The sequence below is a fragment of the Flagellimonas sp. genome, from assembly GCF_965233845.1.
In the GTDB taxonomy this organism is placed as follows: domain Bacteria; phylum Bacteroidota; class Bacteroidia; order Flavobacteriales; family Flavobacteriaceae; genus Flagellimonas.
Genome location: NZ_OZ247584.1, coordinates 3,593,872 through 3,651,542 on the forward strand (window position 1 = coordinate 3,593,872; position 57,671 = coordinate 3,651,542).

Annotated in this window: 51 protein-coding genes (2 of these 51 only partly in view); 26 read left to right on the forward strand and 25 right to left on the reverse strand. The window is 43.5% G+C overall.

The window, feature by feature from the left end:
• The 3 genes from bioB to bioA form a co-directional block, all read right to left on the reverse strand.
• Positions 1–771, reverse strand: partial view of a biotin synthase BioB gene (gene bioB / locus ACO6S0_RS15995; protein ID WP_422349316.1) — the 5' portion only. 330 nt of this gene lie to the left of the window's left edge; 771 of the gene's 1,101 nt are visible here — the first part of the coding sequence; its start codon is at positions 769–771; its stop codon lies off the left edge, out of view.
• A 102-nt stretch (positions 772–873) separates the two neighbouring features.
• Complete coding sequence (locus tag ACO6S0_RS16000) at positions 874–2,064, reverse strand: beta-ketoacyl synthase N-terminal-like domain-containing protein (RefSeq protein ID WP_422349317.1); 1,191 nt, start codon at positions 2,062–2,064, stop codon at positions 874–876.
• 10 nt (positions 2,065–2,074) lie between these two features.
• On the reverse strand, positions 2,075–3,370 hold the full coding sequence (bioA, locus tag ACO6S0_RS16005) for an adenosylmethionine--8-amino-7-oxononanoate transaminase (RefSeq protein ID WP_422349318.1): 1,296 nt from the start codon (positions 3,368–3,370) through the stop codon (positions 2,075–2,077).
• Positions 3,371–3,423: 53 nt separating this feature from the next.
• Here bioA and ACO6S0_RS16010 point away from each other — a divergent pair, with 53 nt between their 5' ends.
• The gene (locus tag ACO6S0_RS16010; RefSeq protein ID WP_422349319.1) at positions 3,424–4,908 is read left to right on the forward strand and encodes an ArnT family glycosyltransferase; all 1,485 of its coding nucleotides are present in this window, start codon (positions 3,424–3,426) and stop codon (positions 4,906–4,908) included.
• On the opposite strand, the gene bioD is transcribed toward ACO6S0_RS16010, so the two are convergent.
• The 3 genes from bioD to ACO6S0_RS16025 are packed head-to-tail and all read right to left on the reverse strand — an operon-like array spanning position 4,900 to position 7,057.
• On the reverse strand, positions 4,900–5,514 hold the full coding sequence (gene bioD / locus ACO6S0_RS16015; RefSeq protein ID WP_422349320.1) for a dethiobiotin synthase: 615 nt from the start codon (positions 5,512–5,514) through the stop codon (positions 4,900–4,902). The genes ACO6S0_RS16010 and bioD overlap by 9 nt on opposite strands.
• Positions 5,511–5,897: a DUF2007 domain-containing protein gene (locus tag ACO6S0_RS16020; RefSeq protein WP_422349321.1), complete on the reverse strand. Its 387-nt coding sequence runs from the start codon at positions 5,895–5,897 to the stop codon at positions 5,511–5,513. Before ACO6S0_RS16020 ends, bioD begins: the two co-directional genes overlap by 4 nt.
• Positions 5,894–7,057 (reverse strand): aminotransferase class I/II-fold pyridoxal phosphate-dependent enzyme, encoded by a 1,164-nt coding sequence (locus tag ACO6S0_RS16025; protein ID WP_422349322.1) that lies wholly within the window; start codon positions 7,055–7,057, stop codon positions 5,894–5,896. The genes ACO6S0_RS16020 and ACO6S0_RS16025 overlap by 4 nt, the downstream gene beginning before the upstream one ends.
• A 63-nt stretch (positions 7,058–7,120) precedes the next feature.
• Between ACO6S0_RS16025 and ACO6S0_RS16030 the strand changes: the two genes are divergently transcribed.
• The 4 genes from ACO6S0_RS16030 to ACO6S0_RS16045 are packed head-to-tail and all read left to right on the forward strand — an operon-like array spanning position 7,121 to position 10,242.
• A complete protein-coding gene (locus ACO6S0_RS16030) occupies positions 7,121–8,911 on the forward strand; it encodes a M61 family metallopeptidase (protein ID WP_422349323.1) in 1,791 nt (596 codons plus the stop codon).
• The gene (locus ACO6S0_RS16035; protein WP_422349324.1) at positions 8,912–9,442 is read left to right on the forward strand and encodes a GNAT family N-acetyltransferase; all 531 of its coding nucleotides are present in this window, start codon (positions 8,912–8,914) and stop codon (positions 9,440–9,442) included.
• Between the two features lie 60 nt (positions 9,443–9,502).
• Positions 9,503–10,036, forward strand: coding sequence for a DUF2975 domain-containing protein (locus tag ACO6S0_RS16040; protein ID WP_422349325.1), 534 nt, complete (start codon positions 9,503–9,505; stop codon positions 10,034–10,036).
• Between the two features lie 2 nt (positions 10,037–10,038).
• On the forward strand, positions 10,039–10,242 hold the full coding sequence (locus ACO6S0_RS16045) for a helix-turn-helix domain-containing protein (RefSeq protein WP_422349326.1): 204 nt from the start codon (positions 10,039–10,041) through the stop codon (positions 10,240–10,242).
• Between the two features lie 156 nt (positions 10,243–10,398).
• Here ACO6S0_RS16045 and ACO6S0_RS16050 read toward each other — a convergent pair whose 3' ends face one another.
• From ACO6S0_RS16050 to ACO6S0_RS16075, 6 genes are all read right to left on the reverse strand, one after another.
• Positions 10,399–10,677, reverse strand: a complete 279-nt coding sequence (locus ACO6S0_RS16050; RefSeq protein WP_420401140.1) for a F0F1 ATP synthase subunit epsilon — start codon at positions 10,675–10,677, stop codon at positions 10,399–10,401.
• A 77-nt stretch (positions 10,678–10,754) separates the two neighbouring features.
• Positions 10,755–12,263, reverse strand: coding sequence for a F0F1 ATP synthase subunit beta (atpD, locus tag ACO6S0_RS16055; RefSeq protein ID WP_420401141.1), 1,509 nt, complete (start codon positions 12,261–12,263; stop codon positions 10,755–10,757).
• Positions 12,264–12,427: 164 nt separating this feature from the next.
• On the reverse strand, positions 12,428–15,190 hold the full coding sequence (locus tag ACO6S0_RS16060) for a TonB-dependent receptor (RefSeq protein WP_422349327.1): 2,763 nt from the start codon (positions 15,188–15,190) through the stop codon (positions 12,428–12,430).
• A gap of 208 nt (positions 15,191–15,398) precedes the next feature.
• Entirely contained in the window at positions 15,399–17,246 is a 1,848-nt protein-coding gene (gene glmS / locus ACO6S0_RS16065) for a glutamine--fructose-6-phosphate transaminase (isomerizing) (protein WP_422349328.1), read from the reverse strand.
• Positions 17,247–17,359: 113 nt separating this feature from the next.
• Positions 17,360–19,186: a DUF4270 family protein gene (locus tag ACO6S0_RS16070; RefSeq protein WP_422349329.1), complete on the reverse strand. Its 1,827-nt coding sequence runs from the start codon at positions 19,184–19,186 to the stop codon at positions 17,360–17,362.
• A 5-nt stretch (positions 19,187–19,191) separates the two neighbouring features.
• Positions 19,192–20,001: a glycogen/starch synthase gene (locus tag ACO6S0_RS16075; RefSeq protein WP_420401144.1), complete on the reverse strand. Its 810-nt coding sequence runs from the start codon at positions 19,999–20,001 to the stop codon at positions 19,192–19,194.
• Positions 20,002–20,103: 102 nt separating this feature from the next.
• On the opposite strand from ACO6S0_RS16075, the gene panC reads away from it, so the two are divergent.
• The 6 genes from panC to ACO6S0_RS16105 all read left to right on the forward strand — a co-directional run bounded on the left by panC (position 20,104) and on the right by ACO6S0_RS16105 (position 27,170).
• On the forward strand, positions 20,104–20,952 hold the full coding sequence (gene panC / locus ACO6S0_RS16080; RefSeq protein WP_422349330.1) for a pantoate--beta-alanine ligase: 849 nt from the start codon (positions 20,104–20,106) through the stop codon (positions 20,950–20,952).
• A gap of 13 nt (positions 20,953–20,965) precedes the next feature.
• Positions 20,966–21,316 carry an aspartate 1-decarboxylase gene (gene panD / locus ACO6S0_RS16085; RefSeq protein WP_420401146.1) on the forward strand — a complete coding sequence of 117 codons (351 nt, stop codon included), beginning with the start codon at positions 20,966–20,968 and terminating at the stop codon, positions 21,314–21,316.
• Positions 21,317–21,318: 2 nt separating this feature from the next.
• Entirely contained in the window at positions 21,319–22,284 is a 966-nt protein-coding gene (locus tag ACO6S0_RS16090) for a lysylphosphatidylglycerol synthase transmembrane domain-containing protein (protein WP_422349331.1), read from the forward strand.
• A 24-nt stretch (positions 22,285–22,308) separates the two neighbouring features.
• Positions 22,309–23,451 (forward strand): alpha/beta hydrolase, encoded by a 1,143-nt coding sequence (locus tag ACO6S0_RS16095; RefSeq protein ID WP_422349332.1) that lies wholly within the window; start codon positions 22,309–22,311, stop codon positions 23,449–23,451.
• Positions 23,452–23,577: 126 nt separating this feature from the next.
• Complete coding sequence (gene radA, locus ACO6S0_RS16100) at positions 23,578–24,936, forward strand: DNA repair protein RadA (protein WP_422349333.1); 1,359 nt, start codon at positions 23,578–23,580, stop codon at positions 24,934–24,936.
• A gap of 71 nt (positions 24,937–25,007) precedes the next feature.
• Positions 25,008–27,170 (forward strand): PQQ-binding-like beta-propeller repeat protein, encoded by a 2,163-nt coding sequence (locus ACO6S0_RS16105; RefSeq protein ID WP_422349334.1) that lies wholly within the window; start codon positions 25,008–25,010, stop codon positions 27,168–27,170.
• Between the two features lie 2 nt (positions 27,171–27,172).
• On the opposite strand, the gene ACO6S0_RS16110 is transcribed toward ACO6S0_RS16105, so the two are convergent.
• The 3 genes from ACO6S0_RS16110 to ACO6S0_RS16120 all read right to left on the reverse strand — a co-directional run bounded on the left by ACO6S0_RS16110 (position 27,173) and on the right by ACO6S0_RS16120 (position 31,070).
• A complete protein-coding gene (locus tag ACO6S0_RS16110; protein ID WP_422349335.1) occupies positions 27,173–28,213 on the reverse strand; it encodes an NADP(H)-dependent aldo-keto reductase in 1,041 nt (346 codons plus the stop codon).
• A gap of 63 nt (positions 28,214–28,276) precedes the next feature.
• Complete coding sequence (locus tag ACO6S0_RS16115) at positions 28,277–29,041, reverse strand: exodeoxyribonuclease III (RefSeq protein ID WP_422349336.1); 765 nt, start codon at positions 29,039–29,041, stop codon at positions 28,277–28,279.
• 70 nt (positions 29,042–29,111) lie between these two features.
• Positions 29,112–31,070 (reverse strand): glycoside hydrolase family 3 protein, encoded by a 1,959-nt coding sequence (locus tag ACO6S0_RS16120; protein ID WP_422349337.1) that lies wholly within the window; start codon positions 31,068–31,070, stop codon positions 29,112–29,114.
• Between the two features lie 87 nt (positions 31,071–31,157).
• On the opposite strand from ACO6S0_RS16120, the gene ACO6S0_RS16125 reads away from it, so the two are divergent.
• The 7 genes from ACO6S0_RS16125 to ACO6S0_RS16155 all read left to right on the forward strand — a co-directional run bounded on the left by ACO6S0_RS16125 (position 31,158) and on the right by ACO6S0_RS16155 (position 37,368).
• Positions 31,158–31,952, forward strand: a complete 795-nt coding sequence (locus ACO6S0_RS16125) for an NUDIX hydrolase (protein WP_422349338.1) — start codon at positions 31,158–31,160, stop codon at positions 31,950–31,952.
• Between the two features lie 63 nt (positions 31,953–32,015).
• Positions 32,016–32,534 carry a hypothetical protein gene (locus ACO6S0_RS16130; RefSeq protein WP_422349339.1) on the forward strand — a complete coding sequence of 173 codons (519 nt, stop codon included), beginning with the start codon at positions 32,016–32,018 and terminating at the stop codon, positions 32,532–32,534.
• 29 nt (positions 32,535–32,563) lie between these two features.
• The gene (locus ACO6S0_RS16135; RefSeq protein WP_422349340.1) at positions 32,564–33,115 is read left to right on the forward strand and encodes a cysteine hydrolase family protein; all 552 of its coding nucleotides are present in this window, start codon (positions 32,564–32,566) and stop codon (positions 33,113–33,115) included.
• A 40-nt stretch (positions 33,116–33,155) separates the two neighbouring features.
• On the forward strand, positions 33,156–34,262 hold the full coding sequence (locus ACO6S0_RS16140; RefSeq protein ID WP_422349341.1) for a Gfo/Idh/MocA family protein: 1,107 nt from the start codon (positions 33,156–33,158) through the stop codon (positions 34,260–34,262).
• A 33-nt stretch (positions 34,263–34,295) separates the two neighbouring features.
• A complete protein-coding gene (locus ACO6S0_RS16145; protein WP_422349342.1) occupies positions 34,296–36,359 on the forward strand; it encodes a TonB-dependent receptor family protein in 2,064 nt (687 codons plus the stop codon).
• 28 nt (positions 36,360–36,387) lie between these two features.
• Positions 36,388–36,906: a Crp/Fnr family transcriptional regulator gene (locus ACO6S0_RS16150; protein ID WP_422349343.1), complete on the forward strand. Its 519-nt coding sequence runs from the start codon at positions 36,388–36,390 to the stop codon at positions 36,904–36,906.
• Positions 36,907–36,960: 54 nt separating this feature from the next.
• A complete protein-coding gene (locus ACO6S0_RS16155; RefSeq protein ID WP_422349344.1) occupies positions 36,961–37,368 on the forward strand; it encodes a hypothetical protein in 408 nt (135 codons plus the stop codon).
• A gap of 113 nt (positions 37,369–37,481) precedes the next feature.
• Here the strand turns inward: ACO6S0_RS16155 and ACO6S0_RS16160 are convergent, their stop codons facing one another.
• Complete coding sequence (locus ACO6S0_RS16160; RefSeq protein ID WP_422349345.1) at positions 37,482–38,228, reverse strand: NIPSNAP family protein; 747 nt, start codon at positions 38,226–38,228, stop codon at positions 37,482–37,484.
• A gap of 161 nt (positions 38,229–38,389) precedes the next feature.
• Here ACO6S0_RS16160 and ACO6S0_RS16165 point away from each other — a divergent pair, with 161 nt between their 5' ends.
• Positions 38,390–40,021, forward strand: a complete 1,632-nt coding sequence (locus ACO6S0_RS16165) for a sulfatase (RefSeq protein WP_422349346.1) — start codon at positions 38,390–38,392, stop codon at positions 40,019–40,021.
• Between the two features lie 112 nt (positions 40,022–40,133).
• Positions 40,134–41,096 (forward strand): hypothetical protein, encoded by a 963-nt coding sequence (locus tag ACO6S0_RS16170; RefSeq protein ID WP_422349347.1) that lies wholly within the window; start codon positions 40,134–40,136, stop codon positions 41,094–41,096.
• A gap of 26 nt (positions 41,097–41,122) precedes the next feature.
• Here the strand turns inward: ACO6S0_RS16170 and ACO6S0_RS16175 are convergent, their stop codons facing one another.
• Positions 41,123–41,287, reverse strand: coding sequence for a hypothetical protein (locus ACO6S0_RS16175; RefSeq protein WP_422349348.1), 165 nt, complete (start codon positions 41,285–41,287; stop codon positions 41,123–41,125).
• A 178-nt stretch (positions 41,288–41,465) separates the two neighbouring features.
• Here ACO6S0_RS16175 and dinD point away from each other — a divergent pair, with 178 nt between their 5' ends.
• On the forward strand, positions 41,466–42,305 hold the full coding sequence (dinD, locus tag ACO6S0_RS16180) for a DNA damage-inducible protein D (RefSeq protein ID WP_422349349.1): 840 nt from the start codon (positions 41,466–41,468) through the stop codon (positions 42,303–42,305).
• A gap of 66 nt (positions 42,306–42,371) precedes the next feature.
• On the opposite strand, the gene ACO6S0_RS16185 is transcribed toward dinD, so the two are convergent.
• A complete protein-coding gene (locus tag ACO6S0_RS16185; RefSeq protein WP_422349350.1) occupies positions 42,372–44,186 on the reverse strand; it encodes an FG-GAP-like repeat-containing protein in 1,815 nt (604 codons plus the stop codon).
• 233 nt (positions 44,187–44,419) lie between these two features.
• On the opposite strand from ACO6S0_RS16185, the gene ACO6S0_RS16190 reads away from it, so the two are divergent.
• Complete coding sequence (locus ACO6S0_RS16190) at positions 44,420–46,087, forward strand: formate--tetrahydrofolate ligase (RefSeq protein WP_422349351.1); 1,668 nt, start codon at positions 44,420–44,422, stop codon at positions 46,085–46,087.
• Positions 46,088–46,233: 146 nt separating this feature from the next.
• On the opposite strand, the gene ACO6S0_RS16195 is transcribed toward ACO6S0_RS16190, so the two are convergent.
• On the reverse strand, positions 46,234–47,775 hold the full coding sequence (locus ACO6S0_RS16195; RefSeq protein ID WP_422349352.1) for a glycine--tRNA ligase: 1,542 nt from the start codon (positions 47,773–47,775) through the stop codon (positions 46,234–46,236).
• 35 nt (positions 47,776–47,810) lie between these two features.
• Positions 47,811–48,707, reverse strand: coding sequence for a hypothetical protein (locus ACO6S0_RS16200; RefSeq protein WP_422349353.1), 897 nt, complete (start codon positions 48,705–48,707; stop codon positions 47,811–47,813).
• Between the two features lie 48 nt (positions 48,708–48,755).
• On the opposite strand from ACO6S0_RS16200, the gene ACO6S0_RS16205 reads away from it, so the two are divergent.
• Together ACO6S0_RS16205 and ACO6S0_RS16210 are read left to right on the forward strand one after the other, a co-directional pair.
• Positions 48,756–49,445 (forward strand): ComF family protein, encoded by a 690-nt coding sequence (locus ACO6S0_RS16205; RefSeq protein WP_422349354.1) that lies wholly within the window; start codon positions 48,756–48,758, stop codon positions 49,443–49,445.
• Positions 49,446–49,515: 70 nt separating this feature from the next.
• Complete coding sequence (locus ACO6S0_RS16210) at positions 49,516–51,135, forward strand: Ig-like domain-containing protein (RefSeq protein WP_422349355.1); 1,620 nt, start codon at positions 49,516–49,518, stop codon at positions 51,133–51,135.
• Here ACO6S0_RS16210 and ACO6S0_RS16215 read toward each other — a convergent pair.
• From ACO6S0_RS16215 to katG, 4 genes are all read right to left on the reverse strand, one after another.
• Positions 51,122–51,895 carry an amidohydrolase gene (locus tag ACO6S0_RS16215; RefSeq protein ID WP_422349356.1) on the reverse strand — a complete coding sequence of 258 codons (774 nt, stop codon included), beginning with the start codon at positions 51,893–51,895 and terminating at the stop codon, positions 51,122–51,124. The two genes, ACO6S0_RS16210 and ACO6S0_RS16215, sit on opposite strands and share 14 nt — an antisense overlap.
• Before the next feature lie 5 nt (positions 51,896–51,900).
• Positions 51,901–52,524 carry an NUDIX hydrolase gene (locus ACO6S0_RS16220; RefSeq protein ID WP_422349357.1) on the reverse strand — a complete coding sequence of 208 codons (624 nt, stop codon included), beginning with the start codon at positions 52,522–52,524 and terminating at the stop codon, positions 51,901–51,903.
• Positions 52,525–52,534: 10 nt separating this feature from the next.
• Positions 52,535–53,014 (reverse strand): ankyrin repeat domain-containing protein, encoded by a 480-nt coding sequence (locus ACO6S0_RS16225; protein ID WP_422349358.1) that lies wholly within the window; start codon positions 53,012–53,014, stop codon positions 52,535–52,537.
• Between the two features lie 92 nt (positions 53,015–53,106).
• Positions 53,107–55,323: a catalase/peroxidase HPI gene (gene katG / locus ACO6S0_RS16230; protein WP_422349359.1), complete on the reverse strand. Its 2,217-nt coding sequence runs from the start codon at positions 55,321–55,323 to the stop codon at positions 53,107–53,109.
• Positions 55,324–55,641: 318 nt separating this feature from the next.
• Here katG and ACO6S0_RS16235 point away from each other — a divergent pair, with 318 nt between their 5' ends.
• Together ACO6S0_RS16235 and ACO6S0_RS16240 are read left to right on the forward strand one after the other, a co-directional pair.
• A complete protein-coding gene (locus tag ACO6S0_RS16235; RefSeq protein ID WP_422349360.1) occupies positions 55,642–56,256 on the forward strand; it encodes a DinB family protein in 615 nt (204 codons plus the stop codon).
• 87 nt (positions 56,257–56,343) lie between these two features.
• Positions 56,344–56,874, forward strand: a complete 531-nt coding sequence (locus ACO6S0_RS16240; protein WP_422349361.1) for a hypothetical protein — start codon at positions 56,344–56,346, stop codon at positions 56,872–56,874.
• Here the strand turns inward: ACO6S0_RS16240 and ACO6S0_RS16245 are convergent.
• On the reverse strand, positions 56,871–57,671 hold the 3' portion of the coding sequence (locus tag ACO6S0_RS16245) for a DUF5689 domain-containing protein (protein ID WP_422349362.1). Its footprint extends 456 nt past the window's final position; only the last 801 of its 1,257 coding nucleotides appear in the window; its start codon lies beyond the right edge, outside the window; the stop codon is at positions 56,871–56,873. The genes ACO6S0_RS16240 and ACO6S0_RS16245 overlap by 4 nt on opposite strands.

Sequence of the window (57,671 nt, forward strand, 5' to 3'; positions counted from 1 at the left end):
GGGCATTACAATTCGGGTGGTAGCTACCATGCGAATCATTTCCCAGATGGAAATAGGCTCAATATCTTCCATGGGCGTACCTTCCACAGCAACCAAGGCATTGATTGGAACAGATTCCGGTTGTGGATTCAAGGAAGCCAAGGCCACAAGCATCCCTGCCCGATCTTCCAACGCTTCTCCCATGCCAATAATTCCACCACTGCAAACCGTCACATTGCTCTTTCGGACGTTGTCTATCGTATCCAAACGGTCCTGGAAAGCCCTAGTGGAAATTACATCCTTATAGTAATCCTCTGAAGTATCCAGATTGTGGTTGTAGGCATACAATCCAGCTTCAGCCAGTCTTTTGGCCTGATTTTCTGTCAACATGCCCAAAGTACAGCACACTTCCATATCCAGTTTGTTGATGGTTCGCACCATTTCCAATACTTGATCAAACTCGGGGCCATCCTTTACGTTTCTCCAAGCGGCACCCATACAAACCCTAGAGCTTCCAGATTGCTTGGCACGAAGTGCCTGGGCCTTTACCTGCTGCACACTCATCAAATCGTTCCCTTCAATATCGGTATGATATCTGGCGGCCTGCGGGCAATACCCGCAATCCTCCGGACAACCACCCGTCTTAATTGACAAGAGGGTAGAAACCTGTACGGTATTTGGATCATGATGTTGTCTGTGGATGGTAGCTGCGTCGTACAACAATTCCATAAGGGGTTTGTTGTACACGTTAAGAATCTCTTCCTTGGTCCAGTCGTGTCTTGGTGCAATCATGGGTTGAGTATAATTCAGGGTCAAAAATAGCCCTTATTCCTTTAAACGTACAATGATATGGCGTTAAAAAGAAAAGGCCATGACAAAAGTCATGGCTGCAAACTACGCCTTGTCCAGTAGAATACTTACCGCATTCCCTCCAAAGCCTACGGCATTTACCATCACATTTTTGATGGCTTTCGACTTCGGTTCTTGACTAAAAAAAGGAGTTGTAATGTAGGTTTGGTGCTGTAACATGAGCAGGGCCAACTCAACGCTTAAAAGTCCTGATGCACCAAAGGTGTGACCTACTTTCCATTTATTGGTTGTTAAAAACGGAATTTTGTTACAAAAAACTTTTTCTATGGCCTTGTATTCTGACAAATCCCCCTTTACGGTGCCGGGTGCATGCATCACAATGGCATCCACTTCGGATGGATCTAGATCGTCCAAGGCCATTTTCATGGAATCCTGGAAGCACCGGGCATCAGCGGAAATGGAAACGTTATGCTCTAAGGGTTCGGTGGCATATCCGACCCCAATAATGTAGCCCATCGCATTTGCTTTCTTACCTCTTTCCAAACAAGCCATGGCCGCACCTTCTCCCAATACCATAAAATTTTGTTTCTTCTCCAAATCCATGGCCCGAGAAGGGTATTGTATTTTTTGGGTTCCTCTCGACTGCGCTCGAGGTGACATATTAGCGTATATTTTCAAGGCCTGCATCTGGGCAATGGTAAATGGGGTCAATGGTGCCTCGCTACCACCGACCAAGAATTTGTCGGTCAAACCACTCTGTAGCCAAGCCACAGCATTTAACACTGCATGCAAGGCCGTTGAACAGGTTATGGAATGGGATATAGCCGGGCCTTTTGATTTTAAATCATGGGCCACCCAAGATGAAATGTTTCCCAAAGTAGTGGTCGGGGAAGACAAGGTGGATGATTTCCCCTCTTTCAAGTAGGCTTCATGATACTTTTCAAACAAGCCAGTAGCCCCTCTAGAGGATCCAATGTTAACTCCAAAGTTGGCAGTGGCATCCCAACCTGATTGTTCCATGACCCTTCTGGCCGCCAAAAGGGCAAAAAGTACCGAGTGATCCAGCTGTTCGTATTTGGAATCGGATTGCCTTAAGGCAATAACCTCAGCCTTCAAAGATTCGGGAAGATAGGAGGCCCAAACTTCTTGGTCACCAATATAAGCATGGGTTAGTTTATGATCCTCTTCTTGATAAGAATTCCATATTTCTGGCATGGAGCTTCCCAATGCTGAAATAGAAGATATGGCGGTAATGGAAATGGGTTGCTTCAACATTTTTGATTGGCTATACAATTTCCAGAGCTGATTTTATCGTATCGTAAATCTTGTTCATTTGCTCCTTAGAAATTATAAAAGGTGCTAGGATATAAATGGTATTCCCCAAAGGCCTAAGAAAAACCCCTTCATCCATAAAATGTTTGAACAATTTGTCCCTTAGATTCCCGTAGCGCTCCATCTTAATATCCAAATCCAACGCATAAATTACTCCAAGCTGTCTGGTATGGGCAACTTTGGGGTGGTGCTTGATCTCCGCATCAAATGCTTTATGCCATTGGATAATGTTTTGGATATTTTCCTGAATTTCCTCGGTTTGCAATAGCTCAACCGCCGCCAAGGCAGCAGTACAGGCCAAAGGGTTTGCTGTATAGGTATGTCCATGGAAGAGTCCCTTGGTTATATCATCACTATAAAAAGCTTGATACACTTCTTGGGTGCAGGTAGTCAATCCCATGGGAACGAGACCTGCGGTCAACGCTTTGGACAAGCAGATGATATCCGGTTTGGTTTCCAAATAATCCGAAGCGAAGTGTTTCCCTGTTTTACCAAATCCCGTCATAACCTCATCGGCAACAGTGAGTACCCCATGTTTTTTCAAAAGTGCCAATACCCGGTCAAGTCCGTCAGCATTGTGCATTTTCATTGCTGCGGCACCTTGAACCAAAGGCTCGTAAATAAATCCAGCAATGTTGTTATTTTTCAATTTGCTTTCCAACTCCGCCAACAAAGGTTCGATGTTGTCTTGCGTTGGAACGGGAATACGATCCACTTCTATAAAGAAATCCTCAAAAGGGCCATTGTAAACAGATAAGCCTGAAACAGACATCGCCCCAAAAGTATCCCCATGGAAACCTTCCTCAAAAGCCAACAGGACATTGCGTTTTTCGCCTCGATTAAAGTGGTATTGCAAGGCCATTTTAATCCCAATTTCCGTAGCCGTGGATCCATTGTCCGAGAAAAAGAGTTTTTCTTGGTTGGCTGGTAATATCTTGATTAGTTCTTCTGAAAGTTTTACCGCCGGTTCATGGGTAAATCCACTAAAAACCACTTGATCCAACTGCTGCATTTGGTTCCCCACCTTTTCCAGAATATACGGATGACAGTGGCCATACATACAAGTATACCAAGAGGAAATGCCATCTATGTATTCCTTGCCTTCCTCATCAAAAAGTAACACGCCTTTGGCCTTGGAAATGGCCAACATTTCTGAATGGGTCTTATGCTGTGTGAGTGGGTGCCAAAGATGTTTTTTGTCCCGATCCGATAACTTTTCCAATGCTGTGGGATTAGTCAAACGCTTCAATTTATATATCTTGCAAAGATGGTAATTAAAACCTAAAAAACACCAACCACACCGTGCTTAAGAAAGCTATTGGATTTCTTGATTCCCTAAACAGCAGATTAGACTGGAAAACGGTATTTTTTGTGTTGTTCTTGGTTGCGTTATTTATACGATTTCCTTTCTTTTTTAGGGACTATGTGGATCGGGATGAGAGCACTTTTATTATCATGGCGCAATCCTGGGTAGATGGTCATTTACCCTATACCCAGCTTTGGGATTTAAAACCTCCTGTTACCTTTTTGTTTTTTGCTGGGATTATTGCTGTATTTGGGAAGAGTTTTATTGCCATCCGCTTGTTTGGAACGCTCTTGGTTGCGCTTACCGCACTTTTCACCTATGGTATGGCAACACGAATTACTTCCAAGAAAGTGGGCTTTTGGTGCGCCATCTTTACCGTCTTCTTCTTGAGTCTTTTTGGTAGTTTACAAGGCGTCATGTCCGAGCATATATGCACGTTTTTTTTTGTGATGGCACTTTATTTACTGCTTGCCAAGAATGGGCCAGGGTGGCATTTGGTTATTGGGCTTCTCCTTGGATTTTCGGTAATGTCCAAACTGAATATGGCCTACCCCATGCTGACCCTTGGTATCTACTTGCTGTGGACCGCGTTTAAGGGGCAACATTTCTGGAAAGATTTGCAACATCTAATCTGGATGGGTATCGGATTTGGTTTATTGGTAACCTTAACTGCTGTTCCTTATTATCTTCAAGGGGAACTAACTACATGGTGGGAGTCCATTTTTGAAGCTCCTTTGGCCTATTCGCAATCCAAGTTTCATTCCATAGGCAAAGCACTGCCTGTGGTTCTGGGTACCCTTCTCTTACTTGGTTTGGGCACTGGTAAAAAGCTTATCGATATAAAATCCAAGGAAATCCAAGTATTGCTGTTGGTTATTTTAGGCGTCCTTATTTCATTTATGCAAACCGGGAAGGTCAACGGGCATTATCTAATACAGCTGTATCCCTTTATACTTATTCTGGTTGCCATTGCTGTGAGTAAATTACCGCCTTTGAAAAAAAATCTCCAAATCGTTGCGGGAGTTCTGCTTGTATTGATCCCGATGGAGGCTTATCTGGAGTACGCCAATGTTATCAACAATAAAATGGAAAAAGGTTCCTTTTTTAATGGGGAGGGAATAGACGTCCCCAACTATATCATTGAGAACAAGCTAGAGACCGAGAACATCTTCTTTACGGAATATCATATTGGGTATTGGGTTTTGGGGGAAGCCCCGCCAACCAAGGCTGCGACCCACCCTAGCAATATAACCAGGGACAAGCTATTTCCATTTATGGACAACCCAAGAACAACAGGCATGGAGGAACTTCGTTACATCATGGAGGAAATTAAGCCTAAAACCTTGGTGACGAGAAAGCGCGAAACCATTTTTGACAAAAAACTATTGGAATTCAACGCCTATATCGATGCCTATCTAGCCCAGCACTATAAACTGGTGAAAACCATTGGCCGTGGATTAATCTATCAGCGGTTAGAATGATTCCAGGGCATGCTTGAATTTAGCCGCATAATTTCTTACCATTTCCTTATTAAACCCCTGTTCTTCATTAATTCTTCCAAGGAAGGTGACCCCTGTTTTTTTTAGTATGATACTTTCGGTAGTGGGATGCTCATCCCCACTAAAAATAATTCCAATCCGCAGCTTTTTTTCCTGTAGTTTTTCAATGGTTAAAAGGGAATGGTTAATACTTCCCAAGTAATGCCGGGAGACCACAATCACCTTGTCCTCGGGAGAGATCAAATCAAAAATGGTATCCTTATCATTTAGTGGAACCAATAGTCCTCCAGCACCTTCAACCACCAGTCTGTTTTGGGTTTTGGGAGGCACTATCAGATCCAATTCTATCTGAATCCCATCAATTTCTGCGGCAGCATGCGGACTCATCGGAGTCCGCAACGCATAGCTATTCTGATGAATCTTGGAATTGGGATTGGAAATCAATTCTTGGACTTTATGACTGTCGGAATAATCCAAATCTCCAGCCTGTACAGGCTTCCAGTAATCGGCCTCCAAGGCTTCCACCACAATGGCCGAAACAATGGTCTTACCTACTTCGGTAGATGTACCGGTAATAAAATAGCTCATGATTCAGGTTTTGTAATAAAGTTGCAACTTGTACATCTATATTTCTTGGGCTCAAAGAAGGGGAAAAGTTTGTAAAAAATACTGCTTCTGGAATAATAAATTTCTGATCGCTCCGCCTTGCAGTTTGGACAAACAATAGGTTTACCCTCCATATCGGTAGCATAGTTTCGTACTTCATCAAATATGCGTTTGGCCCTTTCCATATCCGTGGTATACACTTGCAGTTTAACCCCGCCTATGGCACTACTGATCAAAGGATCGGAATTTATGGTATTCTCGTCCCTCAAAAACACCTGAATGCCCTCAGCTTCCAGCTTGCCCTTGATAATTTGGACATCCGCTGGAAATTCAAAGCTTCCCAAAGTAAAAAACTCTTGTTTCATCGGCTCCTGTATTTTTTGATTTCCCCTAAAACCCTGCTCATTTCCGCTTCGGTATTGAAGGCATGCAAACAGAATCTCAGTCGTTCCTCTCCCAACTTGACGGTTGGCGAAAGAATGGGTTTGACATCAAAACCCGCTTCTTGCAAATGACCCGCCATCATCTTAGCCTGTTGGTTTCCAGAAACAATGAGACAATGCACCGCGGAATCGCTTTCAACAAAATCTCCTTCCAACCCCTCTTCACGAATCAGCTCCTTAAAATACTTGATATTTTTCTTTAGGCTTTTTACGCGGTCTGCCCCTTTTGTCTCCAAAAATTGGTATGAGGCCAAAATCCCGGCTACGGAATGTGATGAAAGTGCAGTGGTATAAATCAAACTTCGTGCAAAATTTACCAAATAGGATTTCAAATCCTTACTGCCCAAAATAGCAGCCCCATGAGAACCCATGGCCTTTCCAAAGGTGATCACCCTTGCAAAAATTTCGTCCTGAAGTCCCAATTCGCAAACCAAATCCCTTCCATCTCCATAAATCCCTGTTGCGTGGGCTTCATCAACAATAAGATGTGCATTGAATTCTTTGGACAATTGAACCAGCCTTTTCAGATCTGGCGAATCCCCGTCCATTGAAAAAACAGACTCGGTGACGATGTAGATTTCGATTTCAAGACTTCTCGACTGCCCTCGAAGTGACATCTCAAGCTTGCTTTGTAAATCCTGAATATCCTTATGGGAAAACTTATAGCTCTTTGCATTGCCCATTTTGATTCCATCCCGAATGCTAGCATGTATTAGTTCGTCATAAAAAACCAAATCCCCACGTTGGGGAACTGATGAAAACAGTCCAAGGTTGGCGTCGTATCCCGAATTAAAGACCAATGCTGCGTCTGCTTGGTGGTGCTGGGCCAAAAAAGACTCCAGTTTGGGGTATAACGCATGATTCCCTGAAAGCAATCTGGAGCCACCAGCTCCATGCCTCTGTTTCCCATTTTCCTTAAGTAGATCCCCGGTCATTTCGCTTATCTTCCTTTCCCGAGCAAAACCCAAGTAATCATTGGAGGAAAAATCAACTCTATCCGTCTCCTCGGGCAAGTTTCTCAAGGACTGATTTGCCGAACGTTCCGCAAGTTTGGATTCCAATTTTGATGGCAGTTTCCCCATGCCCCAAATTTAGTGTTTACTCTCTTTAAATGATTAAATTAGTTGCTTTCTAATAGCAATCCTATGAGGCTACTTTTCTCCCTAATTTCCCTACTTGCGGTTTTACCCTTACTAGGTCAAACCAATACCTATTCCATTTCTTTTGAAAATGCTGTACATCATGAAGCTTTAATTACAGCTACTTTTCCTGACTTGAAATCCGACACGCTTGCCTTAAGAATGAGTCGTACATCCCCTGGACGATACGCACTTCATGAGTTTGCCAAAAATGTATACGATTTTAAGGCCACTGATGGCAAAGGAAATCCGTTGGTTGTAGTACGGCCAAATCCATATGAATGGAAGGTCTCCGGTCATGACGGCACCATTGAAATAAGCTATATCCTGTTTGCGAATCGTGGGGACGGCACCTATTCCCAAATAGACGAAACACATGCCCATTTAAATATTCCGGCCACTTTTATGTATGCTCCTGCCTTACAGGAACGGAAAATTGAGGTGAACTTTGATGTTAGGGAAGATTTGGGTTGGAAAATAGCTACCCAATTGCCATTGGTTTCTGGAACCACCCACTATGCTCCCAATTTATACTACTTTATGGACAGCCCTACCGAAATCAGCAATTTTACACTTAAATCTTTTGATATGGACGGGCAGACGATACAGATGGCATTGCACCACAACGGGACTGAGGAGGAGGCTGACACCTACTTTGAAAAGGTGAAAAAAACGGTTTTGGAGCAAAAGGAAGTATATGGGGAACTTCCCAAATTTGATTATGGAACCTATACCTTTCTGGCTTGCTATATTCCAAACGCTTCTGGAGATGGAATGGAGCATAGAAATTCTACCATTCTCACCAGTACACGCAGTTTGGCAGAAGGGGGAATGGAACGCAATATTGGCACGGTTTCCCATGAGTTTTTTCATGCCTGGAATGTGGAGCGAATTCGGCCAAAAAGTCTGGAACCCTTCAACTTTGAGGCAGCCAATATGAGCGGAGAACTTTGGTTTGCCGAGGGCTTTACCAGCTATTATACCAATTTAATCTTGTGTAGAGCTGACTTAATTTCTCCAAAGGAATATGTAGAGGGCCTTACGGGTACCTTCAATTATGTTTGGACATCCCCGGCTAGGCGATTCTTTAATCCCATAGAGATGAGTTATCAAGCTCCCTTTGTGGATGCGGCAACATCCGTGGACCCCGTTAACCGGGAAAACACCTTTATTTCTTATTATTCCTATGGTAGTGTTTTAGGCTTGGCCTTGGATTTATCACTGCGCCAAAATGGACTTACCTTGGACGATTATATGAAATTGGTGTGGGAGAAATTCGGGAAAAGGGAAATTCCCTATACCATAACAAATCTTCATGAAACGCTCAATCAATATGCGGGAAAAGCGTTTGGAGACCGCTTCTTTGAGGCCTACATATACAAGAGCGGAATGCCCAATTACAAGGCTCTTCTGCAACTTGCTGGCGTAAATTTGGCCCAAAAAGGGGAGCAACCCCATTTTGGTTCCTTTGTTTCTATGGGCACAGATGGAGCAAGTGTTATGCGCAACCCGGCTATTGGATCTCCAGCATACAAAGCGGGTTTGGCCAAAGGAGATGTTATTCTAAATATCAATGCCATTCCCTTCGCAGAAGGACAAAATTTCAGTACCTATCTGCAACAGTTTGAGATGGGAAAACCACTTCACGTAAACTACAGCCGTTATGGGACTAAAAAATCTACAACCATAGTCCTGACCCCCAGCCCTTCCTATTCCATCAAGCTTATGGAAGATATGGAGGGAACACCTTCCGAGGAAATGATGGCCTTCCGAAAATCTTGGCTCAAAACGGAATAAATGGTTCGATATACGCAGGCATCTAGTGATAATCATCTGGAACAAATCCTTGAACTCCAGCAGCAGAACCTTCCCAAAAATCTATCGGCAGATGAACTGAAAAATGAAGGTTTTTTAACGGTGGAACATTCCTTTTCCGTTTTAAAGGAGATGAATGACGAATGTGGGCACATCATCGCATTGGACAATGAAAATGTGGTAGCCTATGCCCTTTGTATGCATCCTAAATTTTCCGAGAGTATTGAGGTGTTAAAACCCATGTTCCATGAAATTAATCTAGCGATTGGCGGAAGCCAAAACTATATGGTGATGGGGCAAATCTGTGTTGCCAAAAGTCATAGGGGTCAAGGGGTTTTTCGGAAGTTGTATGAAACCATGAAAGAAAAACTTCCCATGGGAATGGATACGATAATTACCGAGGTGGATGCAAAGAATCAACGTTCCCTAAATGCGCATCTTGCCATCGGATTCTCCGAGCTCAAAAGATACCGGGGAGATGACGGTAAAGATTGGGTTTTAATTGTTTTATGATAATTTTTTATTGTTTATCGATAATTTTATATATGTTTGTTATCGTTAAACGATAATAACATGAAAAACAAGTCCAATTATCTGAAAGTATTCGGTCCCAATTCCATATCAAAATATTTGTTCTATTTGTTTCGGGCAATTTCGGTTGGGCTTTTACTTTTTATCATTTATATAGATTTATCCTTCTTCCTGGGCACCGCAGAAATAATCAATGGTCGGTATTATATCTCACTTCCCATTCTAGGGGTCATTGCTAAAGGAGATTATCAAACCAATATTATTATCACCATTACCCTGGGATTGCTTTATGGCACCATATTTTTCTATGTATTATCCAATATATTTAAAGCGTTTGTTTCGGAAACAGTTTTTACCGAATCGGCTATAAGGCACTTAAGGTATTTTTCTTTTTTGAACTTGGTTATTGGGCCTTTGTTATATATAATGACCCACTTCATCATTATGCAACATTCTGATTATCGCGACATTCATAATCCCATTTTAAATATCATATTTGGTGCCACCGCATTATTCATAGTTCATATATTTAAGAAAGGATACGCTATCCAATCCGATAACGACCTAACCATTTAGTTATGCCTATTCTCATAAACTTGGATGTTATGTTGTCCAAACGGAAAATGAAAAGCAATGAACTTGCCGAAAAAATTGGGATTACCACAGCCAACCTGTCCATTCTTAAAACTGGAAAGGCCAAGGCCATAAGATTTACGACTTTGGAAGCTATTTGTAAGGAGTTGGATTGCCAGCCAGCGGATATTTTGGAGTTTAAGGAATAAAATAGCACTGACTGAAGTCAGGTTAAGCGTAAATGAAACCCGTTAAATTTCAATCCTTCAAGACTTCTCTACCCCGATCGAAGTGACATTCAGATAATTTGACAAAAAAAGCCACTTCAAAGAGTGGCCTTTCCAATACTATTTTTAAGAGGGAAATTAGTCCGCTAAAACAATAACCTTATTGTCCTTCATTTCAATGGTGCCACTGGTTATGGACAAAACTGTCTCTCCATTGGCTCCTTTTGAAAATTTACCCTGAAATTCCTCTTCTATCTGAATGTCACCTTGTACTTTCACATCACCTTCTTGTAACAAGGAAACTATAGGTGCGTGGTTCTGCAACATTTGAAATTCTCCATTAATACCAGGAACAGTAACCGAGGTTACTTCTCCGGCAAACAAAGTGGCTTCTGGTGATACGATTTCTAAATACATTTTTTATTGTCATTCCCGTAAAAATGGGAATCTTTTATAATTAATAATGCTTCGACTGCGCTCAGCACTCACTTTGGCTACGCCTCGGCAAGCATTTTCTCACCAGCTTCAATGGCATCCTGGATGCTTCCCTTAAGGTTGAAGGCTGATTCTGGCAAGTGATCCAACTCACCATCCATGATCATGTTGAAGCCTTTGATGGTATCCTTAATATCTACCAATACACCGGGGATACCTGTAAACTGCTCGGCCACGTGGAAAGGTTGGGAAAGGAAACGTTGTACCCTTCTTGCTCTACCCACAGCCAATTTATCCTCTTCGGAAAGTTCTTCCATACCAAGAATGGCAATAATATCCTGAAGCTCTTTATAACGTTGCAACAACTCCTTAACACGTTGTGCACATTCGTAATGATCTTTTCCTAAAATCTCGGGAGTCAAAATCCTTGAAGTGGAATCCAATGGATCCACAGCAGGATAAATACCCAACTCAGCAATTTTACGGGAAAGTACCGTAGTTGCATCCAAGTGGGCAAAGGTAGTTGCAGGGGCCGGATCCGTCAAGTCATCCGCAGGTACGTAAACCGCCTGTACCGATGTAATAGATCCTCTTTTTGTAGAGGTAATTCGTTCCTGCATAGCACCCATCTCTGTTGCCAAGGTAGGTTGGTAACCCACGGCAGAAGGCATACGACCCAATAGGGCAGATACCTCTGAACCAGCTTGAGTAAAACGGAAAATGTTATCTACGAAGAAAAGTACGTCCTTTCCTTGTCCATCTCCAGCACCATCACGGAAATATTCTGCAATTGTCAATCCGGAAAGGGCCACCCTTGCACGTGCTCCGGGAGGCTCGTTCATCTGTCCAAACACGAAAGTTGCCTTGGACTCCTTCATGGCTTTTTTATCTACTTTGGATAAATCCCATCCCCCTTCTTCCATGGAGTGCAAGAAATCATCACCGTACTTGATAATTCCGGATTCCAACATCTCACGAAGCAAATCGTTTCCTTCACGAGTTCTTTCACCCACACCGGCAAATACAGAAAGACCACCGTGTCCTTTTGCAATGTTGTTGATCAATTCCTGGATCAATACGGTCTTACCAACACCAGCACCCCCGAACAATCCAATCTTACCTCCTTTGGCATAAGGCTCAATCAAGTCAATTACCTTGATACCTGTAAAAAGTACTTCAGTAGAAGTGGAAAGGTCCTCAAATTTTGGAGCTTCCCTGTGAATTGGAAGTCCATTGTCTCCTTCTTTGGGAAGGTTTTCCAAACCATCAATAGCGTCGCCAATTACATTGAAAAGTCTACCGTACACATCCTCACCAATTGGCATTTGGATTGCATTTCCAGTAGCATGGGCATCAACACCTCGGCTTAAACCATCTGTTGAATCCATGGAAATGGTACGAACCGTATTTTCCCCGATATGTGACTGCACCTCAAGCACCAACTTGGTACCGTCAGCTTTATCGATTTCCAAGGAATCGTATATTTTTGGAATCTCTGTGCCTGATTCAAACTCAACGTCAATGACGGGGCCAATAATTTGGGCAACCTTACCTGTAACTTTAGACATTATTGTGTTTATTTTTAATTGAATACGATGGAAAAAACTGCTTTTTTTCCGGCTGCAAAGATATACTATTACATTTTAATGAAAAACTTAAAAACGGCTTTTTTTGGCAACAAAAAGGGCACTGTTTTAAAGAGTGCCCTTATTCACTTTTTTAATGCTAATTGTTATGGATTTATGGTCCAAGAAACATAGTAAATAGAACCTATGTTTCCGGTACCTATGGCCGTAAAATATTCATCACCCAAAAGGTTGGACCCCCCCACCTTAAATACGGATTTAATACTTGGCACGGTATAATTCATCTGTGCATCGAGTACCGTAAAGGAAGGCACATCCCCATCCGCGAAGGAAGCTTCCCAGAAGAAACTATCACTCCACCTATAGTTTACATTGAATCCAAAGTTTTTGAAAAGCTCTGTGTTTCCAAAAGACGCCTTTACCTTGTGCTTGGGTGTATTGAAGTTGGTTCTGAAATCCGGGAACCTGGCCTTGTCAAAATCAAGTTCGGTATAGGTATAATTAACCCCCAAATCAAAATCTCCAAAAATTTTGGTGTCCACTCCAACAGTTCCTCCGTAGGAATTGATATCCACAGTGGAATTGGTATACGTCTGATATGGTTTTCTATCACCGTTCTGTAGAGCCAATAATGAAAGACCACCGTCACCCGCAGTACCATAGTACGGAACCAATACGGTCACGTTGGCAATAAAATCCTTATACCTATTGTAGTATCCACTCAAATCAATAGTGAACTTTCCAATCTGTCCACGATAACCAGCCTCAAAAGTCGTAATCTCCTCTGGTTTAATTACCGATGTATTCACGGCTTCAGGAGCACCACTTAATACAGAACTCAGGGAATAGGCATTCTCATAGGCAGCTCTTCCCACAATATCCACAGTGGATTGACCAATCAGGGCTTGCCCATTTTGACTTACATTAAAAGTTCTTACATCCCTATCCAAGTTATCTGGAGCAGAACCCACCAATATGGCGGCACCAGCATCCAAACCAATAAATAAATCCTGAGTGGTTGGGTTTCTAAAACCTTGCTGTGCAGAAATCCTGATGTTGTGATTACGGTTTTCACCTGCGGTGTACGCCAAAGCAACTCGAGGAGAAACAAACCCATCAAAAAATTCATTCTTGTCGTAACGTGCAGACCCAGTAAACTTGAAGCGATCATCTGCAAACTTCTTTTGCACTTGAACATAAGCTCCATATTCATTATAGGTGATAGGGCCATCGGAATCCGTAAAGATGGTTCCTCCCGAATTCAATTCATATTCCCTAAATGATCCACCGATTTGAATATCGGCCCAATCGTCTATTAAATGTGCTATGTTATAATTCCCGTTCACATGACGGAATTTGGTATTGTCAATAAACTTGGCCCCTGTGGTCAAATCCCCATCATTGATCACCGCATTGAAGGCATTTTGGAATCCAGGGGTTCCTGGAATCAGTCGTCCTGTATCTGCTGCCTGCCTAGCTGCGGCATGGGCGGCGGTTGATGCTTGCTCAGGAGTAAGGCCTCCTTGCTGGATCCCTCCAAGGTAGGTTGGGATATACGTTCCGGCATATTCCGTAAACCATTGGGTATCTCCTTTCCATCTTCGGTTTAAATTGATTGCTGCAAAACGGGTATCGTATGCATCCCCAGAATTTTCGGAAACTAGGTAACCCCTAATAAAGAAGTTGTCATTTTTAAGTTCCAATTTATGCTGCTGCATGGAAAACCCGCTAACGGCATACCTGTTCGAACCTTGATAAATTGTTGTACCTCGACCAATCCGTCCGTTATAAATCAACTCCAAATCCGTCCCGAATGGGCGGTAGTGAATGGCGAAATCTGTCTTTACACTTTCTGCATTATAATCCGCCAAATCCCTTTCAGCATATCCTGTTCTTGAAATCGTTGCTGTTCCAACGGTTCCACTGGGCAATCCGGCAGCGGCATCAAAATCCAAGGTGGTTGAAACCTCATCCCCATAAACGTTCAACCCATCATATGCCGGATTGGAACGGTCTGCACCAGGATTAGCCAAGTCCAAAATGCTGTTGGCATGCCAATCCTCACCTTTTAAAATGGAAATGTTCGCTTTAACTGCCAGCTTATCACTAAATGCATGGGCAGCCCTTATTCCAAAATCATAATAATTGTTGTCCCCAGCAGCTTCTTGGGAGGTAATTCCAGTTTTTCCATAAGCACTTATTCCCTGAAAATCAAAGGGGTTTTTACTTCTCATGAACAAAATACCATTAAAGGCACCTGCTCCATAAAGTGCAGAAGATGCACCTGGAAGGATTTCTACACTCTGTACATCCAATTCTGACATCCCCACCAGGTTACCCAGTACAAAATTTAGTCCCGGTGCCGTATTGTCCATGCCGTCCACCAACTGTAAAAAGCGGTTGTTGGCAAAAGTGGCAAAACCTCTGGTGTTAATGGACTGGAAGGTTAAACTGTTGGTATTTATATCCACTCCCTTTAAATTTTGAAGCCCTCCATAAAATGACTCCGCTGTTGTGTTTTTGATTTCCTTGAGACCAAACCGTTCCACAGATACCGGAGATTCGAAAATTCGTTCTGGGGTTCGGGAAGCGGAGATTACAATTTCATCCAAAAAAGTGGAGGCCTCTGCCAATACTATTGAAAGTGTTTGATTGTTTGAAGTTACATCCGCTAAGTAATCTGCAAAACCTATGGCCGTAAACTGAAGTTGAAACGGGGGCTGTTCTGAAGTGTTGAAGGTGAAATTTCCATCAAAATCCGTAGTGGTTCCTTCCGCTTTTCCAACCAGGACAACATTGGTCCCGGGAATGGGTTCATTATTTTCATCAACTACTGTTCCCTGAACCGTTGTTTGGGCATAAGATAGGCAACCAAACAACATGAGGGAAAGAATGACTAGTCTTCTCATCAGTTTTTAATTTGAGTTAAAATAGTTTTAAAAGTGTGTTAAGCATTGCAGGCGGAAGATACATTTTTTTTCATTTGATTTCGTCAAAATCAAAAAAAATTATGCATGCATAGTACTTTATTGCTAAAAAAAGTGCGTTTTATCTACCATTTTAACAAAAAAACTGTGAAAATCGAAAGCTTTTTAAAGTATTATCGAATTCTTAAGGTCACTCCACGGTAACCGATTTGGCCAAATTCCGAGGTTGATCTACGTTACAATCCCTCATCACGGCAATGTGGTACGAAAGTAATTGAAGCGGTATGGTGGTCAATAAAGGTGTTAGACATTCAGTGGCTTCCGGTACTTCAATGACATGATCGGCCAACTCCCTCACCTGCTCATCCCCTTCGGTTACAATGGCAATGATCCTGCCCTTTCTGGATTTGATTTCCTGGATATTGCTCACCACTTTTTCGTAATGTCCTTTTTTGGTGGCGATGACCACAACCGGCATTTGCTCATCGATCAAGGCTATGGGTCCATGTTTCATTTCGGCCGCTGGATAGCCTTCGGCATGGATATAGCTGATCTCCTTTAATTTTAATGCCCCTTCCAAGGCTACAGGGAAATTATAGCCCCTTCCCAAATAAAGACAGTTGGAGGAATCTTTATATATTTCTGAAATCTCCTCGACCAGCGCATTGGATTCCAAAGTCTTTTCCACTTTGGAAGGAATGCTTTCCAGCTCGGTCAATATCTCGTGGTACTTGGATTCAGAGAAAATACCCTTTTCGTGGGCGAGTTTCAATGCAATCAATGTCAACACAGTTATCTGGGTGGTAAACGCTTTGGTTGAAGCCACACCAATTTCCGGTCCGGCATGGGTATAGGCCCCTGCATGGGTCTCCCTTGCAATAGAGGAACCCACAACATTACAGACCCCAAACACAAATGCTCCTTTTTCTTTAGCCAATTTGATTGCCGCCAAAGTATCTGCGGTTTCCCCAGATTGGGAAATGGCTATCAGTACATCGTTTTCTGTGATAACGGGGTTTCGATATCTAAACTCGGAAGCGTATTCCACCTCAACGGGAACGCGCGCCAAATCCTCAAAAATATATTCTGCTACCAATCCGGCATGCCATGAGGTACCACAGGCCACAATAATAATTCTGTTGGCATTAAGGAATTTCTCCAAATTCTGGTCAATCCCCGCCATTCTAACAATGCCTTGATCGGCCAGTAAGCGACCCCTATAGGTATCCAAAATAGCACGCGGTTGCTCATAGATCTCCTTAAGCATGAAATGTTCATAGCCCCCTTTCTCTATTTCCTCAAGGTTCATTTGAAGCTCAAGAATATTTGGATAGGCTATGGCATCATCCTTGATCTTGCGTAATTTGATTTCCTTTCCAATTCTTACAATGGCCATTTCCTCATCTTCTAAGTAAACGGCATTGTTCGTGAATTCTATAAAGGGTGATGCATCGGAAGCAATAAAATATTCGTTCTCCCCTATTCCGATGGCCAGGGGACTTCCCAGTTTTGCCACCACAATTTCATCTGGCTTGTTCTTGTCAAACACCGCAATGGCATAAGCGCCAACCACCTGGTTCAAGGCAATTTGCACCGCTTGACCGAGCTTTACTCCTTCTTTTTTCTTAACCTCCTCAATCAAATTGACCAGAACTTCGGTATCCGTATCCGATTCAAAGGTATAACCGCGTTCTGTCAGTGCTTTTTTAATGGATTCGTAGTTCTCAATGATTCCATTGTGAATAATGACCAAATCCCCGGAATTGGAATAATGTGGGTGGGAATTGATATCGTTGGGCACACCATGGGTAGCCCATCGGGTATGTCCCAGTCCCAGTTTACCATCGGTGGTGATGGTAGCCTCGCTTTTCTTTTTTAAATCCTCTACCTTTCCCTTTGTTTTGGACAAATGGGTGTCCACCCCATCAAACAGCACTATTCCGGCACTATCATAGCCCCGATATTCCAAACGTTGCAGACCTTTAATAATAATTGGATACGCATCCCTATGACCAATATATCCCACAATTCCGCACATATGATTGAGTTTTAAGCTATTTGATGAATGACACTGTTGCCAAATTTAGTCCCAAAAAGGGAAATTTTGACGCCTGTAAGTCATAAAACGAAAAAAGTCTATGAATGGTATGCCTAGTTCGCCTCTGTGTAATAAATTTCCAGCTTGAGTTTTTTGTCCTCATCAGCCGCATCTACGTTGCTACCAAACAATACAGTTCCCAAAGGATTAATGTTGGACATAACAGGTACGTCAATAATTTCTTCAACCGAGCCCATGGCTTCTAAAACTGCGGCAATTCCGATATTGGAAGTCACGGTTAGTGCCAATCTGGCATTGGTAGAATCCCTGACCACAATATCGTTGATGTGATTTGTAATCCTAAACTTGTACTGGGTCCCCTGATTATTTTCTCTTTGAAGGATGCCATCAAAATCCAAGAAAAGCCCTAGGGGTTCATTGGTGTTACTGGTCTCTATTGTGGCATCATAAATAGGCTGATTGGTTTCTGCATTATAAAGGTATAACCTGGAAGGCTCATCAGTAATCCCCATGGATGCATCCAAGGTAGCGCGGTCTACATAAAAAACAAGATTGGCCTCGTTAATGATCCAATTGTTCTGTTTGATTTGATTTATCACATCCCCGCCACCATTGATGGTTTCTTCAAACAATCTTATTTCGGTAAAGGTCCCAGTACCTCCTCGGACGTATATTTTGGACGCATTTTCACCATTATCAAGGGCATTGGCAATATCCGCAGGCAAAATATCATCTTGCAAAATATTGACGGCATTCCCCAAAATTGTTCCATTATTATTGACCAAAAGGTTCAATACAAATTCACGTTCTACCGTTTCTACCTCTTCTTCTGTGGAATTGTAGTCTTGAAATTCGTAGGTGATGGTAATGTTGGCTTGGGTCAAATCCAATAAAAACATTAGCTCCTCGCTATCTGAAGAACCTGCCAAATGTATGCCTCGGATATAGTCTGAAAAATTGGCTTGGCTGATTAATTCGGCATCTCCTTCCTTGTCCAAAATTTCTTGGAAAAAAGCGTTGTTCAAGGGAACACGAATTCCAGGCGCAATTCTATTTTCTACCTGAAGCGATTCATCCACATCATCAGTTTCGGGATCGTCCTCAAACCACTCCAGCTCTTCTTCGTTATTTACAATGACCTCTCCACTAAAAAGCTCCTGATCCACAAATGCCGAGAAATCCTGATTGGAAAAATACTCCTGTGCCTCCTCAAAATTGGTGTTCGGATCCAAGTCCCTTAGATAGTAGGTAAAAGAAGAAACCTTAAGATTGAAGGCTTGGGTCCTATCCCCAAAAATACTGTCCAAATCGAAACGCTTTGCGAACGTATTGGCAATGAAGTCCTCTCCTGTTCCGTCCTCATCGGGATCAAATGGATCAGATCCAATGATGCGCTCCTCATTATCTGAGACCCCATCCCCATCTTCATCGGAATTGGGGTCGCTTGAATCGTTATCAAACTCATCTTCCACACCATCACCGTCATTGTCCCTCAGCGAAGTTGGGGGCAATTGGAATGGTATGTATAAAAAGACTTCCTTTACAGTTTCGTTTTCTTGAATGGTATTGTCATTATCGTCATTGTCCGCATTGTCCTCTGACTCTTGCGATAATTCACCAAAAATTGGATTTCCCTGTCCGCCATTTGGCAACCAAAGCTGTGAAGCAATACTGGCATTCCTTTTTCCGTATACCCCATCATTCAAGGTTCCCAACTGATAGAGGGGAAGTTTGTTGGTCTGAACGGCTTCCACTCCCTTGTTGAAGGCAAACACCTCAAACTCGGCCTTTCCTGTGGTAAAGGGTTCTCCCGCAACCACACCCTCACCCAAGGTACCCAATTCCTCCTCACAGGATGTATTGATTAGAAATAAAGCTCCAACCCAGGCTGAAACCCATATAATCCTAGAAAATTTCATGCAATTTATTTTAAAACTTCTGTCTTATAGAAATTTGTGTACGCCTCTTCTGCTTCCTGGAGAGAAACATAGGGCAGTACGGGTTTGGAAAGATTTGCAATATGGCTTTTTAAGTCTTCTGAAATCTCCTCCGAGGCTAAAATAACCGCATCGGAATAATCCACTGCAACTTTTAACAAATTATTATAGTCAGGTGTTGTAAGCGAAGCGATCTGCTCCTCCTTGATCCCGTCAAAAGCAATTTTGTTGATCATTTTCCCATCCAACTCTCCTTCATAACCTCTATCGTACACAGAGGTAACAATCTTACTGTCCGCGAACAAGGGTTCATCAGAATAGTATTCCCTTAGATATAAGGGAAGCAAGGACGCCATCCAACCGTGAACGTGGATGATATCCGGAGACCAATTCAGTTTTTTTACGGTTTCAACCACCCCTTTGGCAAAGAAAATGGCTCGTTCATCATTGTCAGGAAAAAGATTCCCCTCCGCATCGGCAAAGGTGGCTTTTCTTTTAAAGTACTCATCGTTGTCAATAAAGTACACTTGGATTCTCTCTCTTGGAATAGATGCTACCTTAATAATCAAAGGCATATCCATATCATTGATTACCAGATTCATCCCTGACAAACGGATTACCTCGTGAAGCTGATGTCTTCGCTCATTGATATTCCCGTATCTGGGCATGAATATGCGAATCTGACCCCCATTGCTGTTAACCATTCTGGGCGCTTCGTACGACATTAAGGAAACTTGATTCTCTGGGAGGTAGGGCACTAATTCAGAAGATACAAACAATATCTTTTTACCATTCATAAACACTTTCTTTTGCTTATCCGAAAAACGTAGGCGCAAAAGTACAAAAATTATGCTGATTAGCAGTATTTATAGTATTTTTGCACGCTTTTGATTTGCGCTATGCACGTATTTGACCGTAAGAAGGATCTTGAATCCTTCCTACAAAATGAAAGAAACAAAAATCGTACCATTGGCTTGGTACCTACCATGGGGGCGTTGCACCAAGGCCATTTGTCTTTGGTAAAAAAGGCCATCTTGGAAACCGATGTAGTCGTTGTAAGCGTGTTCGTAAACCCAACCCAATTTGATCAAAAAGAAGATTTGGAGAAATATCCCAGAAATCTTGAAAAGGATTTGGACCTACTCCAAAGTGTTGATCCAAACATTGCGGTGTTTACCCCAACAGCATCCGAAATCTATGGGAATCAAATAGTCTCCAAATCCTATGATTTTGATGGATTGGACAAGGTCATGGAAGGGGCCTTTAGAACAGGACATTTTGACGGTGTTGGAACCATTGTGGAATTATTTTTAAAAACGGTATCCCCGGATACGGCATATTTTGGAGAGAAAGATTTTCAACAACTCCAAATTATTAAGAAGATGGTGGAAACCAAGCAACTACCTTATGCTATAGTAGGTTGCCCCATTGAAAGGGAAGTTCATGGCTTGGCCATGAGTTCACGTAATGAACGTCTCTCTCCTTCGACTAGGAAAGAAGCTGGATTTATATACAAAACCTTAAAAGCTGCCAAGGCTAAATTTGGCACGGAAAGTGCTAAAGGAATTAAGGACTGGGTTAATATCCAATTTGCCGAAAACAAAACATTGGAGTTGGAGTATTTTGAAATCACGGATGAAGACACCTTAACCCCAATGAACAAAAAACAGGCAAACCAAAAATATAGGGCTTTCATTGCCGTTTATGCTGATGGAGTCCGATTGATAGACAATCTAAGATTGAATTAATTAATTTTGCGCCATGCAAGTTGAAGTAGTAAAATCAAAAATCCATAGAGTAAAGGTCACCGGTGCCGATCTCAATTATATTGGGAGTATAACCATTGACGAAGACCTTATGGATGCTGCGAATATCATCAGGGGAGAAAAGGTACAGATCGTGAACAACAATAACGGTGAGCGATTGGAAACCTATGCCATTCCAGGACCACGCGGTTCCGGGGAACTTACCCTTAACGGTGCCGCTGCGCGCAAGGTTGCAGTTGGCGACGTACTTATTTTGATCACTTATGCATGGATGGGTATAGAGGAAGCCAAATCCTTTAATCCTGCATTGGTCTTCCCCAACGAGGAAACCAATATGCTAAACTAGTTTTGAGCGATTCCCTCAAAAAATTCCTAAAAATTGCTGTTCCGATCCTTATCGGTTTGGGGCTTGTATTTTATTCCTACGCTTCCACAACCCCGGAGGATCGAACAAAAATTTTGGAGGCCATTAAAAATGCAGACCCCATCTGGGTGGTGTTGTCAGTTGCCATCGGAATTTTGAGCCATGTCTCCCGAGCAATCCGCTGGAACTATCTTTTAGATCCCCTGGGATATCGTCCCAAATTGGTCAATAATGTGCTCATTATCCTTACCAGTTATTTTGCCAATACCCTGGTCTTGCGCTCAGGAGAGTTTTTAAGGGCCACAGCGTTGAACACCTATGAAAACGTTCCTTTTGAAAAAGGCTTTGGCACTATTGTTACGGAAAGAATTATTGATCTAATCATGTTGCTGCTCATCATTACCATCGCGTTGCTGGTGCAAACCGATGTTATTCTGGGCATCCTTGAGGAAAATGGTATTGGACTTGCTGGGTCCTTAACACTGCTCTTGGTGGGTGTTGTAGGCCTTTTAATTTCCATTAGGCTCATAAAAAAGTCTTCTTCCAAGCTTGCGGTCAAAATAAAAACCTTTCTCACTGGTCTTTTGGATGGTGTGCTCAGCATTTTTAAAATGAAGCGTAGGGGAGCTTTTATTTTCCACACTTTCCTGATATGGGCCTGTTATATTGCCATGTTCTGGGTGATAAAATTTACTGTTCCCGAAACCACTGATCTGCCCCTTGGTGCCTTTTTAGTAGCCTTTGTGGCCGGTGCCTTTGCCATGGCAACCACCAATGGAGGTTTGGGACTCTTCCCCATTATGGTAACAGCTGCTTTATCTGTGTACGGCATAAGCAAAACATCCGGTGACGCCTATGGATGGATCATGTGGACCGCACAGACCTTGATGGTGGTGGTTTTTGGCACAATATCCTTTATTGTGTTGCCGTTATTGAATAGAAATCGGTAAACCCCTACCATTAAATACTCTCCAATGAAAAAATGGCTATTCCCGTTAATTGGCCTATTGTGCTTTGAGCTTGGTGCCCAAGTGCAAAAAGAAATCTTTGAATCCTTCAAACTTCAGGAGCGTAGGGATGTTTCCTATTATTTCCCGGAGAATTATTCAGAAGACCAAAAATATCCTCTGATCGTGGTCCTTGATGCAGAATACCTGTTTGAATTGGTGGTGGCCAATGCCAAATTCTATAGTGAGCATCAAAGAATGCCAGAAACTATTATCGTTGGGGTTCATCAAGCAGAGGGCGACATCAGATGGGAAGATTGTGATTTTGAACAGACCACTGGACTCCCTACAGAAAAAGGGGCCAAATTTTATGAGTTTTTGGGCACAGAACTTATTCCCTACCTCGAAACCAGCTATAATATTGCCCCTTTCAAAATGTTCGTGGGCTACGATATAACCGCCAATTTTGGTAATTACTTTTTGTTCAAGGATCGTTCACTATTTAACTCCTATCTGTCCATTTCCCCTGTTTTGGCCACGGAAATGGAAAGTCGGGTTCCTTCAAGATTATCTGACCTAAACCAACAGATTTTTTACAATGTGGTTCTGGAAAAGGAAAAAACAGAAGATAGACAGCGTATTCTTCAAATGAACAATGCCATCAAATCCATAGATAAGGAAAGCTTGCATTACTTTTTTGATGAATATAACAATGCGGACCATGTCTCCATAGCCGCTTATGGCATAAGTAAAGCTTTTGACAACGTGTTCAAAATATTCAGGCCGATAAGCCCCAAAGAATACAAAACGGAAATTCTTACTTCGGATGAGCCTGTATTCAAATATCTTGAAGATCGATACGACATGATCGAAAATCTGCTCGGTTTCAGAAAACCTGTGGAGCTCAATGACATCATGGCCATCTACGCAGCCTGCCTTAAAAAAGACGATTTTGAATCCTTGAAACCCTTGTCTGAAATCTGCAAAAAGCAGTACCCGGAAACCATGATGGGCTTTTATTTTGAAGGGGAATACTATGAGGAACTGGGCGAGCCCAAAAAAGCCTTTAAAACCTTTGAGAAAGCCTTCCAAATGGAAGAAATCGATTTTCTTACCAAAGACATGGCCCTGGATAAAATTGATGCCCTTAAGGCAGATTTTGGATATTAACTTCTTGGAAAGTTAGATTATTGGATAGCTGGATTTTTCAAAAAATGAAGCCAGGAAATCCTATAATCCAACCATCTAAAAATCCATGCATCATATTCCATATCTTTGGATACTTCTTAACAACAAATGGCCAAGACCAAAACTGCCTTCTTTTGTCAAAACTGTGGTGCCCAATACCCCAAATGGGTAGGGCAATGTTCTTCTTGCAAACAGTGGAATACCATTGTGGAAGAAGTAGTTCAAAAAGAGGAAAAAAGAAGCTGGAAAACAGAAAATAGTCCCTCTAAAAAAGCATCCCGCCCTTTAAAAATTGCCGAAATAACCAACGAAAAAGAACTGCGGTTAGATTCCAAAGACCAGGAGTTTAACCGAGTACTGGGAGGGGGCATTGTCCCAGGTTCCCTAATCCTTTTAGGCGGCGAACCCGGGATAGGAAAAAGTACCCTGCTGCTTCAAATTGCCTTGAAGCTTAACTATAAAACGCTTTACGTCTCTGGGGAAGAAAGTCAAAAGCAGATCAAGATGCGGGCCGACCGTATTCATACCAACAGTGAAAACTGTTATATTCTCACAGAGACCAAAACCCAAAACATCTTTCAACAAATCAGCGCCTTGGAGCCCGACCTATTGGTCATAGATTCCATACAAACCCTACATACGGATTATATTGAATCAGCTGCGGGAAGTATTTCCCAAATAAGGGAGTGCACGGCAGAGCTGATCAAGTTTGCCAAGGAAAGTAACACCCCGGTAATCCTGGTGGGCCATATTACCAAGGATGGTACCATTGCGGGGCCAAAAATCTTGGAGCATATGGTGGACACCGTGCTGCAATTTGAAGGAGATCGCAATTATGTATACCGTATCCTCCGCTCTTTAAAAAACCGGTTTGGCTCCACGGCTGAATTGGGTATTTACGAAATGCAAGGCAGTGGTCTAAGGGAGGTGAACAACCCTTCGGAAGTCCTTATTTCCAAAAACGAAGAAGACTTAAGTGGAACGGCCATAGCAGCTACCGTAGAAGGAATGCGACCTCTTTTGATAGAAATCCAAGCCTTGGTCAGTACTGCTGTATATGGAACCCCGCAACGTTCGGGTACCGGATTCAATGCCAAAAGACTGAACATGCTTTTGGCGGTTTTGGAAAAACGGGCTGGGTTTAAGTTGGGCGCCAAGGACGTATTCCTGAACATAACGGGAGGAATCTCTGTAGATGACCCCGCCATTGATTTGGCCGTGGTGGCGGCAATTTTGTCCAGCAATGCTGATATTCCTATTGAAAAGGGAGTTTGTTTTGCTGCCGAAGTTGGGTTAGCAGGGGAGATTAGACCCGTGCAACGTGTTGATCAACGTATCCTTGAAGCCGAAAAATTGGGCTTCAACAAAATCTTCGTTTCCAAAAACAACAAAATCGGATTAAAAAATACGGCAATTCAAATTCAATTGGTGTCGAAAATTGAGGACGTTGTCCACTCCTTGTTTTAAACAACAAGATATTTTCGCAGCTCAATTCTGGTTTTCAGGGTCTTATATTTTATATTTAAGAAAACATCCGTATGAAATCCGCAAAGACCCTCATCCCTTTACTGTGTTTGATCATTATCTCCTGTGCCAAGGAAAAAGAAAATCTCGTAAAGGCATATCACACCACTTGGCGGCATTACTTGGGCGATCCCGAACAAACCCACTATTCAACACTACAGCAAATAGATACCTCCAACGTAGCAGGGTTGGAATTGGCGTGGTCCTATAAAAGTGGCGGACTGGAAGACGGAAGAACCACCCAAATCCAAACCAATCCGATGATAATAGATAAGGTACTCTATGGCGTAAACGCAGCTTTGGAGCTGTTTGCGCTTAATGCCGCAACAGGGGAGGAAATATGGAGTTTTGAACCGCCAGCATCCAATGATTCAGGTTTGGGAGTTAATCGTGGATTGAGCTTTTGGGAGTCCCAGGGAGATGGCCCCAGCCGTATTTTTTTCTCATCGGGATCCAATCTCTTTGCAATCAACCTCTTGGATGGAAAACCCATTGGTTCCTTTGGGAATGATGGTAGTATTGATTTAAGGGATGGTTTGGGAAGAGACCCCCAACAACTGTCCGTAGTGGCAAATACACCAGGAATAATTCATAAAAACTTGCTTATTCAGGGAACTCGTGTTGGCGAGGGCCCGGGTTCCTCACCTGGACATATCAGGGCTTACAACGCGCTGACAGGGGCTATTGAATGGACGTTCCACACCATTCCACAGCCTGGAGAGATGGGCTATGAAACTTGGCCCAAGGAGGCTTACAAAACAGTGGGCGGCGCAAATAGTTGGCCCGGAATGGCATTGGATCAAGAAAGGGGTATCGTTTATATTCCCACAGGGTCTGCGGCCTTTGATTGGTACGGTGGTGATAGGGCTGGAGCTAATTTGTTTGCAAATTCCCTATTGGCATTGGATGCCAACACCGGAGAGCGCAAATGGCATTTTCAAATGGTACATCACGACACTTGGGATCGGGATTTGCCCGCACCCCCCAATCTTTTTGAGATGGAAAGGGATGGCCAGACCATTCCCGCTGTAGCTCAAGTAACCAAAAGCGGGCATGTATTTGTTTTTAACCGCATTACTGGAGAGCCCTTATTTCCCATTGAGGAAAAATCATATCCTTCATCTCCATTGGCAGGTGAAGAGTCCTACGCAACCCAACCCCTCCCAACCAAACCCAAGCCTTTTGCACGACAAATCTTGCATGAAACAGATCTGTTTGATCCGGACAGAGCCGCTTTTGTAGATGACTTTGTGGACAAAGATCAAAATATTGACCCCCCAACGGTGCTGGAAAAGTTCAAAGGAATTACCTCCAAAGGACAATTTATCCCCATAGATACCATCGGAACCATGTTGTATCCAGGAGCGGATGGCGGTGCCGAATGGGGAGGCGCGGCTTTAGATCCGCGAAGTGGTATTATGTATGTGAACTCCAATGAAATGGCGTGGATTGTGCGCATGCGGGAAGTAGGGGGTAAAAATGGCGAAGAAAGCAATCCAGGACAGTCCTTGGCCCAGATCCATTGTGCTCGTTGTCATGGGGGTGAGTTCCAAGGGTTGGCCGGGATTCCAGAGTTGCAAACCGTAAAGAACCGCCTTTCTGTGGATTCCATAGCAACCATCATCAAAAGTGGACGAGGTGCCATGCCTGGAATGCCCAATTTGAACGATAACGAGATTAGGGCCATATCCAATTTTATCTCAGGAATCTCGGAAGAAACAGACCATAGGGTTGAAGAAACTTCGGCAAAGGTTCCCTATGCCGTGGCTGGTTTTGGCAGATTTAAGGATGACCGCGGATTTCCCGTGGTTAAACCACCATGGGGTACCCTTAATGCCATCGATTTAAATTCGGGGGAATATCTATGGACCATTCCACTAGGGCATGAAGAGCAGTTGAAGGATCCTAATATTCCAATTTCAGGAACAGAAAATTATGGTGGCCCCGTAATCACAGCCGGAGGGGTTTTGTTTATTGCTGCGACCAAGGATGAAAAAATTCGGGCCTTTCATATGAAAACAGGTCAACAATTATGGGAGGACAAGCTCCCAGCTGGAGGTTATGCCACCCCGGCTACCTATGCCGTGGACGGAAAACAGTATGTGGTAATTGCATGTGGTGGCGGAAAAATGGGCACTCCTTCGGGAGATGAATACCGCGCCTACACCCTGAAATAAACTTAGGGAGCGGGGTTGGGTATGGCATTGTGAATGGCCTCAATGCCGTCCAAAACCTCATCGGAAAGATCCACATCAATACTGGCGATGTTCTCCTTTAACTGTTCCATTGTGGTCGCCCCAATAATATTGCTCGTCAAAAAGGGTCTTGTGTTCACGAATGCCAAGGACATTTGTGCCAAACTTAGCTCATGAGCTTGGGCCAATTGTTGATATTGCTGTGTTGCCTTGGTGGCATTTTCACTACTATAGCGATCATAATGTGGGAACAAGGTCAGTCTTCCTTTTCTGGGTTTGATTTCATCCAAGTATTTTCCACTCAATACCCCAAAAGCCATAGGCGAATATGCCAAGAGACCGATGCTCTCACGGGTTGCAACTTCGGACAATCCCACCTCAAACAGTCGGTTAAGCAAGCTATACGGGTTTTGGATGGTGAGCATTCTGGGTAAATCTTGGTGTACTTTGCTCTCCTCTAAATAACGCATGGTTCCCCAAGGGGTTTCATTGGAAAGGCCTACATGCCTAATTTTCCCTTCCTTAACCAAATCTCGGAGGGTTTCCAATACCTGATGAATATTATCTTCCCAAGGATCAATGGAATGCGCATTGAATCCACGCTGACCGAAGTAATTCGTGTTCCGTTCCGGCCAGTGCAATTGATACAAATCAATGTAATCCGTTTGCAGTCGTTGCAAGCTTCCGTTGACCGCACTAATAATGGAATCCTTGCTAAAGCCTGTAGTCCGTATGTATTTGGTAAAATCAGCTCTTCCCGCAATTTTTGATGCTAGCACCACCTTATCCCTATTCCCTGTTTTCTTGAACCAACTTCCGATAATCTCTTCGGTTACGGCATAGATCTCTTTCTTGGGAGGAATGGGATAAAGCTCGGCCGTATCAAAGAAATTCACCCCTTGGTCAAGGGCGTAATCCATCTGTTCATGTCCTTCAGCCTCCGTATTCTGCCTCCCCCAGGTCATGGTTCCCAAACAGATTTTGCTTACTCTAATATTGGTATGTGGTATTCTAGTATATTTCATTGGGCCATCAAATTACGATTGGCAAAAATAAGCAATAGGAATTTTGGCTTTTTAACGGAAATGTTATTTTTCAACCTCAAGAAGAATCGGACAGTGGTCACTATGCTTGGCATCAGAAAGAATCACGGAACGTTTAAGCCTGTCCTTTAAGGATTCATTGACCATGCCATAATCCAATCGCCAACCTTTGTTATTGGCCCGTGCATTGGCTCGGTAGCTCCACCAAGTATAGTTATGGGGTTCCTTGTTGAAATGTCTGAAGCTGTCTATAAATCCACTTTTGATAAAACTCCCTATCCATTCCCGTTCCACAGGTAAAAATCCTGAAACGTTTTTATTTCTGACCGGGTCGTGGATGTCTATTGCCTCATGGCAAATGTTATAATCCCCACAAACAATGAGATTGGGTCGCTCCTTTCGAAGTTGATCCGCATATTTTTGGAAATCGGCCATATAGGTCAATTTAAACTCCAAGCGGTCCATGTTGGTGCCTGATGGCAAGTACATGCTCATCACGGAGATATCACCAAAGTCTGCCCTTAGGTTCCGCCCTTCAAAATCCATATAGTCAATTCCAGTGCCGTACTCCACATGATCCGGTTCTTCCTTACAAAGCAACGCGACCCCGCTATACCCTTTTTTTTGGGCACTGAACCAGTAGTTGTGTCGGTAACCAGCAGCCTCGAACATGGAAACATCCACCTGTTCTTTCATGGCCTTGGTTTCCTGTAGGCAAATCACATCGGGACCCACCGCCTGTAACCAATCAATAAATCCTTTGTTCAAAGCGGCTCTGATACCGTTGACATTATAGGAAGCAATCTTCATTGAAAAAATTTTCCCTAAAAATAACCAATGTCATCCGTTGGAAAAAAGATTGTTCCCAATTCCTTTGGCCCTAATAAGACAACCCAAATCCGAAGGGGTACAAAGGATTTTCAGAATCGTAGGGCACATCTTCCAGCTGCTTTTCAACCGCTTCTTGGGATGAAGGCAACTCAAATGGCAATTTTGCCTTCGGATTTACCTCGCCCGAGAGGAGGCCTACCAATGCTTCGTCGCTGGTGCCAAAATCAACGAGCAAAGCATTGGCTTCTGCACTGACCTCAGTTAGTATCGCGGGTCGTTCAAGTGTAGCTACAACTATGGAAGGTTTGTCTTGGATCAGGTCCAAGATTTCTTTTTTCTCTTCCTCGGAGTAATACAATCTGCCTTGATGGAAAAAAGACTCCAAGAAATAATCGGTACGCTCATCATAGGGAGTTTGGATACGGGCAACGACCACATCCGCTTTATCGGGACTGCTCACCAATTCGCCCAAACTTGCATAGGCCTCTTTATTCTCAGCCCCATGAACATATAACTTCACGGTTTTTTTCAAGGGTAACAAGCCTTCATTTTTGAGTAGTACGGTTGACTTTTGCTGGGCCAACTTTCCCTTTTTTCTAAAATCGCTATTACCGGCAATAACTTTTGATGCTTCCACATCCACATAGGGATTATCGAAAAGACCCAACTTGAACTTATCACGAAGTACCCGTTTCACAGAAACATCAATACGCTCTTCCGTAAGCTGACCCCCATTAACCAACTCGGATATAATCTCAGGAATACTTTCCCCTCCCAGCTGATCGCATCCAGCGTCGAATACTTTTTTAACTCGCTCCTTTATGGTCAAATGTTCAACGCCCCAAGCACGACCTTCGCCCATTTTGGTATCTGTGATAATATTCCAATCCGTGCAGACTACCCCTTTAAAATTGAGCGAATCACGCAAGAGTCCAGTAATGATATCCTTGTTGAACCCAAAGGCGACATCCTCACTCGTCTGTCCAACAGGTATTCCGTAATAGGGCATAATTTGGGCGGTATTCGCTTCAAAGGCTCCTTTGATGAAAGGTATTACGTGATAATCAAAGTTGTCTCCAGGATAGGCTTGTTCCTTTCCGTATGGAAAATGCGGGTCTTCGCCATCTTTCTGAGGGCCTCCTCCTGAAAAATGTTTGGTCATGCAGGCCACACTATTGGTATCCAAAGAATCTCCTTGAAATCCCAGAACATAAGCTTTGGTCATCATTGCGGACAGGTCGGCGTCCTCCCCAAAGGTTCCGTTGGTCCTTCCCCATCTAGGTTCCGTGGCCAAATCGGCCATAGGGTGCAAAGCCAACCGAATACCCACGGCCAAATATTCTTGACGGGCAACATCCGCAAACTCCCTGACCATGAGGGTATCTCTAGAGGCTGCCAATCCCAAAGAACTGGGCCACTGCGAAAAAGCCGGGGTATACAAGGAGGCTCCCGGATTGTTGGATGTGCCATGCCGCGGGTCCGTTGCTATGGTGATGGGTATCCCCAGTCGGGTCCGCTCTGCCATTTTCTGGATGGTATTGTTGTATTCAGCCATAAGGTTGGCATCCAAGGAAGTCAGAATATTAAAGCTGTTCAATTTCTTCTTGGCTATGAGTTCCGAGTTGGAGGGAAGTACGAACGACATGATAATATTTATCGGGTCCAATGATAGCACCGGAGTCTCCAACGGCTTACCACTGGGGGTGGCCCCAATCATGGTCACAAATAGCGATCCTGTTTTTTCATCCAAGGTCATCTGATTCACCAAGTCGTTTACCCGGTCTTCAATAGGCGCATTTTTGTTTTCATAAACGTCCAGCTTGCCATTTTTGTTCAGGTCCCGGTATGTTATCCCATGGGCAACCAGGGTTGGGGCCTCTTCACCCAGCAAATCCATATTATCATTGGATTTTGCCTTTTTCGAAAAATACAGCACAGTCCATCCCACCACAATCAAGGTGATAAGGGTGAGCAGCACATATTTGAGGGTTTTCAGGAACTTTTTCATATTTATTATATCATTTCGACACAATAATACGATTTTATTTTTAATGTATCAAATTGACACATTAGAATTTTTGTATTTTTGGCTTTAATGGCAGATATCGAATCTCAAATCAAGATCCTAAAAGACCTTATTCCTAAATTCCTTCCTGGACATTCCGTGGATTGTGTCATCTTCGGTTATGAAGAAAAAGAACTTAAGGTCCTGTTGTTGAATTGGAAGCAAATGGATCTTTGGGCGCTGCCGGGAGGATTCATTTTCAAGGACGAAAGCATGGATGATGCTGCCCAACGCGTTTTGGAAGAACGGACAGGTCTTTCCTCCATTTTTCTAAAACAATTCCACACTTTTGGAAAGATTCAACGATCAGATCACAGTCAGCAGGAACATCATAAAAAAATTGTGGCCTTGATGAAGCCCAATAAGCATGATCAACAGATCTTCATCGATTGGTTCGACAATCGTTTCATTACTACAGGATATTTTGCACTGACCGATATTGGAAAAGCCACCCCAAGACCCGATTTCTTGAGTGAAAAATGTGAATGGAAAAATGTTTCGGAGCTTCCTGAGCTTATTATTGATCATGCGGAAATCATTCAGCAAGCCATGCACCAGCTTAAAATCCAATTGAATTACCTTCCCATTGGCATTTCTCTGCTTCCTGAAAAGTTCACTATGATCGATTTACAAAAACTGTATGAGGCCATTTTGGGGAGACCTTTGGAACGCAGCAACTTTCAACGTAAAATCTTAAAGCTCGGCTTCCTGGACCGTCACGAAAAACTAATGTCGGGAGCGGCCAACAAAGCCCCCTACCTCTATTCCTTCAACTCCACCAAATATGAACAACTTCTGGAGGAAGGCATTGGTTTCAGATATTGAACTATCCCGTTCCCATTTTTGGAACACTAATTGATTATTCATGATGAAATCAAATTTTTAATCATGAAAAAACTCTTGATTTTGGGCATTTTGCTCACCGGATTAGCAGTGAACGCACAGGCGTATCCAAGATATGGCAACAACCATGAACTGAAGTTCAATGCCGGCCTATTTCTGGCGACTGGATCGGTGGAAGGTTCTTATGAATATTACTTCACCGAAGACACTAGCTTTGGGGGAACCGTTTATTTTAATAATGACGCTACAGATTACAATGGCGACTTTGGAATCGGGCCCAATCTTAGGGCCTATTTTGGGTATCAACCCAGAACTGGCCTTTTTGTGGAAGCTTTTGGACTCTACTATACTTGGGACGAAGAGAATCTTGAGGAAGATATACGGTTAAGAAACGACAACTTCAGCACCGTTGCACTTGGATTGGGACTGGGAAATAAGTGGGTTACTCCCAGCGACAACTTCACTTTGGAAATCTACGGTGGGGTTGGTAGAAATATAAATCCCGAAGTCTTCCAAGACACTTTTATGTTCCGTGGAGCCTTGTCTGTTGGGTTTAGGTTTTAAGCCGTAATTTTAAGGCTTAATCCTATCCAATGACAGCCTTACTTCTGATAGACATACAAAAAGGTCTCCAAGAACTCGATTTTTATGGTGGGGAACGCAACAATCCCGAAGCGGAAGCCAATTGCAGCAAAATTTTAGCAGCTTTTAGAGCTAAGGGGCTTCCCATTTTTCATGTGCAGCATTGCTCCATCAATCCAGAATCTCCATTGCATCCCAACAAAGCTGGCAACGATTTTCATCCCTTGGTACAACCAAGACATGGTGAACCCATTTTCCAAAAAACGGTTAACAGTGCCTTTATTGGTACGGACTTGGAATCCCAGCTTAAAGCCCTGAACATATCGGATTTGGTCATTGTTGGACTTACCACGGAACACTGCGTATCCACCTCAACAAGAATGGCCGCCAATTTAGGATTCAACACCACCTTGATTTCCGATGCCACCGCGGCTTTCAATAAAATTGGTATAAATGGGGAAAAATACAGTGCCGAATTGGCTCATAAAATCGCTTTGGCCAACCTCAAAGACGAGTTTGCCAACATACAGGATACCCAAAGTTTGTTACAGGAACTTGGCTAATTCCTTCTTATTTTTATAAGATCAAAGTCCAATACAACCCATGCTCCGTACTACACTTGTTTTTATCTTTTCCATTTTATTGTCTTTTTCCTCCTCGTTTGCCCAAGAACAACCCTTAAGGGTTGGGGTAGCAGGTCTTACCCATACCCATGTGCACTGGATTTTGGGAAGGGAAGACAAAGGTGATATCCAATTAGTGGGTATGGTAGAACCCAACAAGGACTTGGCCCAACGGTATGCCGACCAATATGGCTATTCCATGGATTTGGTGTTTGACACTTTGGAAGAGATGATTGCTGCCACACAACCAGAGGCTGTAACTGCCTTCGGAACAATCTATAATCATTTAGAGGTGGTACAGGTCTGCGCGCCCAAAGGCATTCATGTGATGGTGGAGAAACCCATGGCAGTGAGCTTGGACCATGCCAAAAAAATGGCAGCTTTGGCCCAAAAGCATAACATCCAACTTCTCACCAATTATGAAACTACTTGGTATCCAACCAACCACAAGGCCAAGGAACTGCTGGAACAGGGAAAGGTGGGCGATTTAAGAAAAGTCATCGTACGTGATGGCCACAGGGGTCCGGCCAAATTGGGGATCAACCAAGAATTTCTGGATTGGTTGTTTGATCCCGTGGAAAATGGCGGTGGTGCTATTATGGATTTTGGTTGTTATGGAGCCAATCTTATGACGTGGCTTCGCAACGGGGAACGACCCAATACCGTTACCGCAGTGACCCAACAGCTACAACCCGAAAACAATCCCAAAGTGGATGACGATGCTACCATTATCCTTACCTATGACGATGCCCAGGCCATTTTGGAACCTTCTTGGAACTGGCCCATGGGACGCAAGGACATGGAAGTTTACGGACTAACAGGAGCCATCTATGCCGATAACCGAAACACCCTTCGCATCCGCATGGCGGAAGGCTATGATGGCTATACGGAAGAGACCCTAATTTTGGAAGAACGTCCAACTCCCTACAACGACCCGTTTGCATTACTTGAAGCTGTAGTCCGAAATAAAATCAAGCTGCCACGCCATAATTTGTACTCCATAGAAAACAACCTGGTGGTCATGGAAATCTTGGATGCGGCGCGGAAAAGTGCCAAAAAGGGAAAGACCATCACCCTAAAAAAGTAAAATCATCAATCGCTATTTCAACTCAGCCCATTCATGAAAAAAATTCCTTCGCTCCTCCTCGGTCTTCTGGCAATTACCGCCAGTGCCCAACAGACCCCACAGGATTCCATTACCCAATTGGATGAAATCATACTGCTGGAAGATGTGGTTGCCAAACGAGCCGTTGGTATTACGGAATCATCCACCTTGGGGCCTTCCACTTTTGAAAAATTCAATCCTATCGATATTGCTTCCGCAATTAACCAGGTATCCGGGGTGTATATCCTATCAGGAGCTTTGAACACCAACCGAATTACCATTCGTGGGGTAGGTGCCCGGACCTTGTTCGGGACAGACAAGCTTCGCTTATATTTTAACGGCATTCCCGTGACCAACGGTACAGGTTCCTCTACCATTGAAGCTTTCGATTTTGAAAATTTAGGTTCCATGGAGGTTATCAAAGGACCCAAAGGCACCTCATTCGGGGCCAATTTGGGCGGAGCCATTTTGTTGGATACCAAATCAGCTTTTGAAAATGAAACCCGATTGACCAACAGCTTCACTGTTGGATCTTACAGCATGGTCAAGGACAATCTAATTTTTCAGCATGCGGATGAAAAATTGGAGCTTAGCTTTAGCTACAATCATTTTAAAACAGATGGGTACCGGCAGAACAACAACTTTGAACGTGACGGGTTTTTGTTGGCATCAGAGATAAATCTCAGCACCAAAAGTAGTTTGGGCATTTTGATAAACTACATTGACTATACGGCCCAGATTCCAAGTTCCATCAACCAAAGTGATTTTGATGAAGACCCCACCCGTGCTGCCGGAAATTGGTTGGCCGCTCAAGGTTTTGAGGCCAACAAATATTCTTTGATAGGCCTCTCCTATACCCAAGAGTTTACCGAAAATTTCAGGAACACCACCAGCATTTTTTACACCTATCTGGATCATTACGAGCCACGGCCCTTCAATATTCTGGACGAATTCACCAATGGTTTTGGATTGCGAAGCCAGTTTCAGGGAGGAAATCTGTTCACTGGTGAATATAGTTTTGGCCTTGAACTGTACAAGGACGAATATCATTGGGGTACTTTTCAAAACCTTTTCGGGGACAACAACGGCAATGGGAGTCTGCAAGGAGATCGTTTAAGCCAAAACCGTGAATTCCGTGATCAATTGAACCTGTTTGGCACCTTTACCCTTCCCCTATCCAATGCTTTGTATGCCCAAGCGGGCCTGAACCTCAACAGCACAAATTACGATTTCAGGGATTTATTCAATACGGGAGCTGCCAATACTTCCGCCGAAAGGGATTTTGATGCCATTTTGTTGCCCAGTTTGGGATTAAAGTACCAATTGAAAAAAGGATGGTTATATGCCAATGTGAGTCGAGGATTTTCCAATCCCAGTTTGGAGGAAACCTTGACGCCAAACGGTGTCATCAATCCTGATATTGCCCAGGAAACCGGTATGAACTATGAATTGGGTGGCAAGCTCACTTTTTTAAAGCCCAAACTCTACTTCAACTTTGCGCTCTATAGAATGAACATCAACAATCTGTTGGTGGCACAGCGCACAGGAGAGGATCAGTTTATTGGAAGGAATGCAGGGGAAACCCGCCATCAAGGTTTGGAACTGGATGCTAAATATGTACTGCCACTTTGTGAAGGCCTACAACTCTCTCCCTACATAAGCTATACCCTTAACGATCATAGTTTTGTGGATTTTGTGGATGAGGACAACGATTATTCGGGAAATCCATTGACCGGGGTGCCCAAACATCGCATTAGCTCTGGCTTAGATCTGCAGCATGCCAATGGTCTGCAACTCAATCTGACGCATCAATTTGTGGATGAGATTCCGCTAAGGGACAGCAACTCACTCAACAGCGAATCCTTCAACGTTTTGCATGCAAAACTTGCCTATCAGACCAGTCTGTCTAACCACCTTTCCTTGGGATTAAATGCAGGGGTCAACAATCTTTTTGATACCAACTATGCCCAAAGTGTTTTGATCAACGCCTCTAGTTTTGGAGGTGCACCACCGCGTTATTTTTATCCAGGTAACGGCCGCAATGTGTATGGAGGTGTCCGATTGGGGTATCTTTTCTAATTTTATGAACCGCCTAAGCCGGTTCAAAATGAATTTAAGCGATTCCTTACATAGCACCGAATTCCTAAAAAAAGAAGCCTATTTTCTGGAGCATGGAAAGTTGTGTGTGAAGATTGGCAAGATTGAAAAGGGAGTGCTCCGGGGGTTTGTGTACGATAGTGAAGGTGATGAGATTACCACGCATTTTTACCAAGAAGGCGATATGGTAGTGGGGAGTTTTTTGCCCAACACCCAAATGACCATGTCCATTCAGGCCATGGAGGACTGTCAAATCTCCATTGCCAACTATGCCGAAGTGATGTCCTATGTGAACAAGGACAGGGAAATTACGGAGATCATTACCAGAGAGTTTCAGAAACTGAACCATCAGTTGCAGTCACGGTTGGTGTCACTTTTAAACTTGACCTCCCTGGAAAAATACAAACGATTCTTAAAAGATTATCCCGGATTGCTCAATCGAATCCCGCATTACCACATTGCCAACTATCTGGGCATCACGCCTACGCAATTGAGTAGGGCCAGAAAACAGTTTTCTCAACAAATGTAAACGGGAAAGAACGGCTTTGTTCCTTGCTTTGTATTCTAATTGCAACATACAATTATGAATACTGAGCTATCGGATAATGAATTTGAAATAGTCTTTGGGAATTGTGAAGTACCTCCTTCCCAATTTAATCATGAAGCCCATTTGCGGTTGGCATGGATCCATATTAAAAAATACGGTCTCGAAACCGCCATTGGAAATGTTTGTGCCCAGCTTGGCACCTATGTGCAACATCTTGGGGCAACGGATAAATACAATGTTACGCTAACGGTAGCTTCGGTAAAGATGGTCAGTCATTTCATGGGTACATCCAATTCGGACAATTTTCCAGATTTTATGTTGGAGTTTCCCCAACTCAAGAACGGTTTTAAGGAGTTGCTGGGGGCACATTATTCCATGGACATTTTTAACTCCAAAGAAGCCAAGAAAAAGTATGTGGAACCCGACCTGTTGCCTTTCGACTAAAAGCAAGGACAATCTTGTTTGCGGATTGAATGGGGTGACCAGGCTTCGCCTTAAACACAAAAAACCCTAATTTATAGGGACTTTTTTGCTTCGCTTTGTGTCCCCGCATCGGTCTAGAGTTGGGAATACGGTAGCGGTTTTAAAAACACCCGGATAATATCGCTCATCGAATTGGCATATTCCTCCACTTTTATGATTCGTTGCCATTCGGGGTGAGCAATAAACTTGGACCAGCCTTCGGCATGGGCTTCCTTATCCTTTAAGGCCAGCATATAGGTCAAACAAGGCATCTGTCCCCCCGCCATATTTACCCCAAAGAACACCATGGGGAGCCCTGCATCCGCAAAAATGGGAAACTCGGCATCATTGAACATCTTTACTTTGCGTCGCAGATCATCCTCATTGGCACTGGTATAAATTCGCAACTCAAAAAGGTTGGATGTGTCATCGGGTTTCACCAAATTGGGAAAGCCTGTGGAGGATCGAATCAAGCTCGTGGAAATTCGTTTGTAGGGTACGGCATCTCCCGCTACCAAATAATCATGGGCATCTTTCTTGTATTGTTCGTCTTGAGCCAGGGCATCCTGGCTATCTTGAAACGTCTGGATGTTGGCATAGGCCACCAACAAATAGATCTTCTTGGGCAAAGCATCCCCAGCTTCTTCAAAAGCCCCAACATTTTGGATTCCTTGTCGGTTGAGGGCCGGGATAAGGGCATCCTTAAAATAATTATGCAGCACATCCGAAGATTTAAAAAACTCCAACTCGTAAGTTCGGAATTCATATACCTCTTCTTGGGCATTGCTAAATTGAAACTGAACCAGAAGAAAAATAAGGAAGCAAAACACTTTGGCTTTCATGATTGTTGGGTTTGATGGGTTAGAACAAGCAATTGATTTCTAACAAGATACTAAAATGTTCGTTGCCAAGTGTTCCCCAGTCGGCTTTGTCCGCACCAGTGGATAAAATCTTACATTGTTGAACCTAAAAGTTATATTTGGATATCTAACCCCGTTGCATCATGCTATTACGATTAAAAAGCTCGCTGACCCTATTTATTTTGATCTTGATATGGGCCTGCAATACCAAACCTAAGGACAAGACCGAAGCAACTACCCCTCCACCCAATATTTTGTGGTTGGTGGTGGAGGATATGGGGCCTTATATCCCACCTTTTGGGGATTCTACCGTGGTAACCCCCAACCTCAGCAAATTGGCTTCCGAAGGGATTCGTTATACCCACCTCTTTTCCCCATCTGGGGTTTGTGCGCCCAGCCGGGCGGCCATAGCAACGGGCATGTACCCTACAAGTATTGGGGCCAGCCATATGCGCACCCATTCCTATACCGAAGTAACTGGATTACCAGCCTACGAAGCCGTTCCCCCTGCGGAGGTAAGAATGCTGAGTGAACAATTGCGAAATGTGGGCTACTTCTGTACCAACAATGCCAAAAACGATTATCAATTTAAAGCGCCCGTGACCGCTTGGGATCAAAATGGCAAAGATGGCCACTGGAGAAACCGAGCTCCTGGGCAGCCTTTTTACTCCATTTTTAATCTTGGGGTCACCCATGAATCTGGGCTTTTTGAACCTTACGAAAGGGAAGAAGTCATCCCCAAGGACACTCCATTCCCCATTCCACCCTATTTGCCCGACACCGAAGTGGTGCGCCGCGACCTTTGGAAAATGTACAACAACATTGCCCTGATGGATCGTCAGGTAGGCAAAATTTTGGGTCAATTGGAGGAAGACGGACTTATGGACAACACCATCATCTTTTTCTATGCCGATCATGGCGGGCCTTTACCACGACAAAAAAGATTGGTGTATGATTCCGGGCTGAACGTACCCATGATCGTGCGTTTCCCGGACAAAAAGAAGGCCGGAACCATAGACGACCAACTGATAAGTTTTATAGATTTTGTACCTACGGTACTCAGCATGGCCGGACAAACCCCACCCGATTATTTGCAAGGCCAAACTTTTTTGGGAGATGAGCAGCAAAGACAATACATCCACGGAGCGGCAGACCGATTTGACGGCGTAACCGACGCCATCCGCGCGGTGCGTGACAACCGCTATAAATATGTACGAAACTACAGACCCCAACAGGGTAACTACTTGCCCAACCAGTACCGGGAGCGCATCCCAAGCATGCAGGAACTCTTGCGTATGCGGGACAATGGAACCCTCAACGAAGTGCAGTCCATTTGGTTTGCGGAAAGCAAGCCCAAAGAAGAACTCTACGATTGCGCAAACGACCCCCATGAGATCAACAACTTGGCGGGCCAACCCGAATATACCCAAAAACTCCAGGAGCTAAGTACAGAAATGGACCGTTGGCTAACCGAGATTGGCGACCATCCCAACCTACCCGAACGGGAGCTGATCGCCCAGCTTTGGCAAGGTGCAGAGGAACAACCTGTGACCCAAAAGCCTGTGGTGCTCCAAGTGGACAGCGAAATTAGCCTAGAATGCCCCACCCACGGAGCCAGTATTGGCTACCGAACCATAGTACAAGATAGTATTCCCTCTCCATGGCACGTTTATAATGGCCCCTTTATCGTGGAAAATGGCACCCAACTGGAAATTATGGCACATCGAATAGGGTTTAAGGCGAGTGAAGTGGTGGAGTTTCAGGTGTCTTTTTAGTTAAAGAATCCCATTTGATACAGATATCCATCACGTTCTACAGTGTCTATAACCTATATTTGGAATGTAAAGATGCATCTTACATCGTTATAAACCAGTTACAAACCAACTAATGAGAAGCCTGTACCTCATATTATTTTTAGTGGCAACCATTTTGTCCTGTAATACAAAAACTAATAAAAAGGGAACAATAATTTATGGGAAAATTAATTCAGCTGAATCAGGGACAGTTTATCTAAATGAAATTGATCATTTTGACAACTTGAACGAGAATTTCACCATCGATTCAACGGCAATTTCAAAAAATGGAGCGTTTAAATTCAAAAGACATAATCTAAACTCAAAATTGGTTTCAATTTCAACGGAAAAATTCAAACCATTTACCTATCAAATATATAGCACAGCACCACAAACCTATTTTTTTGGAAATTGTGAAAAATTCTTCACATCGATTCCTACTTTTTACATTTCAAATGAGGAGACCATCAACATAAATTGGACGGAAACTAAAAGTATCGATTCTATAAGTAGTCCGGATAACTCTGGTGCTTTGCAAGTCAAATTGAGGGACTTTTATTTAAACTCAAATAGAATCGGCAAAGGCAAATTGGATTATGATGTAAAATCTGACTATAAGACCTATTGGGAGCAAATGCTCATTGAGAGGGATTTAGATCTGAAAGCGGTTGATCGGAACAACATCAAAACAGAGAACAGTTTCGACAATTATGTTTACTCTGAAATTTATCTGGGGCATTTGAACAAATATTTAAACTGGTTCGAGCAAAACTTTCCCGATCAAGTGGAAAGCCTTATTAAAAATCCAGAATCCGATAAGTTCTATTCGAATATTTTCCAAGAATATAACATGCACCAATGGAATTCCAAAAGTCTTGAATATTATAAGTTCACTGAACGTTACCTAAATTACCATATGAACATCCGGGGTAAATCTTTTGAGAATTATTACAAGTCTACCCAAGACAAAAGAAGAGTGGCGGAAACGATTTTGAGTGGAAAAAATAAACAACGCTATTTGAAATTGATTGACCTACGTATGAATAATGATTTGTGACAATGGTTAAGCTCATTATGGTTTGATTACCTCAAAACCTCTCCCAACGCCCGTAGCAAATCTGCCGAACTTCGAATCTCTCGCGGGGTAAAAACCTCTTCCTCCAGATAGTGTAACATAAAAACAAGCTCGTCCAACTTCTGCGCCATACGCTCGGCGGATCCGTAACCATCTTTTATCAAATTATTCAATTGTTCAATTTGGGACTCTTTTAGCATACAGCTAATGTACTAATGTGAAAATTCCCTCACCACTACTAATTAGTAGCTTTTTAATTTTCAGCGAAGGTTTTAATTAGTGCCCCCTTCTTTTGCTATCTTGTATGGGCCCGTGGCATCCCCAAATCTATTAACCTAATCAAATGGCAACATGAAAGCAGAAGTAATCAAATCACTGTCCAACAATTTTGAGGGCCACTCCCAAACCACGGAGAATGGCATTGAGTTTTGGTTTGCAAGGGACTTGCAACACCTTTTGGGATACACCAAATGGGACAACTTTAACAAAGTAATCAACAAGGCAAAAATGTCCTGCGAAGCAGCAGGAAATGACATTCCGGACCATTTTGCTGACGTCGGGAAAATGGTGCAACTCGGCTCTGGCAGCGAAAGGGAAATCAATGATATCATGCTCACCCGTTATGCCTGTTACCTCATTGCCCAAAACGGAGATTCCCGCAAGGAACAAATTGCATTCGCTCAGAACTACTTTGCCATCCAGACCAGAAAATTGGAGGTCATTGAGCAACGCATCAAAGATTGGGAGCGTTTGCAAGCCAGGCAAAAGCTCAGTTTATCCGAAAAAGAACTATCAGAGCTTATCTATGAACAAACCGGAAACAATAAAAACTTTGGAATCATTCGAAGCAAAGGAGATCAAGCGTTGTTCGGGAAAAGCACCCAACAAATGAAGGACAAACTTGGGGTTCCAAAAAATAGGGCTTTGGCCGATTTTCTACCCACTATAACCATCAAGGCCAAGGATTTTGCCACTGAAATAACCGTTTTCAACACCAAAGACAAAAACCTTGAAAGTGAAAGACAGATTTCAGCCGAACACATAACCAACAATAGGTCTGTTCGCAAAATCATGCTGCAAAGAGGTATTAAACCAGAAGAACTCCCAGCGGAAGAAGACGTGAAAAAACTGGAACGCAGAGTGGGTTCCGAAACCAAAAAACTGGACAATAATCCGGAAAAGCTGAAATAGTACAACCCCATTTTTTAGCTGACAAAGCTTACTTTAAACAAAAACAGGAAAAACGAGCCCAAAAGGCTAAAGCCTAATGTGCTTGGTCTCCACCACTTTATTCCCCACTTCCAATTTAATCAAATAGAGTCCGCTGGGGAGTCCTGCCAAATCCAACATAGGCGCGGTGGCAGCAATGGTCTGGCTTTTCAGTTTAACCCCGCTCATGCTAAACACATGGGCAACGGCAAAGGATCCACCAAAATCGGCACAGAGGTCTACCAATCTGTCCGTGGAAGGGTTGGGTAAAATGACCAAGGGTCGACCTTTGCACGGGGGCTCCTCGGATAGTTCTTCAAAGGCCAATTCCTCATTATCCTCTTCTTCTATGGGATCATTTTGTGGAAGTTCTTCTTCAACAGGGTCTTCTTCCTCCTGTTCAATGGCATTGCTCCCTTCCACCACGGTCATAGCCTGGTTGATGTCCACATTTTCAATCCGGTCCACAATGCCGCTCAACCATTTTACTTGAACGTAGTCTATGGCTGTGGCATCTCCCAAACCAAAAAATTCATAACTGGAGTTTTGCCCCAAATAGCCTTCACCGCAAACCGTATATCGGTACTGGGGCATGCCATTGGCAAAGACCTCAATGGTGCTGCCAATCCCCTCCTTGTTGCTGGTGGTGCCTTCCAACTTTACCTTAAGCCAGTTGTTATTATTAGTAGTGGTATTCTTCCAAAGGAAGTTGTCCTCCGTATCGTTGAGCACAATAATATCCGGATAGCCATCATTGTCCACATCGCCTTTGGCATTGGCAAAACTGATACGGTTGTCGTTCTCAAAACCGATGCCTTCGGGAATCTCAAAAGTCCCTCCGATATTTTCATAAAAGGCCGAGGGCAATTGTTCATTTTCGCCTACCCGCATACCGCTTACGTATAGATCAAGATCGGTATCATTATCAGCATCCAAGAAAACAGCGCCCCAGGCAATGCTGAAAAAAACGGTTCCCAATTCCGTAGCCACATTGGTAAAGGTGCCATCGCCATTGTTCCGTAAATGGTAGTTCCCCGCAGAGGTATTGGTAACATAAATATCCAACCAACCATCGTAATTGTAATCTTCAATGGTGGTGGACATGGCATCTATGGCAATTCCCGCCCCACTGGAGATGGAAACATCCTCAAAGGTTAGGTTGCCCCGATTGCGGTACAAGCGGTTGATGTTGTTGATCTTATCATTGGCCACATAAATGTCCTGCAAGCCATCGTTATCGTAATCAAAAAAGGAGGCACAGAACGAAAGTTCGTTGTCCAAAACAATCCCAGCCGATTCGGTTATATCAATAAATACCCCATTTTCATTGACATAAAGGTAGTTGTGCTGGTCAAAGGTGGTCTCATCCCTGTTGGAGATAAATACATCCAGGTCCCCATCGTTATCAATGTCACCAAATGTAGCCCCGTAGGTGTAGAGGTTGTCGGTGAAAAGACCACAGGTTTCAGACACATCCGTAAAGTTCATGTTTCCGTCATTCACGTAAAACTTGTTCAGGCCTGTGATGCTGGTAGCCAAGAAATCCTTGTCGCCATCATTGTCATAGTCCACCCACAGTACCTGTTTGGTCTCGTAGGTATTATCTATGCCGAGGTCAACTTCGGAAAAAGTTCCTCCATTGTTTTTGAAAAAGTACAACTGCTGGTCCAAGGTGGAAGAATAGGTGATATCATCCCATCCATCCCCATCAAAATCATGGAAAGAAAGTCCCCCGCCATAAAAGCTGAAACCATAGGTGCGATCCACGCCCAAAGCCGCCGCACTTTCCTCAAACGAAAGTTGGCCCTGAACGCCATATGAACACAACAAAAGAAGAACGAGTAAAGTTCGAATCAAAGCCATCAATCTAACTATTTAAAAATAAGGAATTTATGGAATTATCAAAATCGATGTATTTACTGACGGGCACCTCATCTTTTTCAGAGATCGAAATCATAAAACTCTGTTTTCACACTGAGAATTAATCTTTCTTTTAAGCCATTGAAGCTTCCTATTTTCTTCTATGTTTATAGTATCTTGTAAAACGCAAATAGGAACACCTTTCCGTTTGCCTGACTAACGAAAAACAGCTAGCTATGACCGATTTGGAAATCGCCAAAGGCGTTACCCTACAACCTATTTCCAGCATTGCCGAAAAATTTGGAGTGGATCCAAACAACATTGAAATGTATGGGAAATACAAGGCCAAACTCCCCTTACAAGCCATTGATAAAGCAAAAGTGGAACAGAGTAACCTCATCTTGGTCTCCGCCATTTCCCCAACTCCGGCCGGAGAGGGGAAAACTACCATGTCCATTGGGCTTACAGAGGGATTAAACCGTTTGGGCAAAAAGACTACTGTTGTGCTTAGGGAACCGTCTTTGGGACCGGTATTTGGCATTAAAGGAGGGGCCACGGGAGGTGGGTATTCCCAAGTATTGCCCATGGAGGACATCAATCTTCACTTTACTGGGGATTTTGCGGCCATTGAAAAAGCGCATAACCTCTTGGCGGCGGTCATAGACAACAACATCCAAAGCAAGACCCGATCTCTGCGCATTGATCCCCGAACCATAGGATGGAAACGGGTAATGGATATGAACGATCGTGCGCTGCGGGACATCATTGTAGGTCTGGGGGGAACTACTTCTGGGGTGCCTCGGGAAACGGGATTTGATATTACCGCAGCTTCCGAAATCATGGCTATTCTTTGCCTGGCGGAAAACCTTAGCGACCTCAAAAAGCGATTGGGGAACATTTTTGTGGGCTATACTTTTGATAAAGAGCCTATTTACGCCAAGGATTTGAAAGCCGAAGGTGCCATGACGGCCTTGCTCAAAGACGCTATCAAACCCAATTTGGTCCAGACTATGGAAGGAAATCCGGCCATTATCCATGGCGGACCTTTTGCCAATATTGCCCAAGGCACCAATTCGGTCATTGCAACACGAATGGGTATGTCGCACTCGGAATACACCGTGACCGAAGCTGGTTTTGGTTTTGATCTTGGTGCGGAAAAATTCTTTGACATTAAGTGCCAAAGTGCAGGATTGAAACCAAAGGCCGTTGTGCTTACCGCAACCATCAGGGCCTTAAAATACCATGGGGGCGCAGACCTAAAATCATTGACGGAACCCAATGTGGAAGCCCTGAAAAAAGGATTGCCCAACTTGGAAAAACATTTGGAAAACATCGCCAAATTCAATGTGGTGCCAGTGATTGCCATTAATAAATTCGTGACCGATACGGACGAAGAAATTGCGGTGATCAAGGAGTTAGCCGAATCCAAAGGCATAGGTGTGGCTTTGGCCGAGGTTTGGGCCAAAGGAGGAGAAGGTGCCGAAGCACTGGCACAACATGTTATTGATGTGGTGGAATCCAAAGCATCTGACTTTAAACCTCTTTACGATTGGAGTTCCCCTGTCATGGACAAAATAGCAACCATTGCCACTGAAATTTACGGTGCAGAGCATGTGGATTATACCCCCCGGGCCAAAGCACATCTGCGGAAAATTGCCAACCTGGGCCTGGACCAGCTGCCAGTGTGCATTGCCAAGACCCAAAAATCCTTATCGGACAATCCCCAACTTCTAGGTAGGCCCAAAGATTTTATCATCACCGTGAGAGAAATTGAAATTGCGGTCGGTGCCGGCTTTTTGGTTCCCATAACGGGAGACATCATGCGTATGCCCGGATTACCTGCAACACCTTCTTCCGAGGGAATTGACGTGAACGACGACGGGGAGATAACAGGTCTTTTTTAATTAAAATGAAGTCTCTTCGAGCCTACCTTTGTCGGCAGACAGGCTCTTACGAGAGGTCTTAGAAATCCAATTGTTCAAATAGGTCTCGACTGCGCTCGACCTGACCCCTCGATCAGACTTCCGAATCTGACGGTACGGTTTTCAATTTAGATTTTCTGCAACCAGTAGCGCATGTCCACCTCCTTGGAGATGATCTCCTTAACCTCGGATAGTTTTACCCGTTGTTGTTCCATGGTATCCCTATGGCGGATGGTCACCGTATCGTCTTCCAAAGTTTGGTGATCTACCGTAACACAGAAAGGTGTTCCCGCGGCATCCTGTCTTCTGTAACGACGGCCTACGGCATCTTTTTCGTCATAGATTACATTAAAGTCCCATTTAAGTTCATCTATCAACTTATGGGCAACTTCAGGCAGGCCATCGCGCTTCAACAGCGGTAATACTGCAGCTTTGGTGGGAGCCAAAACTGCAGGGATTTTGAGTACTGTTCTGGTTGTTCCATTTTCCAGTTCCTCTTCCTGGAGTGAGTTGGAGAACACGGCCAGGAACATACGGTCCAATCCAATGGAAGTTTCCAACACATAGGGGACATAACTTTTGTTTTCCTCCGGGTCGAAGTACTGTAATTTTTTACCTGAGTATTCTTCGTGTTGGCTCAAATCAAAATCTGTACGGGAGTGGATTCCTTCCAACTCTTTGAAACCAAATGGGAATTTGAATTCGATATCAGCAGCAGCATCCGCATAGTGGGCCAGTTTGTCATGATCATGGAAACGATAGTTCTCCTCACCCATACCCAGGGAAAGATGCCATCTCAATCTTTTTTCCTTCCATTTGTCATACCACTCCTGTTGGGTTCCCGGCTTGATGAAATACTGCATTTCCATTTGTTCAAACTCCCGCATTCGGAAAATGAACTGACGGGCTACAATCTCATTTCTAAAGGCCTTTCCTGTTTGGGCAATCCCAAAAGGAATCTTCATCCGTCCAGTTTTTTGCACGTTGAGGAAGTTCACAAAAATCCCCTGGGCGGTCTCTGGTCTTAGGTACAGGTCCATGGCAGAATCTGCAGAAGCTCCCAATTTGGTGCCGAACATTAAGTTGAACTGCTTTACATCTGTCCAATTTTTGGAACCTGAAACGGGGCAAACAATGCCCAAATCCAAGATCAGTTGCTTGAAACCCTCTAGGTCTCCCTTTTCCTGAACCTCAGCCAGTCGGGCACTTATTTCATCTATTTCTTTTTGACGACGTAACACATTAGGGTTGGTTTCCCTGAATTGCTGCTCATCAAAGGCATCTCCAAAACGCTTTTTGGCTTTGTTGACATCCTTAAGAATTTTGTCATTTATCTTCTCCCTGTGCTCCTCTACCAAAACATCTGCACGGTATCTTTTTTTGGAATCTTTGTTGTCAATCAAGGGATCGTTGAAGGCATCTACGTGCCCAGAAGCCTTCCAGGTAGTGGGGTGCATAAAAATGGCGGCATCAATACCCACAATGTTATCATTGAGCTGTACCATGGCCTGCCACCAGTACTCCCTAATGTTCTTTTTTAACTCAACCCCATTTTGTGCATAGTCATATACCGCACTCAGGCCATCATAAATCTCACTGGATTGGAACACATACCCATACTCCTTGGCATGGGAGATTACCTTCTTAAAAACGTCTTCTTGTTTTGCCATGCGGCAAAAATAGAACTTTACCTAAAAAACAAGGGTTATTTCAACTGAAATTCGGCAGAGGCCAGAAGTCTTTCGTCCTCAAACACGTTAAGGGTATAAATTCCTTCGGAAAGTGAGCCTTCAGGAACGGTGATGGCATCACAAATACTGATCTCTTTTCCCGTATACGGAATCTCTACTTTTTTGCTGTAGGTGTTACCACTGACTGAAATGGTATTGGCATTATCCTCAATAATGGACATATTGGGATCAAGGAACTGAAGGTACAACACCCTAACGTTCCCCGTTTCGTTGGGATCAGCGGTTACGGTGACACAGCCCCTTAATTTTTCTATGGTAGAGGCCTTATTGGTCTTTAACGGTCTTCCGGCCCTAAGTCGGAATCCACTGCCTTCGGCATCCTGAAGTTTTAGGTAGCTTTTGATTTTAAGTTCCCGTGCAAGCTCCCTATTGGTCTCCCGCAAAAGCGATTCGGCTTTTTCCATGTTGCTGGCCCTGCCACGAAGTTCGTCCAACTGTTTTTGGGTCTCTTCGTACCTATCGGCCAATAAGCTATTGTTATAGCGAAGGAAATTGTTCTTGAGTTTTAGGCTATCAAATTTGACTTCCAACATTCGCAGTTCCTTTCGGGTTTCTTTCAGCTTCATAATGCTAAAATTCAACCGACCTACGGAATCCAATAATTGTTGTACTCGGAAACGAGAAGTCTGCAGTTCAATTTCACTCACTTCATTCAATCCAGATAGACGGTCCACCTCAGCTTTCATCAAAGTAAGATCTTTGACCAAAAGTGACTTTTCCTGTTCCAAAAAGTTCATTTGGTTCTTGGATTGTGCATAGCTATAGTAAAAAGCTATGAGAATACCCACGATTACTGCAAGCAGTGCAGCAAAGATAATCTTGTAGTTGAAATTGTTATCTTGGGCATCCATGAGGTTAATTGGCTACTATAACGCGTATAAGATTTGATCCCTAAAAGGTTGGCTAAGATACTAAACGAGATTCACAACATACTATTGCCAATGGTATGTTTTGGATGTAATGCGCATTTATCCAGAGGAGAAAGCGTGTTATGTACCGTTTGTCGACATGAGGTGCCACTCACCGATTACAACTTTGGCGATGAAAACCCAGTAGACCGCATTTTTTATGGACGAATCCCTATAAATAAAGCGGCTTCCTTTATGTTTTTCCAGAAAAATGGTATTGTCAAGAACATCTTGCACCACTTAAAGTACAAAAATCAAGAGCAAATTGGTGCGTTTTTAGGCGAGTGGTATGGCTCTATCGTTCAACATGAATCTACTTTGAAGGATGTTGATGCCGTGGTTCCCGTTCCCTTGCATGTCAAAAAACAAAAGAAAAGGGGGTACAACCAAGTAGCACTCTTTGCGGAGAAAATAGCAGCTTCCATCAATGCCAGATACAGGGACGATATCTTGGTCAGAAGCATCAACACCAAAACCCAAACAAAAAAGGACAGGCAGCTCCGCTGGGAGAACACCAAAGATGTTTTTCAGTTGACACCCAAGGCCAAGGAATCCATAAAACATGTGCTTCTGGTTGACGATGTGATTACTACGGGAGCCACTTTGGAAGCCTGTGCCCAAACCCTATCCAAAATGGGGCCAATTAAAATATCGGTGCTGAGCATGGCCGTGGTTCCCTAGAGGTTAAAATTTATTAAGGCGTGTTTTCCTTTTTCAAATTAGTTGTTTCTTTGTCCCACACTAGTTTTAGATGCGGTACCTTAAAAAACTATTGAGTCTTTCTTTTTTGTTGCTGATGGTTATGGCCCTTTGGCACTGTGCAAAACGAGGCAATCCGTCCGGGGGACCCAAAGATTTGACTCCGCCCCAATTAATACGCACCGAACCGGAGAATTTTACCACGGAATTCAAGGCTGATAAAATCCGTCTGTACTTTGATGAGCTCATCAAATTGGAGGATGTACAAAACCAATTGATCGTGTCCCCACCTCTTAAATACCCCCCAGAAATCAGACCTTTGGGAGGAGCAAATAAGTACATCGAGGTGATTATAAAGGACACCCTTCAGGAAAATACCACCTATACGTTGAACTTTGGTCAAAGTATAGTGGACAACAATGAAGGAAACCCCAACAGTTTTCTATCCTATGTTTTCTCTACCGGCACCTATATTGATTCCCTTTCTCTTTCTGGAGCTGTAAAGGACGCCTTTAACCGAAGGGCCGATCAGTTTGTAAGCGTTATGTTGTATGAGATTGATACCGCCTATACCGATTCCACCATTTATAAAACAGTGCCAAATTACATCACCAATACGTTGGACAGTCTTCCCTTTTTTGAACTGAAAAATCTAAAGGCTGGAAAATATGCTCTTGTGGCCGTCAAAGATGTAAACAAGAACAACATGTTTAACCAACGGCAGGATAAAATTGGCTTTCTATACCATACCATTACTGTACCCACAGATTCCGTTTATCTGTTGAACCTATTTTTGGAAGAACCGGATTACAGTGCTTCCGTGCCGAGTTATGTCGCCAAAAACCATATCCTATTTGGTTATCAAGGGGATCACAGGGATATCAAAATTGAGAGTTTAACCGAACTTGCCGATTCCGTCCAAACCCTGATTCTGAAGGATCGCGAAAAAGACACTTTGGATTTTTGGATCACTCCCACGGATTTGGACTCCATCATATTTACCGTAAGCAATGAAAAGATGCAAAAGGTGGACACTTTTACGGTAAAAACAAGAAATTTGCCCTTGGATTCGCTCAAACTTAGCACTTCCATTGGCCGCCAATTCAATTTTGAGGATACGTTTAGCATATTGGCCAGTACACCCATAGCTGCTTTGGATTCCAATCAGATTGCACTATTTATAAGTGATTCCATCAATGCGCCATTTACTTATTCCTTGGACTCCATCAAGAACAAGGTGGATTTTGATTTTGCCTTGGAACCCAACCAAAACTATTCCTTTGAAATCATGCCCGGTGCCATCACAGATTTTTTTGGTATCCAGAACGATACCCTCAATTACCGATTTTCAACGGGAAGCTACGCTGATTATGGAAACCTGCGTTTGAATGTAGGTGGGGCCGTTCGTTACCCCATGATTGCCCAATTGACCGACGACCGCGGCAATATGCTACGGGAACTTTTTGCAGAGCAGCCCAAGACTTTCGAATTCAAAAACTTGGATCCAGGGCAGTACAACATTAGAGTGATTTTTGATGACAATGGAAATGGCAAATGGGACACCGGTAGTTATCTGAAGAAGATTCAACCTGAAAGAGTCAGCTACTATCCTGATCCCATTGACGTTCGCGCCAATTGGGAATTGGAACAGACCTTTATTATTTCAAACTAAAATTGTCTCGGTCTTCCAAGAATTTAAGTTTGTTTCTATAGGTTGCAATGTGTTCTCTCTCCAACTCCACATAGAGGATTTCTTCCTTTTCGGAAAACGCCAAAGTATTTCCAAGCACATCATACACACCGGAATGTCCAGAATATTCGTAACCTAGATCATCCACTCCTATGCGATTAACCCCAATGCAGTATGACATATTCTCTATGGCGCGTGCTTTTAGCAGGGCGTCCCAAGCTGTAATTCTTGGCTTGGGCCAATTAGCTACATAGATTAAAACGTCATAGGCTTCCGTATTTCGTGCCCAAACCGGAAAACGAAGATCGTAACATATCAAAGGACAAATACGAAATCCCTTGAAGTCTATCACCAATCGCTCAGTTCCTGCGGTATACACTTTGTCCTCTCCTGCCAAAGTAAAGGTGTGTTTTTTGTCGTATTGATACATGTGCCCATCAGGGTGCGCAAAAATCAACCGATTGTAGTTTTGATAGTTTTCATGGAAAACCAAACTTCCCATAACTGCAGCATTAGACATTTTGGCCAAATCCTGCATCCAACTTATCGTTTTGGTTCCTTCTGAGGGGTGTATGTTTTGGGGAGACATGGTAAAGCCCGATGTAAACATCTCCGGTAGCACAATGAGGTCCAAATTATCTTGGATTGTTTCAATTTTTTGGCTCAACATCGTCCTATTGGCCTCGGGATTTTCCCAATGCAACGGCGTCTGGATCAGGGCTACTTTTAGCTTTTCAGACATAAGTGTCAATCAAAATAAACATCGGTTTGCGAAGATTTTGCCAGTTGGAAGAGATGTTTTAACTGGCTTTCCAAAATGCGCTCCTGTGAAAGCTCTGGGAGTTGATCCAGAGGAAAAAACCCAGCATCAAGCATGTCAAATCCCGCCTGTAGCTCTCCGCCTGTTATTCTACACAGAAATATCAGTTTATAGATGTAGTAAGGTTCTGGAGGATGGGGGTGTACCTGCTTATCGTAAACACCCAAAAAGCGAACAACCTCTGTCTTTAACCCAGTCTCTTCCTCAATTTCCTTGACGGCAATTTCGGACGGGGTAATACCAATATCGGCCCAACCTCCGGGAATGGTCCATTTACCATCCACACTTTCCTTGGCCATCAAAATTTCGTCCTTTTCATTCAAGACAAAACCCCTAACATCTACCTTGGGCGTGGGATAATCCTGCTGGGGCATAAAAAAGTCCTGCATTACTTCCATGGGTTCATCAGCAACAAATGCCATCAATTTTAAACTGATGTTCTTAAGTTCCTCATAACGTTCCTTATCGTAGTCGTCCTGGGTAAACACCAAGCCAGCTTCTGCCAAGGCCTTTATCCGTTTGATGAGGTTAAGCTGTTCCTTTGAATCCATATGGCATTGACTAAGTTTTTGATTCCAATAATTTTATCAAATCTTCATTTTCCTGCATTTTGGCTTGATCCAATGCAGTGTTTCCCCTTCCATCTTTAACGTCAATATTGGCTCCATATTGGATAAGCAATTGTGCCATATCCAATCTATTAAAGGTAACGGCATAAATTAGGCCAGTGGCTCCCATGCTATTTACATGGTCCACATTGGCGCCCGATTTGATCAGCAGTTCAGCTAAATCCGTATATCCTTTAAAACAAACGCCCAATAAGGCGGTGTTGCCCGATCCATCCGTGGCATCTATACTGGCGCCTTGGGCCAAAAGTAATTCTGTAATTTCCTTTTGATTGTAGTATGTGGCCAAAATTAATGGGGTAGACCCCCTTTCATCTTTGGTTTCCAAGAGGGTTAGGTCATTTTTCAACAATGCGGAAACGGCAACCTTATCGCCATTTCTTACCGCATTGAAAAGCTCTTCTATCTTGCTCATTTGATCAATTAAAATTATAAAAAAACTGCCACAACCCTGGTGGGTGTGACAGTCTTTTGGGTTTAATTTTCCTTTTCTATTGAAGACCTTTCTTACGCAAGGTCAAATCGGTCCAAGTTCATGACTTTGTTCCATGCGGAAACAAAATCGCCCACAAATTTCCCTTGGGCATCGCTACTTCCATAAACTTCGGCAATGGCTCTTAGCTCTGTGTTGGATCCAAAAATAAGATCCACCCTGGTCCCGGTCCACTTCAAATTCCCGGTCTTGCGGTCATGTCCTTCAAACACCTCATCGTCATCAGAAGTTGCAGACCATGTGGTATTCAAATCCAAAAGATTAACAAAGAAATCGTTGGTCAAGGTTTCTGAACGATTGGTGAACACCCCATGATGGGATTTATCAGCATTGGTATCCAAGACCCGCATTCCGCCGACCAATACCGTCATTTCAGGAACGGTTAGGGTAAGCAATTGGGCTTTATCAACCAATAATTCTTCTGATTTCACGGAGTACTTTCCTTTTAAATAGTTTCTAAAACCATCCGCTACTGGCTCCAGGACCTCAAAAGATTCTGCATCTGTCTGTTCGGCAGAAGCATCGGTTCTACCGGGGGTAAAAGGTACGGTTATGTCATGGCCTGCATTCTTGGCCGCTTTTTCAACAGCCGCACAACCTCCAAGAACGATCAAGTCAGCCAGGGAAACTTTTTTTCCAAAGTCATTCTTGATATTTTCCAAGGTTTCCAAAACTTTGGACAACTGGGCTGGGTTGTTTACTGCCCAGTCCTTTTGTGGTGCCAAACGGATTCGTGCCCCATTGGCTCCTCCTCGGTAATCTGATCCTCTAAAAGTAGACGCAGATGCCCAAGCTGTGGATACCAATTGGGTAATAGACAACCCAGAGTCAAGAATCCTGGATTTCAATTCCGCGATATCTCCATCATTGATCAAATCGTGATCAACGGCAGGAACAGGATCTTGCCAAATCAATTCCTCGCTGGGTGCATCCGAGCCCAAATAACGACTTACCGGTCCCATATCGCGATGCGTCAGTTTAAACCATGCTCGTGCATAAGCGTCGGCAAATTCCTCTGGATTTTCCAAAAAGTGTTTGGAGATTTTCCCGTATTCTGGATCCATACGCAACGATAAATCCGTTGTCAGCATAAAAGGCGCATGTTTTTTCTCTGGATTATGTGCATCTGGAATAGTTCCGGCTCCGGCTCCATCTTTAGGTTTCCATTGATGGGCTCCAGCAGGGCTTTTGGTCAATTCCCATTCGTAGGCATAAAGATTTTCCAAAAACTTATGGCTCCATTGAACAGGGGTATCCGTCCAGGCTCCTTCAATACCACTGGTGATGGTATCGCTTCCTTTTCCAGAACCAAAGTTGTTCTTCCAGCCCATGCTCTGCATTTCAATAGAGGCCCCAGCAGGTTCAGCTTCCACATATTCGGCATCGCTGGCAGCTCCATGCGTCTTTCCAAACGTATGTCCCCCGGCTATCAAAGCCACGGTTTCATAATCGTTCATTGCCATTCTGCCAAAGGTTTCCCTTATGTCATGCGCAGCAGCAATAGGGTCAGGGTTCCCATTGGGTCCTTCTGGATTTACATAGATCAATCCCATATGGGCAGCACCCAATTGCTTTTCCAGCTCTCCGTCCTCATTATACCTTGCTTTGTTGCCCAACCATTCGGCTTCAGAACCCCAATAAATATCTTCTTCTGGTTGCCAAATATCTTCGCGGCCACCAGCAAACCCAAACATTTTCAGTCCCATGGATTCATGGGCAACGTTTCCTGCCAAGATCAAAAGATCGGCCCAAGAAATTTTCTTGCCGTATTTCTGCTTAACAGGCCATAATAATAATCTGGCTTTGTCCAAATTGGCATTGTCTGGCCAACTGTTCAAGGGTGCAAATCGTTGTGAACCCGTTCCACCTCCACCGCGGCCATCAGCAATACGATAAGTCCCGGCTGCATGCCAAGCCATTCGAATAAAGAATGGGCCATAATGGCCATAATCTGCCGGCCACCAGTCTTGGCTATCCGTCATTAGGTCGGTAAGGTCTTTTTTAACAGCTTCCAAATCCAAGGATTTGAACTCGGTGGCATAGTCAAAATCCTTATCCATGGGATCCGCCAGATTGGAGTGCTGGCGAAGGATGTTTAAATTAAGTTGGTTGGGCCACCAATCGCGATTGGTGGTTCCCCCTCCAGCTCCTTGTTTCAGCGTTCCGTTAAGAAATGGACACATGCCCTCGTCCATTCCATTTCCTGCTGAACTAGCTAATTCTTTGCTCATGATAGTATGTTGTTTTAATGTGATTTTTTAACCTTCATAAAGATAGGAAATCTGCTTTCCAAAGAATAGATAATTCATATTAAAATACTATTAAAACATAAGTATTATCTATTTATACTTATTTGATATTTTTCTTCCCAATTTCCCAATTTAGACCACATTTTGGCAGAAATGACCCCTTAAGCGGCGAAAATTTACATTATTTTTGAATTAATCCTGTTAACTCCGGATGACATATGTTCATAAAGATGTCCAATTGGATTATCTTTAAACGTCCATATAACATAGGTGCTTACAGTAATCTAAAATCCATCACACATGAAAAAATTGATTTTGCCTTTAGTTGCGCTGATATTATTTAGCTTCAGTGCTGATACCAATAAACTTTCCAACGATGATCGGAAGAAAGTGATTAAACACCTTAAGGAAACTCGGGATCAAATGTCCAAAGTTTTGAAAGGGTTGAGCCAGGCTCAATTAGCCTTTAAACCGGAAGAAGGTGCTTGGTCCATTGCAGATTGCGTGGAGCACCTGACCATTTCAGAAAATGCTTTTGGGGGACTTATCCAAAAAACTGTGGCCGCTGGCCCCAACCCTGCTTTGAAGGACTCCGTAAAAATGAATGACGAACAGCTCATGGGAATCATCTTAGATCGTTCCAACAAGGTGAAAACCGCCGAACCTTTTGAGCCTTCTGGGAAATTTGGAACCCCCGCGGAAACCTTACAGGCCTTTATGGATAAAAGGGAAGAGCACATCTCCTATATGGAAAGCACAGAAGATGACCTAAGAAATCTTTACAGTAGCGATTTACCCTTTGGAACCATTGACGGGGTTCAGCTGATTCTGTTTATGTCCGGCCATACAGAACGACATGTCAACCAAATGAAGGAGGTGATGGCGCATAAGCTTTTCCCTTCCAATGTGGATTGATTCAATGTTTAACAATTATTGGCAAACCCCTTCCTCTTTGGACGGGGTTTATTTTTTAATTTTGATTGGATAAAAAAGAACAGGAACATGAAACTATTTAAATCCTTTGCCTTGGTGGCCCTTATGCTCTTCGCATTTACCGCTACAGCCCAAAATAAAAAAGACCGTAAGATCATCAATGATGCCAAACGGGCCAAAAAAACCCTTTTGAAAGCCGATAGGGGTCTACAGCGATTCTTTGACAATTCTGCCGGCTACGTGCTTTTCCCCAACGTGGGCAAAGGTGGATTTATAATTGGAGGTGCTTCTGGAAATGGTGCTGTTTATGAAAATGGAGAAGTAGTAGGTATGGCCAATCTGAAAAAATTGAACGTGGGATTTCAAGCCGGTGGACAGGCCATTATTGAGATTATCTTTTTTGAAACCGCGGTTGACCTGGAACGTTTTAAAGAAGGAAAATTCCAATTTGCTGCGGAAACCAGTGCGGTTGCCCTGAAATCTGGAATTGCCTTTAATGCCAAATATAAGGATGGTGTTGCCGTGTTTGCCCTGCCCAAAGCTGGCCTTATGGCCGATGCTTCTGTTGGAGGGCAGAAGTTTGGGTATAAGCCTTTTTAGTTAAACTGGCCAGGGGTATAATCTCCTGGGGCATTTTGAGGTTGGTTTATGGTCCCGGCCCCTCCAGAGTCGTTATGGATGATCCATTCCGTAAAGTTGTAAATGGGGTTTCCTTGGGTTACTTCTGGCTTGCGAAGTGCCCTGCCATCTTCAAATTCGTGATTGGTGCCTGAGCCATCTTCGCCCACCACGCCAAAGACGTCAATTATGCTTCCGAAGGGATCCACAAGCTCAAGATTGTCATCTCCATTGGAATCTGCAGGGCTATTGGTAGAAACGCTCAAGTCAGGAGGGAAACCATAAACCAGTCCAAATTCTTCTGCATTGGGGGAAATTATAAGGGTGCTTTTCGCTGCTATGGTATAACCTGATAACTCAACAGAGGAACTTACCTCTGTTTTTTCATTGGTGTATCTGCGTAAGGTCCACAAATTCAAATCCAGTGGCTCACTGGACGAGTTGTACAATTCCACAAAACGGGCACCCGTATTATTATCTGGATCTGCCAATTCCGAAATGAAAATATTCTTGGATGTAAACTCGGTTATGATCTCTGGACACCGGTCGTTGGTAAAATCCAAATCTGTGGTATCCCTAATAACCAACTGATACTTTGTGCCCTCTTTTTTCAAAATCCCAGTGATACTTCCCTTGCCTTCTGGAAGCTGCACTTCCTGGAAATCGGCATAGCCGCTGGTCAATAACTCTATTTTGTTTTCCTCACAATCTTGGAGAGCTCGGATGGTCTCCTCTTGGGGTTCGGCATAGTTTAGGCCAAGTTCTTCTTCACCAAATTC

Coding starts and splice junctions, on each gene's coding strand:
- ACO6S0_RS16235 (WP_422349360.1), top strand. CDS start 55,642: ATGAAAAAATTGATTTTGCCTTTAGTTGCGCTGATATTATTTAGCTTC.
- ACO6S0_RS16120 (WP_422349337.1), bottom strand. CDS start 31,070: ATGAAAAAGTTCCTGAAAACCCTCAAATATGTGCTGCTCACCCTTATC.
- ACO6S0_RS16025 (WP_422349322.1), bottom strand. CDS start 7,057: ATGGGGAAACTGCCATCAAAATTGGAATCCAAACTTGCGGAACGTTCG.
- panC (WP_422349330.1), top strand. CDS start 20,104: ATGCACGTATTTGACCGTAAGAAGGATCTTGAATCCTTCCTACAAAAT.
- ACO6S0_RS16035 (WP_422349324.1), top strand. CDS start 8,912: ATGGTTCGATATACGCAGGCATCTAGTGATAATCATCTGGAACAAATC.
- radA (WP_422349333.1), top strand. CDS start 23,578: ATGGCCAAGACCAAAACTGCCTTCTTTTGTCAAAACTGTGGTGCCCAA.
- ACO6S0_RS16030 (WP_422349323.1), top strand. CDS start 7,121: ATGAGGCTACTTTTCTCCCTAATTTCCCTACTTGCGGTTTTACCCTTA.
- ACO6S0_RS16040 (WP_422349325.1), top strand. CDS start 9,503: ATGAAAAACAAGTCCAATTATCTGAAAGTATTCGGTCCCAATTCCATA.
- ACO6S0_RS16220 (WP_422349357.1), bottom strand. CDS start 52,524: ATGGATTCAAAGGAACAGCTTAACCTCATCAAACGGATAAAGGCCTTG.
- ACO6S0_RS16105 (WP_422349334.1), top strand. CDS start 25,008: ATGAAATCCGCAAAGACCCTCATCCCTTTACTGTGTTTGATCATTATC.
- bioD (WP_422349320.1), bottom strand. CDS start 5,514: ATGAGCTATTTTATTACCGGTACATCTACCGAAGTAGGTAAGACCATT.
- ACO6S0_RS16145 (WP_422349342.1), top strand. CDS start 34,296: ATGAAAAAAATTCCTTCGCTCCTCCTCGGTCTTCTGGCAATTACCGCC.
- katG (WP_422349359.1), bottom strand. CDS start 55,323: ATGAGCAAAGAATTAGCTAGTTCAGCAGGAAATGGAATGGACGAGGGC.
- ACO6S0_RS16165 (WP_422349346.1), top strand. CDS start 38,390: ATGCTATTACGATTAAAAAGCTCGCTGACCCTATTTATTTTGATCTTG.
- ACO6S0_RS16125 (WP_422349338.1), top strand. CDS start 31,158: ATGGCAGATATCGAATCTCAAATCAAGATCCTAAAAGACCTTATTCCT.
- ACO6S0_RS16045 (WP_422349326.1), top strand. CDS start 10,039: ATGCCTATTCTCATAAACTTGGATGTTATGTTGTCCAAACGGAAAATG.
- ACO6S0_RS16075 (WP_420401144.1), bottom strand. CDS start 20,001: ATGAATGGTAAAAAGATATTGTTTGTATCTTCTGAATTAGTGCCCTAC.
- ACO6S0_RS16190 (WP_422349351.1), top strand. CDS start 44,420: ATGACCGATTTGGAAATCGCCAAAGGCGTTACCCTACAACCTATTTCC.
- ACO6S0_RS16050 (WP_420401140.1), bottom strand. CDS start 10,677: ATGTATTTAGAAATCGTATCACCAGAAGCCACTTTGTTTGCCGGAGAA.
- ACO6S0_RS16195 (WP_422349352.1), bottom strand. CDS start 47,775: ATGGCAAAACAAGAAGACGTTTTTAAGAAGGTAATCTCCCATGCCAAG.
- ACO6S0_RS16155 (WP_422349344.1), top strand. CDS start 36,961: ATGAATACTGAGCTATCGGATAATGAATTTGAAATAGTCTTTGGGAAT.
- ACO6S0_RS16150 (WP_422349343.1), top strand. CDS start 36,388: ATGAATTTAAGCGATTCCTTACATAGCACCGAATTCCTAAAAAAAGAA.
- ACO6S0_RS16115 (WP_422349336.1), bottom strand. CDS start 29,041: ATGAAGATTGCTTCCTATAATGTCAACGGTATCAGAGCCGCTTTGAAC.
- atpD (WP_420401141.1), bottom strand. CDS start 12,263: ATGTCTAAAGTTACAGGTAAGGTTGCCCAAATTATTGGCCCCGTCATT.
- ACO6S0_RS16240 (WP_422349361.1), top strand. CDS start 56,344: ATGAAACTATTTAAATCCTTTGCCTTGGTGGCCCTTATGCTCTTCGCA.
- glmS (WP_422349328.1), bottom strand. CDS start 17,246: ATGTGCGGAATTGTGGGATATATTGGTCATAGGGATGCGTATCCAATT.
- panD (WP_420401146.1), top strand. CDS start 20,966: ATGCAAGTTGAAGTAGTAAAATCAAAAATCCATAGAGTAAAGGTCACC.
- ACO6S0_RS16060 (WP_422349327.1), bottom strand. CDS start 15,190: ATGAGAAGACTAGTCATTCTTTCCCTCATGTTGTTTGGTTGCCTATCT.
- ACO6S0_RS16185 (WP_422349350.1), bottom strand. CDS start 44,186: ATGGCTTTGATTCGAACTTTACTCGTTCTTCTTTTGTTGTGTTCATAT.
- ACO6S0_RS16135 (WP_422349340.1), top strand. CDS start 32,564: ATGACAGCCTTACTTCTGATAGACATACAAAAAGGTCTCCAAGAACTC.
- ACO6S0_RS16130 (WP_422349339.1), top strand. CDS start 32,016: ATGAAAAAACTCTTGATTTTGGGCATTTTGCTCACCGGATTAGCAGTG.
- ACO6S0_RS16225 (WP_422349358.1), bottom strand. CDS start 53,014: ATGAGCAAGATAGAAGAGCTTTTCAATGCGGTAAGAAATGGCGATAAG.
- dinD (WP_422349349.1), top strand. CDS start 41,466: ATGAAAGCAGAAGTAATCAAATCACTGTCCAACAATTTTGAGGGCCAC.
- ACO6S0_RS16215 (WP_422349356.1), bottom strand. CDS start 51,895: ATGTCTGAAAAGCTAAAAGTAGCCCTGATCCAGACGCCGTTGCATTGG.
- ACO6S0_RS16140 (WP_422349341.1), top strand. CDS start 33,156: ATGCTCCGTACTACACTTGTTTTTATCTTTTCCATTTTATTGTCTTTT.
- ACO6S0_RS16095 (WP_422349332.1), top strand. CDS start 22,309: ATGAAAAAATGGCTATTCCCGTTAATTGGCCTATTGTGCTTTGAGCTT.
- ACO6S0_RS16210 (WP_422349355.1), top strand. CDS start 49,516: ATGCGGTACCTTAAAAAACTATTGAGTCTTTCTTTTTTGTTGCTGATG.
- ACO6S0_RS16020 (WP_422349321.1), bottom strand. CDS start 5,897: ATGAAACAAGAGTTTTTTACTTTGGGAAGCTTTGAATTTCCAGCGGAT.
- ACO6S0_RS16070 (WP_422349329.1), bottom strand. CDS start 19,186: ATGAAATTTTCTAGGATTATATGGGTTTCAGCCTGGGTTGGAGCTTTA.
- ACO6S0_RS16000 (WP_422349317.1), bottom strand. CDS start 2,064: ATGTTGAAGCAACCCATTTCCATTACCGCCATATCTTCTATTTCAGCA.
- ACO6S0_RS16170 (WP_422349347.1), top strand. CDS start 40,134: ATGAGAAGCCTGTACCTCATATTATTTTTAGTGGCAACCATTTTGTCC.
- ACO6S0_RS16110 (WP_422349335.1), bottom strand. CDS start 28,213: ATGAAATATACTAGAATACCACATACCAATATTAGAGTAAGCAAAATC.
- ACO6S0_RS16160 (WP_422349345.1), bottom strand. CDS start 38,228: ATGAAAGCCAAAGTGTTTTGCTTCCTTATTTTTCTTCTGGTTCAGTTT.
- ACO6S0_RS16200 (WP_422349353.1), bottom strand. CDS start 48,707: ATGGATGCCCAAGATAACAATTTCAACTACAAGATTATCTTTGCTGCA.